We start from the raw sequence: 57,236 nt of genomic DNA, 5'->3' as shown, positions 1-57,236 counted from the left end.
GTTACCTGATCGACGCCGTCAGCTTCCTGGCCGCGATGTACGGCGTAGTCGGTCTGCCGCGGATGCAGATCGCATCCACCGCGAAGCCCGGTCTGCGTGGCGTGTGGGACGGTCTGACCTTCGTGGCGTCGACGCCGGTCATCCGCGGTGCACTGATCACCGATCTCGCCGCGACGGTTCTCTCGATGCCGATCAGTCTGTTTCCGGTGATCAACGCGGAGCGGTTCGGCAACAACCCGCGTACGCTCGGCCTCTTCTTGACCGCGATCGCCGTCGGCGGGGTGATCTCGACGGTGTTCTCGGGGACGTTCACTCGGCTGCCGCGGCATGGTGTGGTGATGCTGTGCGGGTCGGCGGCGTGGGGGATCGCGCTGCTGCTGTTCGCGTTCTCGCCGGTGCCGTGGCTGGCGTTGGTGTGCCTCGCGGTGGCCGGCGCCGCGGATACGCTCGCGGTGGTTTCGCGGAGCACGATCATCCAGCTGTACACGCCACCTGAGCTCCTGGGCCGGGTCAGCGCCGCGGAGCAGATCGTCGGCCAGGCCGGTCCGGACCTGGGCAATCTCCGGGGCGGTTTGGTTGCCCAGTTCACGTCACCAGTCGCGTCGCTGGCCTCCGGCGCATTGCTCTGCATCGCCGCGGTCGCCGGGGTTGCAGCCAGTACGCCGGGTCTGCGCTCACGTGCCTCAGAGGGCGACGGTGCGGAAGCCGGCGTTGCCCATTGAGGACTCGGAGGTGTTGGACGAGCGGGCGGCGTTGCGGTAGCGGTTGCAGTACGAGTCGTGGCAGAGGTACGAACCGCCGCGGATGACCCGGGCCGCACCGAGTGACGGGCCGGGCGGGTTCGCGGCGGGGGAGAACTTGTAGTACCGCGGGCCGAACCAGTCGTTGCACCACTCCCAGACGTTGCCGACCGTCTGCCACAGGCGGTAGCCGTTCGGCTCGAACGTGCGCACGGGGGCGGTGGTGAGGAAGCCGTCCTTCTCGGTGTTCTTCCGCGGGAACTCGCCTTGCCAGATGTTGCACCGGTGGATTCCGTCGTCGCCGATCAGCTCGTCGCCCCACGGGTAGCGCGCCCCCTCCAGACCGCCGCGCGACGCGTACTCCCACTCCGCTTCCGTCGGCAGCCGGCGGCCGGCCCATTTGCAGTACGCGACCGCGTCGTTCCAGCTGACGTGTACGACCGGATGATCTTCGAGGCCGTCCAGCTCCGACCGGGAACCACCCGGATGCCGCCAGTCGGCGCCCTTCACCCCAGCCCACCACGGCGTACCCGACGCAGGCCCCATCACTTCATCCGGCGCAGCCGCGATCGCGAGATGAAACACCGCGGAGTACCCGAAGATCTCGGCCTCGGTCTTGTACCCGGTGGCGTCGGTGAACCGCCCGAAGTCCGCGTTGGTCACGCTGGTCGAGTCGATACTGAACCCGTCCAACTCAACCTGATGGACCGGCAACTCCCCATCCCCGGCATTCTCATCTCCGTTGGGGTTCCCCATCAAAAACATCCCACCCGGAACCACCACCTGCTCAACCAAATGCTGCCCCACCCCACCAGGCGCACGCTCTCCGCCTGCCCCGCCCGGCTGCGGCTGCTCCACCGCCCCACCCACCCGAGACGGCGCACAACAAGCCGGCTGCTCCTCACTCATACCAGCAGTCTAAGTACCCCACCGCCCGGCCGCGCTTGCTCCACCTCAGCCTGGCTGCCCGCCTGCATACAGCCCTGCGCCCGGTGCACTGCACCGGGCGCAGGGGGTTTTAGCACTGCACCGGGCGCAGGGGTTTACGCGAAGGTTGGTGGGCCCTGCTCGATGCGGCGCATGACCGGCTCCAGGCGGTAGAAGTCTGTGCCCCGGATCAGCTGTCGTTCGTCCCACCAGGTCGCGCCGGCCTCGGCGAGCGGTTCGATCAGCGCGCGCGACGCAGCTGCATCACCCGGACTGATCCCGCCGACAACCACGTCGTACGGCCGGCTCCGATCCTCCCGCTGCGCCTCGAGAAACGCGACCAGCTCCCGCACCTCGTCAACCGCCGGCGCATTCCCGTGGTTGGCACTGGCGAACAACGGCACCGCACCATCCCACCGAGCCGCCCGCCGCATCGGCGCCTTCCGCGGCCAGTACCCGGCGATCCACACCGGCGGACGCGGCCGTTGAACCGTTGCCGGCAGCAACTCGACGTCATCGACCCGATAGTGCTTCCCGGCATGATCAACCCGAGCACCCGACCAGTACGCGGCCAGCAGCTCGAGCCCCTCGTCGAGCTTCTCGGCCAGCACCTTCGGATCGGTCTCGTCGCCGAAACTCCCGAACTCGTCCTCGATCGGCCCACCAAGCCCGGCGCCGAAGACCACCCGCCCGCCGCTCACCCCGTCGAGCGTCGCCACCTGCCGGGCGAGCTGTTCAGGCCGCCGCCGCGCCACCGGCGTCACCAGCGGCCCGAGCAGGATCCGCGACGTGGCCAGCGCCGCCGCCGTCATCAGCATCCACGGATCCCCGAACGGTTGCCCGCGCCGCGACTCCTTGCTGTGCACCACGTGGTCCCACACGAACAGTGCGTCCCACCCAGCCTCTTCAGCGGCGGTCGCCACCCGCGCGACCGTACGCACGTCGGCGAAGTCCCCGAAGTTCGGAATGTTGATCGAGAAGCGCATCGTCACCCGCCCAACCGTAGTTCCCCGAAGGGCACCGTGTCGCCTGTCAGCAGGCGCAATGTTCGGCAGTTCGGCGTACCCAGGTGGCGCTCCAGGAGGTACCGTCCTGGGCGTGCGGATTCTCTATGTCGGGAACAGCTTCACGTCCAACAACAACCTGCCTGGGCTGGTCAAGGGGCTGGCCGCGGCGCGTGGGATCGCGGTCGAGCACAAGGTGATCTCGGTCGGGGGAGCGTCGCTCCGGCAGCACCTGAACGCCGGCAAAGCGCTCGATCAGATCGCGACCGGCGGCTTCGACACGGTCGTACTCCAGGAGCAGAGCACCCTTCCGATCAAGAGCCCGGACCGGTTCCGGGAGAGCGCCCGCGACTTCGGCGCCGCGATCAGCGACGCGGGTCTGCGTACCGTCCTCTATCTGACCTGGGCCCGCCGGAACGCCCCGGAAACCCAAAAAGCGCTGACCGACGCGTACGCCGCTGCCGCCGCCGAGCTCAGCGCGACGCTCGTCCCGGTCGGACCGGTCTGGGAACGCTTCCTCGCCACCCACGACGAGCCGATCCTGCATGAATCCGACAACAGCCACCCCACCATGGCCGGCAGCTACCTGGGCGCCTGCGTCTTCCTGATCGCCCTCCTCGAAGCAGACCCAGTCGGCATCGAAACTCCGGTCAAGGGCCTGCCCCCAGAAACCGCCGCCCTCATCCAAGAAGCCGCCTGGACCATCTGCACAGACCTGACCACCCCTTAACCCCACCGCTGACCAACGCGGCACCACACGGGTGGAGATCCACTCTCGTGTGGCCCGGGGTGGTTGGGCGGTGAGTGCCGGGGGCGGGGTTATTTGGCGTCGTGGAATACCAAACCGAGGGTGTGGCGCCGGCCGGAGCGGATGGCGGAGACGCCGTGGCGTACCGGGGCGGCGGACCAGCCGCGGGCCGATTTCACCGGGCGGTCGCGGGTGGTGAAGACCAGCCCATGACCCTGCGGAATCAGCGTCGACGTACCCCGCGACTGCGCCCGCGGTCGCTGCTCGACCAGCAGGAATTCTCCACCGGTGTGGTCGATTCCGGGGTCGTTCAGGTTGATCACGACCTGCAGCGGGAACACCTTGTCGCCGTACAGATCGCGGTGCAGCGCGTTCCAGTCACCGGCGCCGTACCGGAGCAGGATCGGGGTCGGGCGCGGCTGGCCGGCGGCGTGGCAGATGTCCAGCCATTCGTCCAGGGTGTCCGGCCACTCAGCCTCCCGGCCAAGTTTGGTATACCATTCCCGCGCGATCGGCAGCAGCCGCGGATACAACGCCTGCCGCAACGCTTCGACCGCCTCCGGGAACGGCCGGTCGAAGTACCGGTACTGCCCCTCGCCGAACCGATGCCGGGCCATGTCGATCGTTGCGCGGAAGTGATCGGCCTGCTCGTACAGGGCGGAGATGCGCGCGCACTCGCTCGGGGTAAGCAACTGAGGCAGCAGCGCACACCCGAGATCGTCCACCTCAGCGGTCACCGCGTCCCAGTCCGCCCGATCCACTCGTCGCTCGTACTTGTCCATACAAGTGAAACGGCCCGAGGCGGAGATGTGTGAGGGGCAGCGATGGGTGAGAGGCGGCGATGGGTGAGGGCTGACCCGCCGAGCTGCGAGCATCGGTGTATTCGACCTGAATGGAGGAGCGATGAGCGGCACCGACTCGACGCCCGAGGATCGCGACCGGATTGTGAAGGCGATCCACGATGGCCGCCCGGATCCGAACGAGGCTTTCAACGTCAAGGATGGCGACAACGTGCTACGCGTCGAGCCCATCGGGGATGTGAGCCGCCGGCCCGCACCCGGCAAAGCACCGAACGGCAAGCGCGGCGGCCGAACCCGCTAACCACCGTAGCTGCCACAAGTGAGCGTCACACCTGCTCGAGGACGGTGATCGGGGCCAGCATGGTGTTGTTGGCTAGCGGTTGTTCACCGGTCGTGAGCATCTTCAAGAACACCTGCAGGCCGGGTACGACGTAGTCCGCATCGAGCCGGATGTCCCGACTGGCCAGCCCGGTGCGCCCGACCACTTCCGCGTGGAACGGGACCCGCGCATCCTCGGTCGGCTTCACCAGTTGCAGCGTGACGAGTACGCCATCGCAGCGGTACCGCACCACAACGGTCGACCCGACCCGCTCGACCGCGACCGCCTCCGGCTCACCCGGCGCGAGCCGCTGAGCGAGATCCGCGGCGTGGATGCCATAAAAGAAGATCCCGCTGTACTCACTGTCCGGATCCGCCGGCCCGGTAACAGTCACCGCCTGCAGCTCACCAATAGCAGCCGCCTCTGCCACAAGAGCATCCGCATCCGCGACCCACCGCACCGCCGAGTACGACGTGACCGGCGTACCAGAACGCTCCGCCGCCGCAAGAATCGCCCGCGCATCCGCCGTACTGGCCGCCAATGGCTTGTCGACCCATACTGGTATACCAGCCTCCAGGAACGGTACGGCGTGCTCGCGATGCAGTGCCCCGTCGCGATTGGTAGCGATCAGCGCATCGACGCTGCCGATCAACTCAGCCGAGGTCGGCACGATCTCAGTGATCCCACCAGCGGCCGCGAGTGCACGGTTGCGTTCGTCGTCCGCTCCGACGAGCGTGACGATGCGCGCGGTGTCCGCGACTTCCTCGACGTTCAGATGGCGAATGATTTCGTCGGCATGGCTGTTTTCGGTGCCGACCAGGGCGACGCGGAGCGGCATGCGTCAGTCCTCCTTGATCTCGACGGGGTGCCCGGCGCGGGCGGATTCGTAGACGGCGAGCACGGTGGCCAGCGACCGGCGCCCGGCCTCGACCGGCACCATCGGGGCGCGTCCCTCGCGGGCAGCGGCGATGAAGTCGCGGTACTGCGCGAGGTGCGCCAGCTCGACCGGACCCCAGTCGCTGGGACCCTCGAGGACGGGCGCTTTTGGTATACCAGCATCGGCCGCGGCGAAGTACGCGAGTTCGTCGTCGTCGAGAATCGCGGTGCCCTGATCGCCGTGGATCGTCAACCGGACCGGACGCCCCGGGTACGCGGCCGTGCTGGCCAGCATCAAGCCGATCGCGCCACTCTCGAAGCGGATCGACGCACCGGCCAGGTCCTCGACCTCGATCCCTTCGTGCGCGAGCCGGCCGGTCTGGGCGCTGACCTCGACCGGGCGGCCGAGCATCCAGACCAGCAGGTCGAGCGCGTGGATGCCCTGGTTCATCAGCGCGCCGCCGCCGTCGACCGCGAGCGTGCCGCGCCAGTCGTCGCCGTCGTAGTACGACTGCGGCCGGAAGAACGCCGACTCGGCGATCCCGGAGGTGACGCGGCCGAGCGCGCCGGTGTCGATCGCGGCCCGGATCTGCGCGACCGGCGGCTGAAAGCGGCGCTGACTGATCACGGACACGGTCAGCCCGGTCGACCGTTGCGCCGCCAGCAGCCGATCCGCGGCCGCGAGCGTGATGTCGACCGGTTTCTCCACGATCACGTGCTTTCCGGCCTGCAGCGCCTCGATCGCGACGTCCGCGTGCAGTGCGCTCGGCAAGCAGATCCCGACCGCGTCGAGCTCCACCGCCGCGTACGCATCGGCCGGATTGGCGTACGCGCGCCCGCCGTACTGTTCGACCAGCTTCCCGGCCCGTTCGAGGTCACGATCGACCACCGCGACGAGTTCGGCTTCGTTGCCGAGGGCTTCGATCAGCCGAGCGTGCACGGCACCGATCACACCGGCACCGATCAAGGCGAAACGCATAGGACCTTCTCTCATCATCACAATCGAGCTTCGGTTGCCCAAGGCAAGGGTGCGCCGCCGCTCTCCGCCGACTGCTGAGCCAGCAGCGCGAGCCGCGTGACAAAAAGGCCTTGTGCGGTGGTGATCTCCGGCTCGTTGCCCTCAGCAAGTGCCTGGAGTGGCAGCTCGGCGGGCCGGAAACCGTTCGGCAACGGTACGTCGTGCGGCGCGAGCTCGGTCGTCATCAGCTGCAAGCGGTTGCGCGCCCACAGCAGCTCGGCCGTACCGGCCGTACCGACGAGCTTCATCCGATAGTCCCCGTGTACGGGCGAACCGGCCGGCGTCAGCCAATCAACGCCCGCCGTGATCAGTGCGCCGGGCCCGCTGAGCGTCGCCACCCCGTACCGTGGCCAGTCCGGATCTCCGGCGAGCGCACCGCTGACCGTACCGCTGGTCAGACCGGTGAACAGCAGCGCGGCGTCGATGTCGTGCACGGAAAGGTCGTTCAGCAGGCCGCCGTACTGCGCCCGGTCGAAGAACCAGGCCGGCCGGGTCGGTCGATTGAGCTTGTGCGGCCCGGAGGACGTGACGCCGTGGATCGTGCCGAGTTGCCCGGAGCGGACGATCTCGAGCGCGGCGCGGGTGACGGGGTAGTACCGCTTCTCCAGCAGGAGGGTGACGTGGCGGCCGGTGCGGCGTACTGCGGCGGTGATCGCGTCGAGGTCTGCGAGGGTCGTACACAGCGGTTTGTCGGCGATCACGTGTGCGCCGGCGTCGAGCGCGTCGACGACCACCTGACCGCGATCGCTGTAAATGCCCGCGACCATCACCACGTCCGGCCGGGTCTCGTCGAGCATCCGGCGGTGGTCGGTGAAGACCTTCGCGCCGTACGGCGTCGCCCACCGCTCGGCCGTGGCTCGATCCGGGTCGGCGACCGCGATCAGCTGGACGTCATCGCGCTGGTCGGCCTCGGCGGTCGCGTACCCCACGTGCGGATGAGCGGCGCCGGCGATCGCGATCCGAGTCATGTCCGTGATTCCAGCATGCAACCGGTTGCACGTCAACGCCTCTGACCGTCTCAGGTCACAACACCGGCCCGAGCCACCGCCGTCGTACCCCGAACCACCAGGTGCGTCCCGATCCGCACGCACGCCCCGCCGGCCCCACCTACATCCCCGCCGTGACCAGGGGCCGGGCCAGCGCTGCCACCAGCCGCGGTTCGACCGCTGTCCGGGGTTTCCAGGAGGCTGATGAGGAGTTTCGCGGCCGCCGCCCCAGCGCTCGCCGCGCCCGCCGAGACCGTGGTGAGCGCGGGACTGGTGAGCGCGGCAAGCGTGTCGTCGCACCCCACCAGGCTGAAGTCCGCCGGCACCGAGATCCCGCGCACCTCCAGCCCGGCCAGCACTCCCTGCGACACGACATCGTCGAACGCGATCGCGGCCGTCGCCCCCGACCGTACGATCGCCGCCACCGAATCGCGTCCCGCCGCGTAACTCGGTCGCCCGGTTTCGATCACCTCGACGGTCAGCCCGGCCTGCTCGGACACGCGCGCCAACGTCGTACGCCGCTGACCGTCCGACCAGGAGTCGCGCGGCCCGGCCAGGTACGCGAGCCGCTGGTGACCGAGCTTCTTGAGCAGCAGCACGGCCTCGGTCATCCCGCCGGACGAGTCGATCAGCACCCGCGCGATCCCGTCCAGATCCCGGTTCACCAGCACGACCGGCCGGGTCGCGGCGAGCTCGCGGATCAGCTGCTCGGACAAGCGCGGCGAGGCCAGTACGAACCCCTCGACCTGCGGCGCGAGCCGCGCGATCAGCTTCGCCTCCCGCTCCGCGGACTCATCCGAATCGCCAAGAAAAACCGCCAGATCGGCTGATTCCGCGGCCAGCTGGAGGCTCCGGACCAGCGGCGGAAAGAACGGGTTCGCGATGTCGGGTACGACCACCGCGATGTTCCCGAACCGCCCGGTCGACAGCGCCCGCGCCGCCTGATTGCCCACGTACCCAAGCCGGGCCGCGGTCGTCAGCACGTGCTCGACGGTCGCCGGACTGAGCAACTGCGGCCGCGTGAACGCCCGCGAAACCGTCGACCGCGACACCCGGGCCGCCGCCGCGACATCCCCGATCGTCACCCCCGCCACCCGCCCCAACCGTGACGCCATCCCCCCACCCTAACCCCACCCTGCAACCGATTGCACACCCCACACCCCACACCCCACACCCGACCCCCGGGCTCCACCCCGCGCCCGCGTGCCCTGCTCGGCCGCGCTTTGGGAAGCTGCCGCGTACCTGCGGGCCGGTGAAATGAATGGTGGCTTCTCAAAGCGGGGTTGCCGGGCCGCGAAAACGGATCGGCGTGGCGGGGAATCGAGGCTTCATTGCGGGGCCGCGGCGAGTAACACTGGGGGTAGGCGAACTCCCGGTTGGAGGCCCGGCGATGGGGCACTGGGTGAGCATGGTCGACATCGAGCTGCGGTACGTCCGGATCTGGCGGGCAGCGGTCGGCGCGCTGGCCGCGATCGGGGTGCTCGCCGCGCTGGTGTTCGTGTCGCCGGGAACGAACCTGGTGGCGTTCATGGTGGCGGGCCTGACGTCAGGTGCCGTCTGTCTGAGCATCGGGCTCGGCCGCGACCTGCCGTCCAGAGACCTGGTGAACCTGGTTCCGCGGTGGGGCGTGCTCGGCGGGTTGATGGTGATCTCGGTGTGCGGGTTCGCCGCCGCTGTCGGTGCGGGGGTGCTGGCGTTGCTGGCCCTGATTGCCGCGGTCTCGCCGCCGGCGGTCAGCTGGATGCGTTCGGGGCGTACGGAGCTTGAAGCGCATGCGTCCGCGCGTACGGCCGCGCACTTCCGGTCAGACGAGCGGCCGCCGCATGCACGGTCGCAGGAACCCGCCCGAGGTCGCGCTGATCGTCCTGGCCAAAGCCGGGCCGGGCGCCGTACCGAAAGCCGTGCCGAACGCCGTGCTGAACGGCGGGCGCAGAACCGCGCTGAACGCCGCGCCCAAGGCCGTGCCGAGCGCCACTCCGAGAGCCGGTCGGAGGGCCGGTCCGAGAGCCGCTCGGGGCATCGTGCTCAAAGCCGTTCCGAGCGGCGGGCCGAGCGTCGCGCCGAGGGGCGGCGGTTGCGGATGAAGTTGCCCAAGGCACCGGACCGGCGGGCCGAGGTGTTCGGGGCCGGCGTACGCCCGGTGGCTGATTGGCCGCTGCCGAAGTACTTGTCGGCGGTCGTCCGGAGCGTCGGCCAGCTGACCGACGACGAGTTGTGCTTGGCTTGGCGACGGAGCTTCACGCAGTTGCAGCGGGCCGTGAGTGCGGACCGTCGCCAGGCGATGGTCGACGTACGCCGTGCCTACCTGGACGAGCTGGAGCGCCGGCATCCCGACTCGTTCGCCACCTGGCTGGCGTCGAATCCGCGGGCGGCCGGCAACCCGGCCCGCTTCTTCACCCACCGCGCCGATCACTGACCCAGAGCACCGCCCAGCCGATCGCAAGCCAACCCGGCCGATCGAAGCCAACCCCGGCCGATCGCCGGCCGTTCACCGCAGTGACCCAGCACTGTGCCGACTCGAGGGAGAGACTGTGCCGTGAGCCAGCCGGAAACCGAGCGAACCCAGCGCACGTTCTTCGGGCATCCGCCAGTGCTCGCCAATCTGTTCGGGGTGGAGCTGTGGGAACGGTTCTCGTTCTACGGCATGCAGGGCATCCTGCTGATCTACCTGTACTACTCCGCCGACCGCGGCGGCCTCGGCATCGACGAGGGAACGGCGACCAGCATCGTCGGCGCGTACGGCGGACTGGTCTATCTGTCGACGATCCTCGGCGCCTGGCTGGCCGATCGGCTGTTCGGTGCCGAGCGCACCTTGTTCTACAGCGCGATCGTCGTGATGGCGGGCCACATCGCGCTGGCGGTGATCCCCGGTCTCGGCGGCGTCGCGGTCGGCCTGGTCATGATCGCGCTCGGCAGCGGCGGCGTGAAAGCGAACGCCACTTCCCTGGTCGGCACGCTGTACGCGGCCGATGACGACCGGCGCGACGGCGGGTTCTCGCTGTTCTACCTCGGCATCAACCTCGGTGCACTGGTCGGACCGTTGCTGACCGGACTGCTGCAGAAGAACGTCGGCTTCCACTACGGGTTCGGCCTGGCGGCGGTCGGGATGTTCCTCGGCATCGTCCAGTACGGCGCGGGCCGCCGCCGGTTGAGCGCCGCCGCGCGCGAGGTACCCAACCCGCTCCCGGCCGAGGAGGGACGCAAGATCGCGCTGATCGCGGGCGCGGTCCTCGTGGTGGTCGTCGCACTGCTGGTCTCGGGCGTACTGCCCGCGTCCCGGTTCGCGACCGCGGTTGCGGTGGTCAGCGCGATCGCCGCGATCATCTACTTCGCGGTGATCCTCACCAGCAAGCTCCTGACCGACGTCGAGCGGAAGCGCGTACAGGCATTCATCCCGCTGTTCATCGCGAGCGCGGCGTTCTGGTCGCTGTACCAGCAGCAGTTCACGGTCGTGACGATCTACTCCGACCAGCGGCTGGACCGGACCGTCTTCGGCTGGCAGATGCCGGTGTCGTTCGTGCAGTCGATCAACCCGGTGATGATCATCGTGCTGTCCGGTGTGTTCGCGGCGCTGTGGACGAAGCTCGGTCCGCGGCAGCCGTCGACGCCGGTCAAGTTCAGTCTCGGGCTGTCGGTGATGGGCGTCGCGTTCCTGCTCTTCCTGACGATGGCCGGCGGCGGCCCGAACAGTGCGCCGCTGCTCGGGCTGGCCGGAATCCTGCTGGTGTTCACGATCGCGGAGCTGCTGCTCTCCCCGGTCGGTCTCTCCTTGTCGACAAAACTCGCGCCGGACGCGTTCCGTACCCAGATGGTCGCGTTGTTCTTCCTGTCAGTCGCGTTGGGTACGGCGCTGTCCGGCGTACTTTCGAAGTTCTACAGCACCGATCACGAAACGGCGTACTTCGGCATCATCGGTGCGGTCGCCTTGGTGCTGGGCGGCGCGGTGGCGCTGGGCGTTCGCCCGATTCGGCGGCTCATGAGCGGCGTGCACTGAAGGTCGTCCGCAGCTCCGCACCTATTAGTTCGACCGCGTGCCGTCCGGCGGAGAGTACGCCCGGGAAGTTCAGGAACGCGTGCATCGTGTCGGCGTACTCGACCAGGCGGGTGGGTACGCCGGCGCGGTGCAGCCGGTCCGCGTACGCGACGGCGTCGGGGCGCAACGAATCGCGTCCCGCAGCGAGGATGAGCGCGGGTGGTAGACCGGCGAGACTGGTCGCGCGCAGTGGTATACCAAACGCCGGGACGTTTTCGTTGGCGCCGAAGTACCACTCGTGCCAGTCCTCGTCCGGGTGCAGGTCGAGGGTCGGGTAGCAGAGCAGTTGCCGGTCGGGGAGTGGCGTACCGTGCTCGCGCGCCAGCAAGCACGCCCCGGCCGCAAGCGCGGCACCTGCGCTCTGCCCGCCGATCGCGATCCTCCCGTCGCCGTCCAGGTTCGTACGGAGCCAGGTGAGCGTGTCATATACGTCGCGAAGCCCCGCTGGATAAGGGTTTTCAGGCGCCAGCCGATAGTTGAGTGAGACAACGGTAACGTTGCCGTTGGCAGCGATCCCCGACGCGGCGTACTCGATGTCGCGCCAATGACCGCCGACGAACCCGCCACCGTGCAGCCAGAGCACGATCGGCCGCGGCCGGGTCGCGTGCCGGTATACCATTGCCCGCAGCGTACGGCCCGGCAACGCGATGTCGACCTCCTCGACCGAAACCCGCGGATCCCGCTCACCCGCGAGGACCGGGTCCGGAAGGTCCTCCCGGTCCAAGAGCAAGGCTTCGTACGGATCAGCCGCGTACCCCGGCAGATTGGCAAGGTGCTTCAGCACCGCATCGGTCTCCGCGCCGAACTCCGCATTGTCGACGAGTTCGGATCTCATCCGGACACCGCCTTCGGGAACAAGTGCCGGCCCGCGTGCCCGAACAAGACACCATCCGGCGTCGTGGACACGTACTCGGCAAGCGCGCCGATGCCACCGTCGTACCCGCCGCCGGTCGACGGGTCCGCCCAGGTGCTCTCGTCGTACCGCTCGATCTCCGCGACCAGGGCCGCGCCAACTTTGGTATACCGGTGCAGCAGCAGCTCCGACGGAATCCGCCGCCCCGCCTCGACGCCGCCGAAGTTCAGCGCACTCCCGATTTCCGCCGTCTCCCACCGCGGATCAAGGCTCCAGTGCATCCGCCCCGCCACGGCATCCCGCAGTACGGCCAAGGTGATCTCGTCCCACATCAACACATGCGCAACCAGGTCATGCAACGAGTCACAAAAGTGCCCGAGCGGCCCGTCGTTCACCTCGTACGCCGTCCGCAGCTCCTCCTCGCTCTTCCCCTCAACCACCCCCAGCAACAACTCCTGATCCCGCCGAACCATCCCAGCCGCCTGCACCGGCGTAGTAGTCGCAATCCGCATACGCCCAACCAACCACCGCCGCCCGCGAACCACCGGTCGATTGCACGATCCCGGCAATCGTCGTGGAGATCCAGGTCAGTCCTCGGTGAGGCGGTGGAGGAGGTGGGCGAGTGTCTCTTGTTCGGCGGGGGTGAGGCGGGCGAGTTGGGTGGCCATCACGGCGCGGCGTTTTTCGCGGAGGGTGGTGAGGATGTGGCGGCCGGCGGGGGTGAGGTCGACGAGGGTGGCGCGGCGGTCCTTCGGGTCCGGCTGGCGGGCGACCAGGCCGGCGCTTTCCAGATCGTCGACCACTGAGGTGGCCGAGCGCGGCACGATGCCGAGCTGGGCGGCCAGTTCGCTCAGGCGGAGCGCCCGGCCGGCGTGGTCGAGCGTACGTAGCACCCGGAACTGACCGTGCGTGACGCTGTCCTTGAAGCCCTCCCGGGAGCCACGGCGCTGGCGGCGGACGATCCCGTCCAGCAGGGCGGCGATCTGTTCCGCGGTGTCATCGGCAGCGGGCATGTGCAGAGCCTAGTCAAACGGTTCGCCGCGTACGCGCCGGCTGTGCTCGTGCCCGCGGGAACAAATCCGGATCTTGTGAGGTTTTCTCATAGTGAGTTAACCTCAGCATATCTCGAACCGGAAGGAACTGCATGTCACAACTCTCTGGACTCCCGGGCGGGGGCGGCGGGCGCGCGATGCGGTCGCTGCTGAAGGACTCCTCCGTCCGGCATCACAAGCTCAGCGCGGGCACGCTGCGCCGGATTCTCGGCTTCGCCCGCCCGTACCGCGGCTATCTGGCCGCCTTTCTCGTTCTCGTCGCGCTCGACGCCGGCACCGGCGCGGTCACTCCGCTGCTGTTCCGCGCGATCATCGACCGCGGCATCGTCCCCCGGAACGCCGAGGTCGTCGTCTGGCTCGCCCTCGTGGTCGCCTTGCTCGCCCTGGTCAACGGTGCGGTCACGCTCGCCGAGCGCTGGTTCTCAGCACGGATCGGCGAAGGTCTCGTGTACGACCTGCGCACCAAGGTCTTCGACCATGTCCAGCAGTTGCCGGTCGCGTTCTTCAGCCGCACCCAGACCGGTGCGCTGATCCAGCGCCTGAACGGTGACGTACTCGGCGCCCAGCAGGCGTTCACCTCCACCTTGTCCAACGTGGTCAGCAATCTGCTCAGCGTCACCCTCGTACTGGCCGCGATGTTCGTGATGTCGTGGAAGATCACGCTGCTGGCGCTGGTCGTGCTTCCGCTGTTCGTGATCCCGGCCCGGCTGCTGGCCGGGAAGTTGCGCGAGGCAACAGCCGAGACGTACCGGCTGAACGCCACCATGGCGCAGACGATGACCGAGCGGTTCAACGTCGCCGGTGCGGTGCTGGCCAAGGTGTTCGGGCGGACCCAGGACTCCTCGAAGGACTTCGCCGGCAAGGCCGCGCGGGTCCGCGACATCGGTGTCACCACGGCGATGTACGGCAGCATCTTCCGCGTCTCGCTGACCTTGGTCGCCGCGCTCGCGGTTGCCCTGGTGTACGGCGTGGGCGGGATCTTCGCGGTCGAAGGAGCGCTCGGTATCGGTACCGTCGTCGCACTGACCGCCTACCTGAACCGGCTGTACGGCCCGCTGACCGCGCTGTCCAACATCCAGGTCGACGTGATGACCACGCTGGTCAGCTTCGAGCGCGTCCTCGAAGTGCTCGATCTTCGGCCGATGGTCGCGGATCGTGAAGACGCGAAGGAGTTGCCGCGTACGGCCGAGCCGTCGATCGAGTTCGATCACGTGTCGTTCCATTACCCGTCGGCCGAGGATGTCTCGCTCGCTTCGTTGGAGTCCGTGGCGACGTTGTCGGCCGAGACCGGTGACGAGGTGCTGAAGGACGTGACGTTCACCGTCGAGCCTGGTCAGCTGGTCGCTGTGGTCGGGCCGTCCGGTGCCGGCAAGTCGACGCTGTCATCATTGGTATCCCGAATGTACGACGCCACTGGCGGAGCCGTACTGGTCGGTGGTCAGGACGTACGCGCCGTGACGCAGAGCTCACTGCGCCGGGCGATCGGCGTGGTGACGCAGGACTCGCACATGTACCACGACACGATCCGCGCCAACCTGCAGCTGGCCCGGCCGGACGCTACCGACGCTGAACTGCACGAGGCGCTCGAGGCCGCGCAGATCGCGAATCTTGTCGACAATCTGCCAGATGGTCTCGACACGGTGGTCGGCGATCGCGGGTACCGGCTCTCCGGTGGTGAGCGCCAGCGCCTCGCGATTGCCCGGCTCCTGCTCAAGTCCCCATCCATCGTGATCCTGGACGAGGCGACCGCGCACCTGGACTCCGAATCCGAAGCTGCCGTCCAGACCGCCCTCGCGAACGCGCTCGTCGGGCGTACGTCGCTGGTGATCGCCCACCGATTGTCAACAATCCGCAATGCCGACATCATTCTGGTGCTGGCCGACGGAGAGATCCGCGAACGCGGCACCCACGAGCAGTTGCTCGCCCACGGCGGCCTGTACGCCGACCTCTACGACACCCAATTCACCAAAGCCGCCTGACCCAGCCCGGACCGCACCTGGACAATCGACGGATGAGCTTCGTCATCGGGGTCGACATCGGTACCGGCAGTACGAAGGGCGTCCTCTGCACGCTCGACGGTGAAGTCGTGGCGGTCGCCCGGCGTGACCACGCCCCAAGCCTGCCGCGGCCGGGCTGGGCGGAGATGGATCCCGTCCGCGACTGGTGGACCGAGGTCGCAGAGATCCTGACCGAACTAACCACCGCCACCGCCACCGCCGCCTCGACCTCCACCACCTCCACCTCAACCGCCGCCACCGCCGCCACCGCCGCCACCGCCTCCACCGCCGCCTCCACCGCCGCCTCCACCGGCACCGCCGGCACCGTCGCCGGTGAGGGTTCTGAGGGCATCGAGGTTGCTGCTGTTTGTGTGTCTGGGCTCGGGCCGTGTGTCGTTCAGACTGACGCCGAGCTCGTACCGCGCCGGCCCGCGATCCTGTACGGGATCGACACCCGCGCCACGCGCGAAATCGTCGAGCTCACCGAGCAGCTTGGCGCGGACGCGATCCTCGAGCGGTGTGGGAAAGACCTGTCCAGCCAAGCGATCGGCCCGAAGCTGGCCTGGTTGCGGCGGGACGCGGGTGCGGCGTGGCGGCCGGACGACCGCTGGTTCAGCGCACACACGTACGTCATCGCGCGCCTCACCGGCGAGTGGGTGCTCGACCATCACACGGCCAGCCAATGCGACCCGTTCTACGACATTCACCGGCAGGACTGGGCCACCGACTGGGTCGAAGCCGTGCTACCCGGCCTCGCGCTCCCGCCGCTGGTCTGGCCGTCCGAACAGGTCGGTGTGATCCACGAAGCAGCGGCCGCGGCGACCGGTCTGGCAGTTGGTACGCCGGTCATCGCGGGCACCGTCGACGCCTGGGCAGAAGCGTTCAGCGTCGGCGTACGTCGCCCCGGCGACCTGATGCTCATGTACGGATCGACGATGTTCTTCGTCCAGGTCCTCCCGGCGCCGACCAGCGTCCGCGGTCTCTGGACCACGTCCGGCGTCGAACCGGGATCGCACACCCTGGCCGCCGGCATGGCCACCTCCGGCACAATCACCACCTGGCTTCAGGATCTGACCGGTGGTATACCATTTCGAACCCTACTCGCCGAGGCGGCCGCAATCCCTGCTGGAGCTGAAGGTCTGGTACTCCTCCCGTACTTCGCCGGCGAGCGCACTCCCATCTACGATCCGCTCGCGCGCGGCGTGATCGCCGGTCTGACGTTGCGGCACGGGCGCGGACATTTGCTCAGGGCAACGTACGAGGGAATCGCCTGTGGAGTGCGCCAGATCCTCGATACGTTCACCGGTACGGAGCGCGTCGTCGCGGTCGGTGGCGGTACGCAGGGCGGCCTCTGGACGCAGATCGTCAGCGATGTGGCCGGTATCGAGCAGATCATCCCGCGGCAGACGATCGGTGCGTCGTACGGCGATGCGCTCCTCGCCGCGATCGGGATCGGGGCAGTCCCGCCGGACACCGATTGGACCCAAGCCGATCACGTCGTCGTACCCGATCCGTCGACAGCCGACACGTACGCGACCTTGCTGCAGACGTACACCGAGCTCTACCCGGCCACCCGCGACCAGATCCACCGCCTCGCCCAGCAATAGGCACCAGCAGCAGGCAGCATCAACAGACCACGTCGAACGGCCCGCCGCAACACGCCGCGTCAGGTCACGTCGCGGATGTGGAGGACGGTGCCGCTGTCCAGGTCGCGGTCGAGGAGCGACCAGATCGCCCGCGCAACCGTCTCTGGTTTCGCCAGCAGACCCTGTGCCTCCAACTCGCGGAAGCGGCTCGACACCGGCACCTGCTCAGCGCTGGACGCACGCAACTCCGCCTGCATGCCGGTATCCAGCGACCCAGGCGACACCGAAATCACCCGGCACCCGTGTTCGCGCCGCCGCTGCTCCAGCCCGACAGTCCGCACCCACTGATCAATCGCCGCCTTCCCCGCGCCGTAGCTCGACTCACCCTCGTGCGCCTGCCGCGCCGCGCCCGACGAGAGCATGATCAGGTGCTGCTCGCAGTCCCGCCCGGCGACCGCGCTCAGGAACGAATGCCCAAGCACCTGCGCGGCCGCGGAGTTCAGCAGTACGTTGCGTGTGTACTGCACGGTGTCGACCCGATCGGCCGGCCCCAACGGCGTCAGCGTGCCCGCGTTGTGGATGAACACGACCAGCTCCGGATCGCCGGCCACGATCCGCTGCCGGAAGTCCTTGTCCACCACCGGCCACGATTCGGGGTCGGCGAGGTCCACCGCGACATGGTGAGTTCCCGGCGTACCGCCGCGCCGGGACAGGTCGACCAGCTCAGGATTGTCGAACGGGATCGTCGCCGCCAGCGCGGCCCCCAAACCGGCCGAGGCGCCGGAGATCCAGACCAGAATCCGGCGGAGTGAATTCATCGCGCACCCCAGCGCGCACCATCGAGCATCACGCGGTTCCCCCCTGCGATGACCAACCTTGCGATGCCCGGCCGGCGTACCGTCCAGTCATCGTTCCCCGCCCAGCAGAGTACGACGCGAAGGCCCCGGAACGAACCCCTGCCGGCGATTCTGACCGCCCGCGAGCACTCGGCTGCGGTCGGCGTCCGAGTTGTCAGCCGGCCCTCAGCCGACGCTCAGCGGTCTCTCAATGAATCGAGCAATCTCTGGTTGAGCTGCACCGGCGCGTCGTACTGCATCAGATGCCCTGACCCCGGGATCTCAATGAACTTCGCGGACGGGATCAGACCAGCCAGTTTGCGCCCGGTCGCGGTCGGTATCCAGCGATCCTCCGCGCCCCACAGGACAGTGACCGGGATCGTCAGCCGATGCAGGTTCGCCTCGATCTCCCGCAGGTACCGCTCGTCGAACTGCGCGATCTGCCGATAGAACGCCGGCTGCCCTTCCGCCCCGAGCCACGGCGCCACCAGTTCGTCCAGCTGATCGGTCCGCAGACCGTGGTGACTCGCGTTCTGGATGTACGCGCGAAGCACCGCGTCGTGGATGTACTCCGGTAGCTCGTCGAGTGTCGTCGGATGATCCTGCACGAACCGGAAGAACGGCGACCCGGCCGGCGGAATCGCCACCGTGTCGACCAGCCTCAGCGAGTGGTAGGTCGCCCCCTCGAACAAGGTCGCCCGCAGCGAAACCGCGCCGCCGTAGTCGTGGGCGATCACTCGCGGGTGGTCCAGTTCCCAGTACGCGAGCAGCTCCGCGAGCACTTTGCCTTGGGCATCGAAATCGACTGGATCGTCAACCCTCTTGGACGATTCGCCGTACCCGGGCATGTCCCACAGGTACACGGTGAAGTCGTTGCTCAGGGCATCGGCGTACGCGCTCCAGACTCGCGACGAGAACGGTGTCCCGTGACAGAACACGACCGCCGGTCCCTGCCCGCGCCGATCCCAGGCGATCGTCCGTCCGTGGTTCTCGTACCGCTGCGTGAGCTCCATCCAGCTAACCATACAATAATGTCTTAGCGGTTAGTACTAGCCTCGCTCCGTGAGCGAATGGACGTGGGACGAGAGCCTGTACGCAGGGGGCGCGGAGCACTATCCGGTCGGGCGGATGGCGTACCCGGAGGCGCTTGGGGAGACGCTGCGCGACGAGCTCGGACTGGACGGTCAGGGGCGGCTGCTGGACGTCGGATGCGGCCCGGGATCGCTGACCTTGCTGCTCGCGCCGTACTTCAAGGCGGCCGTTGGAGTGGACGCGGACGCCGACATGCTGACAGTTGCGGCCGGGCGCGCCGACGACGCCGGGATCATCAATGCCGAGTGGCACCAGTTGCGCGCTGAGCAGCTGCCGGGGGAGCTGGGTGCGTTCGAGGTCGTGACGTTCGCGCAGTCGTTTCACTGGATGGATCAGCCGCTGGTGGCCAGGCTGGTACGCGGAATGCTCGCGCCGGGCGGTCGGTGGGTGCAGGTTCGCGCGTCCACGCACCGGGGGCTCGACGGGGCTGACGAACTGCCGCTCCCGAGGCCGCCGTGGGACGGGATCGACGCGCTGGTCGCGCGCTACCTGGGGCCGGTGCGCCGTGCTGGACGGGGCGTACGCGTGATCGAAACTCTGCCGGATGAAGAAGAAGTGATGAAAGCCGCCGGGTACGAAGGGCCGACCCGGCTGATCGTCGGCGGTGACGAGATCGAGGACCGTACGGTCGATCAGGTGGTCGCGGCGGTGTTCTCGTTGTCGAGCTCGACGCCGCATCTGTTCGGTGCGCGACTGCCGGAGTTCGAGGCCGAGTTGCGGGAGTTGCTCACGAGCACGGCAGACGACGGCCTGTTCGCCGAACGCCGCCGCGAGATCGAGCTGGTGATCTGGAGCTAGCTCAGCTGACTACAGCTGGGGCCCCGCGGGTCAGCCGGGACCGGGCGGGCTGGGCGCACCGCTGGGCGGGTCGCGGTGAGGTGCGCGGCCCGCCCAGTGGGTGTGGGTCAGGACTGGTTGTCCGCTGAGTCGCCGTCGCCGTTGTCGCCACCGAGGTTGCCCAGCTGGTCCCGGGCCATGTCCTTGCCCTGGTCGATCTGGTCGCCGAACTTGCCGCCGGTCTTCTCGTCGGCGAACTCGCCGGCCTTGTCCAGACCCTCGTTGACCTGGTCGCCATGCTCCTTGGCCAGGTCTCCGGCCTTGTCCTTCATCTCGTCGAACATACCCATCGTCTCTTACCCCGTTCCTGTCGATGGTTGCCTTCCACTACCTAGCCGGTAGTACCCGATCGCCGGAATCCCACACCGGAAGATCACCCGGCAAACGGATTCCGGTCCGCCTGCAGCGTGGGAAGTACGCTCGTGGCGAACGTTCCGTACAGGTGCCGCTGGAACATCGGGCCAAAGCTGACCCGCGCGACACCGCGCGCCGCGTATGCTGCGATGGTGTTGGCGCCTTGCCCGTACGCGACGTTCACCGGGCCCGGTGCCTCCTTGACCAGCCGGCCGATCAAGTCCAGATCGCCAACCCCGATCGGGTACACACAGTCGGCACCCGCGGCGAAATAGCGGTTGGCGCGGTCGATCGCGGTACTCAGCTGGTCCTCAGCCGAACCGGCCTGGCGCAGGAAGGCGTCGATCCGCGCGTTAATCACAAGGGTGTCACCCGCCGCGGCACGGACAGCCGCCAGGAAATCGGCCTGCACGGCGGGGTCGATCATTACGCCGGTCGCGGGGTCGGAATCCTCCAAGTTCAGCCCGACGGCGCCGGTGGCGGCGAAACGTTCGACCAGTTCGGCCGGGGCGAGCCGGTAGCCGCGCTCGAAGTCGACCGTGACCGGTACGGAGACGGCGCGAGCGATCCGCGCGGCGGCATCCAGTACGTCTTGCACCGGTGCGGCCTCGCCGTCGTCGTACCCGAGCACCGCCGACGTGGCGTTGCTGCTGGTGGCGACGGCCGCGAACCCGGCCGCTTCGATCAGCCGCGCGGACGCGGCGTCCCAGGCGTTCGGTACGACCAGCGGCGTACCGGGAACGTGCAATGCCCGCAAAATAGTTGCCGATGACATCAAGATCTCCTATGAATCAGAGGCAGCCCGAAGGCTGGGAAAAGTGCGGGATGGTGGAAGGCCATGACGGCCGAGACGGCGTCTTCTCGCAACGTCAGCACCTTGATCGAATGCGCGTGGTACTGGCCGTCGGCGCCGCGCAGGTACATCGCGAAGGCAGGCTGGCCGTTCGCCGACGTCTCGACCAGTACGCGTTGACCGGGTCCGGGGCGCAACTTGGATTCGAGCAGCCGCAGTACGTCCGTACGCCCACTGAACCAGGTCGGAATCGGTGGCATCTCCCACCGCGCATCCGCCGCGAACAACCCTTCCAGTACGACGAGGTCCTTGTTTTCCATCGCCTTCTGGAACTGGTCGAGCAACGCGCGGCGCAGCGGTTCGTGCGGTTCGCTCAACTCGTCTTCGCGCGGCCGCTGCCGGGCCAGCTCGGCGCGCGCCCGCTGCAGCGAACTGTTCACCGCGGCCGTTGTTGTGTCGAGCAACGATGCGACGTCGGCGGCCGGCCAGGTGAGTACCTCGCGCAGGATCAGTACGGCGCGCTGCCGCGGCGGCAGCTGTTGCATCGCGGCAACCATCGCGAGCCGCAGGCTTTCGCGATCGCCGACCACGGTGGCCGGGTCGGCGCCGAGCAACTGATCCGGGAACGGTTCCAGCCAAGGCACTTCGAGCGCCGACGCATGCAGGTCGTCCGGATCGTTGCCGGGGGCACCGAGCGCCGACGGGACCACCCGGCGGCTGCTGTGGTGGAGGAGGTTGAGGCACACGTTGGTCGCGATCCGGTACAACCACGTCCGGATGGTGGACCGATGCTCAAAGTCCGCCTGCCCGCGCCAGGCCCGCAGGTACGTCTCCTGGACCGCGTCCTCGGCGTCGTGCAGCGAACCGAGCAACCGGTAGCAGTGCGCGACCAGCTCACCTCGGTGCTGCGCGAACTCCTCCTCGAGGTTCATCGAGCTCCTTCCACCGCCTTGGCCGCTGTGCTTGCTGCTGGGCCCGCTGCGGTGCCTGCCGTCGCGCCCGCGGGGGTGGCCGGCGGGTTCGCCGGGTTTGGCTCGGCGGTGCGTCGGGTGGCGATCGCCAGGCCCGCTACGGCCCCGAGCAACGACAGTACGCCGCCGCCCGCGAGGGCCCGGGAGAATCCGCTACCGGCATACCCGCCCGCCGACACGAACACCGATCCGAGGACAGCGACGCCGGCCGCACCGCCGAGCTGACGCGTCATGCTGTAGATGCCCGACGCGATTCCGACTGCTTGCCGCGGCAGCGCCGCCATCGCCGCACTCTGCGCCGCGGGCATCGCCAGCGAGACGCCGCAGCCGGCGACCACCAGGGGCAAGATCAGCTCCCAGTAATGATCTGCGCCGCGGCTGACCCAGAACATGCCGGCCGACTGCAACGCAAGCCCGATCACGACCAAAGATCGCTCGCCTACCCGATCCACCAGCCGGCCGGCGATCGGTCCGACGATGAACAGCGTCCCGGTCCACGGCAGTAGCTGCAGGCCGGCCGTCAAGGGCGCCGACCCGAGTACGGCCTGCATGTACTGGGAGAGGAAGAACACTGCGCTGAACAACGCCGCGGTCAGGAAGAAGCCGGCCGCGTTCGCCGCGGTGAACGTCCGGTTGCGGAAGTACGTCAGCGGGACCATCGCGTGGTTCGTACGCCGCTCCCACACTCCGAACGCGATCAGCAGTACGACACCGCCGGCGAAAGCAGTCAGTACTTCCGTACTGGTCCAGCCGGCCGATTCGCCGCGTACCGTACCCCAGACGAGCCCGAGTACAGAGAGGCTGATCAGCACCGCGCCGACCAGATCGAGGCGCCGCGCCGGGCCGGTGCTCTCCGGGATCTTCGTGAGCACGAGTGCGATCGCGACTACGCCGATCGGTACGTTGATCCAGAAGATCCACTGCCAGGACAGCCCTTCGGTGACCGCGCCGCCGATCATCGGCCCGCCGAGCACCGCGAGGCCGGTCACGCCGCTGAACACCCCGATCGCCTGCCCACGCCGCTCCGGCGGAAACGCCGCACCCAGTAGGCCGATCGCCAGCGGCATCACCATCGCCGCACCGACCCCCTGCACAGCCCGCGCCGCGATCAGGAACGGCAGATTCGCCGCCATCGCACACGCGACCGACGCCAGCGTGAAGAGCGCGAGCCCGGCCGCGTACATCCGGCGCCGCCCCAGCCGATCACCCAGCGCGGCCGCCGTCATCAGCAACATCGCGAAACTCAGCCCGTACGCGTTGACCGTCCACTCCAACTGCTCGGCCGACGCCCCAAGATCACCCCGAATAGTCGTCAGCGCCGCGGCCACCACCAAGGTGTCCAACGCCACCATCACCGACCCCAACGAGGCCAGCCCCAAAACCCACCGCTCCGAACCACTCATCCGTCTGCTCACACCACTACAGACCACCGCCAAACCCCGAACTCATCGCTCCACCAGCACAAATTTCCATCCTGTGGCCTTCGCGCGTCTGCGACGGTCGCCCCGGAGCACCGCATGCGCCGACCTTCTCGGCCTGGACCTGAATCGCACTCACCTCCCCCCACCACGCACCGAAGGACAGGTAGTAGTCGGCCCGAGCTAGTACACCTGAGCGTGATTGCGCGAATGCGTACACCACCTCACCGGTGTACTACCTGTCCTTAGCCGCACCACCCACCTCACGCTGTACCCCGACGCCCGCTGCGCCCAGCCACCCGCAGCCCCGTCTCACGGAGACCCCGCCGAATGCAGCACGCGGTCGCACATCACACCCCGCCTCCCGCAACCCCCGTGCTTCGGCACACCACCTCACCGCAACCCCGCCCTACGCGGCACCCCATCGGGTACCGAACGACGGGTAGTGGTAACCGTTCTGCAGCGCGACCACCCCAACAGCAGCCCACCCGCAGCTGTCCCGGCGACCGCCCGGCCGACCACTACCCGTCCTTCGGTACCACCCCAACGCGACCTCCGCCGACGCAGCACGCCTGTCCTACGGCTCGGCCCTCCGCCGTACCTGGCCCACGCAGCCCCCGGTCGTATGCGGCACCCGCACTAGGCCCCGCCCTACGCGGCACCCCATCGGGTACCGAACGACGGGTAGTGGTAACCGTTCTGCAGCGCGACCACCCCAACAGCAGCCCATCCGCATCCGTCCCGCCGACCGCCCGGCCGACCACTACCCGTCCTTCGGTTCCACCCCACGCGTCACCTGCTCGGCGCAGTACCCCCGTCCGCGCAGCACGCCTGTCCTGCGGCTCCGCCGTACCCGGCAGCCCCCCGGTCGTACGCGGCACCCGCACTAGGCCCCCGCCGACGCGGCACCCATCGGGTACCGAACGACGGGTAGTGGTAGCCGTTCTGCAGCGCGACCACCCAACGGCAGCCCACCCGCAGCCGTCCCGGCCGACCACTACCCGTCCTTCGGTACCGCTCACGCAACACCCGCCCGACGCGGCACACCGCCCACGGAGCGCGTGTTCTTACGGTCGCGCCCGGTCGGTCCTATGCAGCACCTGTCCGGACGCGGCGCCTTGTCGCACATCGCGCCGTAGTACACCGCGCCCGTCTGACGGCGCACCCGCCGTGCGCAGTGCCTCCGTTGTACAGCAGCACCGCGTCGTACGCCGCACCTGTGTAACGGAGGCACCCCCCGTGTGTGGAGAGCACGACGGCATGGCGTAGTACGCCGCGTCCCGTGCGTATTCACGCGGGCTGATCCCTCACTCGGCATCGCCACAACTTCTTCTATGAACAAGGTTCAGCGGCGTCGGCGCATGCGGCGTTGGGCGGCTGTGGCGGCGGCGCTGGTGAGGATTACCAGGAGGGTGGCCAGGGACCAGCGGCGGAGTACCTGGACGGTGTGATTGGGGTGGTCGCGGTGCTTCGGTTGTGTCGCGAGCGGGCGGGCGATGGCGAAGTCGGTGGGTGGGGTGGAACGGGTCGTGGGCGGGGTGGTGTGCGGAGACGAGGGTGGTGGGAGGTCGCGGCGGGTTGGGGTGGGGGATGGGGGCGCGGTGGTGCTGGGCGCAGCGGGGGAGCGGGTCGGCGACGGAGGTGGAGTGGGTGGACGAGGGGTGGTCGGGTGCGGCCCGGGTGGGCGCTGCGTCGGACGGGTAGTCGGGGGTCGCGCAGGCGTTGAGGGGCGCGTCGGTGGCGCGGACGGAGGGCTGTGCGGTGACGGAGGACTGTGGGGCGGCGGAGTGTGCGGTGGCGGAGGAGTGTGGGGTGGGGGAGTGTGTGGAGGGGGAGTTGGAGTGTGGGGCGGTGGGGTGGATTGGGTGAGGCAGCCGGCGGCGTCGCTGTTGGCTAGTGGGCGGGTGGTGGTGAGCTTGGTGGATGAGCCGTCGAACCCGATCCGGTACAGCTCGCTGGGTCGACCGTGGCCGGTGTGTACGGCGTACACGCTGGACGCTGTGACAACAACCGACGTGTACCCGTCCTGCCACGGAATGCCCGGCACAGCCTTCACCACCCGAACCGCGCCCGTCGCGGGCGACAACGTGACCAGCTTCGCAACATGCCCCCACGTCGCCACCCCGTATAGCACCCCGGACGACGGATCAGCGGCGAAATCTTCCACCTCCAGCCCAAGCAGCGACAGCCGTACGACACCAATCACCCGCCGGTACGTCGCGCTCGCCGGATCGATGTCCACGGTGTACAGCCGGAGGTGGTCGCGTACGTAGAACCGCGAACCAACCACCGCCCCGGCCGAAGCATCTGCGAGCCCGCCGATCCCGTGCCGTACCTCCCCGAGATCGGTGACCTTGCCCTGCCGCGTCACCGACACGAGATGCGGCCGGCGGAACAGCCAGCCGCCGTGGTCGCGGGTGGCGATCCCGTACACAAGATCCTGCGTACGCGCGTACCCGGCTGCTTGTACTTGGTAGTCGAGCCGCCCGAGATCCGACGTACGCCCCGACGGCAGGTCCACCCGCACCAACCGCGACGCCGACTGATACCCAGCCGACTGAAAAACAAGGTACGAACACCCAGCCGCAGCCACCGACGGCCCCGCCCCCACCACCGCTATTGCACCCCCCACCACGCCCGCCACCACCACCGCACAAACAGCAGCCCCCACCCCACCCCGCACAACCGCCCCACCCCCAGCCGAGCGCGCAGCCGTGCCGGTGGTGGCGCCCGCCCCACTCCACGCGCCTGCTCCACGCGCAGCCGTGCCCGCGCCGACCCCACCCCTCGTGCTCGCTCTGCCTGTAGCCGAACCGCGGGCGGTTCTGGGCGGCGGGGTTGGCTTATCCACCGTCGTTCAATCGGGAGATGGCTGAGATGAAGGCGTCGGGGCCCACGTCGGCGCCGCCGCTGAAGGGGTTTTGTAGTTGGTAGATGGCGAACAGGAGCAGGCCGATCGCGCCCGACAACATCGCGACGATGAACGCGTACGAATACAACCCGGGCCCGCCGAACATGAACATCAGCGCCACCGACATCACACTGCCGATCAGGATCGCGAACCACACCACCTCACTCACCCCGCTGCCGCTCGAGTTCAGCCGGGACTGCCTTGCCTGGTACACGTTCCAGACCTGGTTCGCCGCCTCGACCCGGCGGTCCTCCTGCCGTTCGCTCGTGGTCTTCGCCTGCTCCACCGTCTTCTGCAACGTGGCGAGCAACGTCCAGCCCTGATCGTCGACGTCGCGGCCGGCGCGCATCGCGGGCCATTCGCGGTCCGACACCTCGGTCGCGTACGCGCGCGTCAGCTGGCGTACGCGGGTCCGGTCCTGCGGTGCCAGCGCCTCCCCGGCCCATTGCACCGCGACCAGCGCGTTCGCCTCGTCGTACGCCGTCTGGTTCGCGCTGTTCATGCCGTCGAACAGCGAGATCAGTACGAACGCCGCGATCACCACGTTCACCCCGCCGACGATCGTGAAGACCTGGCCCGCGACCTCGTTGTTCGCCTCGCGACCTTCGCGCTGACGCCACTTGCGCAGTACGACGGCGAGCACCGCGGTGACGATCATGATGCTGCCGACCCAGAGCAATCCGCTGACGAACAGATTCATGGGCGCCGCACCTCCGGCGGCAGCGTGAACCGGATCGTCTCGCGCGTCACCGTGTACTCGACGACCTCGACCGGACCGAACTCCCCGAGGCGCGCGATCACCTCGTCAACCAGCACCGGGGGAGCCGATGCGCCGGCCGTCAGCCCGACGACGCTGACGGCGTTCAACCAGTCCGGATCGACTTCGTCGGCATTGTCGACAAGGTAAGCGGGGGTGCCGGAGCGGATCGCGATCTCCACCAGCCGCCGTGAGTTGGAGGAGTTGGCTGATCCGACCACGATGATCAGTTGGGCGTGTTCGGCGATCTCGGAGACAGCTGCTTGACGGTTGGTGGTCGCGTAACAGATGTCGGCGGTGTCGGGTCCACGGGCGCCGGGAAACTTGTTGCGCAGGGCATCGATCAGGGCAGTGGTCTCGTCGACCGCGAGGGTGGTCTGGGTCAGGTACGAGACTCTGGTCGGATCGTCTACTTGTAGATTGTCGACATCCTGCAGATCTTCGACCAGGACTGTTTGCCCCGGGGCTTCGCCGAGGGTTCCTTCTACTTCCTCGTGCCCGGCATGGCCGATCAGTACGACAGTGTGGCCGGCGGCGGCGTACTTGCGGGCTTCCTGATGCACTTTGGTGACGAGGGGGCAGGTGGCGTCGACGACGTTGAGGTCGCGTTCGGCCGCGTCGCGGCGGACGGACGGGGCGACACCGTGCGCGGAGAACACGACGGTGGCGCCGGGTGGTACCTCGTCGAGATTGTCTACAAAGACCGCTCCACGGGAGGTGAGGTCTGCGACGACATGCGTATTGTGAACAATCTGCTTGCGAACAAAAACCGACCCCGAGCGAGCCGCTAGCAACCGCTCAACAATCTCCACCGCCCGCTCCACCCCCGCACAAAACGACCGAGGCGCGGCCAACAAAACAGTCCGCCGAACAGAAGCCGCCGGTTGTGGGGACGGCGGGGCCGCTGGTGCGGGCGGTTGAGCTGCTGGCGTCGCAAGCGCTGGCGGAGCCCCCGCTGACGGCGCACCTGACGCCGGTTGTCGTGGAGGCGCTGCAGCCGACGGGGCTGCAGGCGCTGGCGTGGTGGCGGGTGGTCGGGTAGGTGGTGGTGACTGCGGTGGTGCCTGAACTGACGGGGCCGTTGGTGGTGGTGCGGGTGCCGGTCGGGTTCGTGGCGCCGCGGAGGGTGGTGCTGGTGGCGGTGGAGTTGTTGGCAGTGCCGGTGGTGTGAAACAGGTTGCTTGGGGTGGTGTGGTTGTGGGGGTTGGTCGGGTTGTGGGGGTTGGTGGAGCGGTGGGTGGGCGTGTGGGTGGTGGTGATGGCGGTGGTGTTGGTGGCATGGGTTCCCCACTAGTGGGTTCGGCGGGTGGCTAGGTGGGCCAGCCGTTCTAGTTCGGTGGTGGTGGGGTTTTGGGTGTTGGCGGCGGTTAGTTCGGATAGGGCGGCGGATAGGAGGGCGTCGGCTTGGGCTTGGCTGGTGGTTCGGGCGCCGGTTGTTTCGATGAGGGCGGCGGCGGTGGCCAAGTCGGTGTCGGACAAGTCGCCTTCGCGGCGGTAGAGCACAGATAGGTCGCGTGCGGCGGCGGTGCCTGAGGAGAGGGCAGCGACGACTGGCAGGGACTTCTTGCGGCGGCGTAGGTCGGAGAAGACCGGTTTGCCGGTGACGGAAGGTTCGCCCCAGATGCCGAGAAGATCGTCGACATATTGGTATGCCAAACCCAGATCCTCGCCGTACAAGCGCAGATGATCCACCTGATCCGGCCGCCCGCCGCCGAACAGCGCACCAAGCGCCGTACTGCACCCGAGCAACGCGCCAGTCTTCAACTGCGCCATCCGCACACACTCAGCCGGCGAGACCTCGTCCCGGGTCTCGAACTCCGCGTCGGCCAGCTGTCCATCGACCAGCTCCTGCACAGCGTCCCCAAGGACTCGGCAAGCTTCTCCAGCCGCCGGATGCCCGCTGCCGACGAGCACGTCGAACGACAACGCCAGCAACGCATCCCCCGCCAGAATTGCCGGCCCAAGCCCGAACACCGTCCAAGCAGTCGCACGATGCCGGCGAGAGGTGTCGCAATCCATCACATCGTCATGCAGCAACGAAAAGTTGTGGACCAGCTCAACCGCCACAGCCGCCGGAAGCGCGACCTCGGTCGTACCCCCAACAGCCTGCGCGGAAAGCAGAACCAAAGCCGGGCGGATCGCCTTGCCTCCGTCCGCATGCGTCGGGTTCCCGTCCTCGTCGGCCCAGCCGAAATGGTATGCCACGATCCGTCGCGTTGCCGGGGGCAACGTTTCGACCGCGGCCCGGAGTGCGGGCTCGACCTGCTGACGGCTCCAGGCCAGCAGATCGGCCGCCGATCGGGTGCCGTCCCCGCCTGCCGGCAGTCGGGATCCTTGAAGAGTGGACATCGCATCGCTCCTCAGCGCCCGAGTTCGACGTTTTCCAGGACGCCGAGCGCGTCCGGAACCAGTACCGCGACCGAGTAGTACGTGCTGACCAGGTACGAGATGATCGCCTTCTCGCTGATTCCGAGGAACCGCACGTTCAGCCCAGGCTCGTACTCGTCGGGCAACCCGGTCTGCCGCAACCCGATCACCCCTTGGTCATCCGCTCCGGTACGAAGTACCAGCACCGAAGTCGTATTGTTCGGCGAGATCGGGATCTTGTCCGTAGGCAGCAACGGCACCCCGCGCCACGCCTGCACCGTCCGGCCGTCAATTGTCGTGGTCTCCGGATAGACCTTCCGCCGAGTGCACTCCCGGCCGAACGCTGCGATCGCCCGCGGATGTGCCAGCAGCAACCGTGGCTTGCGCCGCCGAGTCAGCAATTCGTCGAAGTCGTCCGGCGTCGGCGGTCCGTTCCGCGTGTAGATGCACTGCTTGTAGTCAGCGTTGTGCAGCAGCCCGAAGTCGCGATTGTTCAGCAGCTCGTACTCCTGCCGCTCGCGCAACGCCGCGATGGTCAGCCGCAACTGCTGTTCGGTCTGGTCCATCGGATCGTTGTAAAGATCCGCCACCCGCGTACGTACCCGCAAGATCGTCTGCGCGACGCTCAACTCGTACTCACGCGGCGACGGATCATAGTCCACGTACGTCCCCGGCAACGTGTCCTCGCCCGCATGCCCCGAAGCGAGATCGATCGCCGCCTCGCCCGCCTTGTTCTGCGCCCGCTCCGCCCGATTCCGCACCGCGTCCAGATGCGTACGCAGACTCTCGGACCGCTCAGCCAACTCTGCGAACTCGTCCCGGCGAAGCTTCAGTACGACACAACTCGTCACGGCCTTCGCGGTGTACTCCCAGAGATGCTCCGGAGGTTCAACCAACAACTCGGCGCCCAGGTGATCGCCGTCCGCCGCAGTGCCGAGCTCGGTACCAGCCCCGTACGCGCCGACGCCCGACTTGGTCACCTTGCCATGCGCAATCAGGATGATCTCGTTGATCTGACTGCCGAACTCGGCCAGCACCTGCCCCGGCTCGACGTCCTCCCGCCGAAACCGATCCGCGAGCGCGGTCAGCACCTCATCGTCGGTGAATCCACGCAACGCCGGAAGTTCGGCCAGCTCGGCCGGAATCACCCGCACGTCCGAACCAGTCACCGTGAAGCTCAACCGACCGTCGCCGACCGCGAACGTGCTCCGGCGGTTCACCCGGTACGTTGCCGCCGTCGTCTCCACCCACGGCAGCATCCGCAGTAACCAGCGCGGCGTGATGCCTTGCATCTGCGGTACCGACTTGGTGGTCGTGGCGAGTTGCCGTGCCGCCCGCGTACTGAGACTGAGTTGCTGATCGTTCATGCTGCACCAGCCTTTCGGAAGCTGCGGAAGGCGGACGTGCCGAGCCCGTTTGGTATACCAACCGCGTTGAGCCGCGCCGAACGATGCGGAAGATCAGCGGCGCCGTACCGATGACACCCGCGATGCCACGCGAGAATGCCCGACATCCAGTTCCGCAGTTCGTCGGCATACCGAAGCACGATCCGCCGGACCTCGTCGTCCAGCCCAAAACCGGTGATCAACGCCGGCAGATCGACCGCCACCACCTGCTCGAACTGCTGAATCCGCGCCGTCATCAGCTCGTTGACCATGGCAACCGCACGATCCTTGTCACAAGCAAGGAAATTCTGGACGACCAGCACCCCGTTGTGAAAGTCGCCGTCGTACTGGATCTCCTTGTGATAGGAGAAGAGATCGTTCAGCAGGCAGGCGTAATCGGCCGCGGCGTTCTCCATCGCCTGGATCGGCCGCGACCGGTATACCTCGGCGGGTACGCGTTCGCCGTGACCGATCCGGCACAGACTCATCGTCAGCTCCGAGCCGAACGTCCGCCGCCGCATCTCGATGTAGTCGACCGGGTCCGGAATCCGGTTCTGCGCCTGGTTAGCCAGCTCCCACAACCAGCTCTCGGTCATCGAATCCACCGAGTGCTTGAACGCACGTTGCTGCGGGACCGTCATACCCGCCGCAGTCCGCTGCCAGATATCGGCCAGCGAAACCTCCAGCGCCCCAACAGGCACCGGCCCGGCTGAGTCCACAGCCATCAGAGCCGACAACCGCTGATTGCTCACCCGAGCGCCCGCCAAATCACGCCGCCGGCCGAAGACCGCCGGGTAGTAGTCATCGGCGTACGTCCCCCACGCCAGCCATGCACTGGCGAGATCGAGCTGCTCCGGCGTCGCATCCGGAAAGATCCCGGCTGCGCAAAGCGGCAGATCGAACGCCGCCAGCATCCGCGCGTCCCAAATCGTCCCGTCAGTGATACCCGTCCACTCACCCCACTCGAGGATCGCGAACCGAGCCGCCCCAAGATGCGGACTCTGCTGCACCGCAAACGGCATGTAAATCGAAGGAAGGTTGGTCGCCCCAACAGCCTGATACGGAACGAACTGATGCGACCGAATCCGATAGGGCGCAGTGGCAACAAACGAAGACGCGATCCGCATCGCGGACGTCCCAAGACCGCGACCAGAGGCCGCCTTACCGCCCTTGTTCATGTACCGACTGGACCGCAGATGCCACTCATGGCCACCCGACTGCCAGTCCTGCAAACCCTTCACGTAGTTGAACACGGCCAGCCGCCCAGCCGGGTCGACCTGATGTTCCTCCACCACCCGCGGCACCTCGGTCAGCGCAGTGTTCTCGAATTGATGCAACCGCGACGTAAGAATGTCGTTCACCAACTCAGCAGCCTGTTGCACACCGCAACCGACAAAGCGCTCGATCACCAGTACGCCGTTGTTCAGCTCACCCTCGACTTCGACCTCACGCTGGTACGAGAAGAGGTCGTTCCGCAAATGCACCGCGTCGGAGAACGTGTCGCTCAGGACCTGCATCGGCCGCGTCGACGCGATCTCGACCGGTACCTCGGCCCCGGCCGCGTACTCGACCAAGTTCGCCGACCAAGGCGCACCGCCGACCTTGCGGCGCATCTCGACGTACTCGATCGGGTTGGCGATCCGGCCGGTGGTGATGTTCGACAGCTCCCACAGGGACTCGGCGAGTAGAGCCTCTGTGGTCTGCCGGAATCGTTGCCGCCAGCCCGCCGACATCGCCGGCACGGTCCGCGTCCACAAGTCGGCAAGCCCACGTTCCACCGGGTTCTCCGGCACTTCGGTGATCTCGCCTTCGACCGGCATGAACGCCGGCAACCGATCCAGGTACGCGGTCGCGGCCGGTATGTCGCCGGTCTTCTTGTACAGCTCGAGGAAATGGTCATCGAAGTAGAACACCCACACGTACCAGTCGGTGACCAGGTCGAGCGCCGGCCCGGTCGCGTCCGGATGCGTGTACGCGCAAAGCAGCGCGTAATCGTGTGAATCGAAGTCGTGCTCGTCCCAGATCGCCTTTCCCTGTTGAGGTACGTCGATCATGTCGAACTCGTAGGCCCAGGACTTGCTGTGCGCCCGGGCGCCGTCCAGGTGCGGATTGATCCTGGCCGGATGGGGCACGTAGAAGTCGGGCAGCTCGTAGGGCTGACCCACGAGTCAGCCCTCGCGGCCTATCTCCACGCCTTCCAAGATGCCCAGGGCATCCGGCACCAGCACAGCGGTCGAGTAGTACGCGCTGACCAGGTAGTTGATGATCGCCTTCTCGCTGATGTTCATGAACCGCACGGACAGCCCCGGCTCGTACTCGTCCGGCAGCCCGGTTTGGTGCAGGCCGATCACGCCCTGCGTGTCCTCACCGGTCCGCATCAGCATGATCGAGCTGGTCCGGGTCTGGCTGATCCCAAGCTTGTTGCACGGGAAGATTGGTATACCGCGCCAGGCCGGCAGCCGGTGCCCACCGACATCGATCGTGTCCGGGTAGATCCCGGCGCGGGTGCACTCCCGGCCGAACGCGGCGATCGACCGCGGATGGGCGAGGAAGAAGGCCGGCTCCTTCCAGACCAGGCTGAGCAGCTCATCCAGGTCGCCCGGCGTCGGCGGACCGCTGCGAGTCGGGATGCGCATGCTCAGATCCGCGTTGTGCAGCAGGCCGAACTCGCGGTTGTTGATCATCTCATGTTCCTGCCGTTCGCGCAGGGCCTCGATCGTCAATCGCAACTGCTGTTCGGTCTGGTCCATCGGCTGGTTGTAGAGGTCCGCGACCCGGCTGTGCACCCGCAGCACGGTTTGGGCGACGCTCAGCTCGTACTCGCGTGGGGTCGTCTCGTAGTCGACGTACGTCCCGGGCAGTTCCGATTCGCCTTCGTGCCCGGCCGCGAGCTCGATCGCCGCCTCGCCGTGCTCGTTCTCGGAGCGCTGCGGACTGTTGCGGAACTGCTCGATGTGCGTACGCAATGGATCGGACTGCGAGACAAGTTCCTCGAAGGATGCCTGTGACAACGTCAGCAGCGTGACCGGTGTGATCGCCTTGACGGTGAAGTCCCAGAAGTCGTCCGACTCCAGAATCGCCTTGTAGGTAAAGTGATCGCCGTCTACCAGCGTCTCCAGTACGGTCTCGTCACCGTACTTGCCGAGGCCGATCTTGTTGACCTTGCCATGCGCAATCAGGCAAATCTTATCGGCCGGATGCCCGCGCTCGACAATGACGTCACCGGGCTGAAACTCCTGCTGTACAAAGCGATCCGCCAGCGCGGACAGTACTTCGACGTCGTCGAAACTGCGCAGCATCCCGAGCTCGCACAGCTCCTGCGGGATCACCCGGATCTGCGCGCCGGTGGTGGTGAAGGTGACCCGGCCGTCACCGACCGCGTAACTCAGCCGGCGGTTCACCCGGTACGCGCCGCCCTTTGCCTCCACCCAGGGCAGCAGTTTGAGCAACCACCGCGAGGTGATGCCCTGCATCTGTGGCTCGGACTTGGTGGTCGTGGCCAGGTTGCGGGCGGCCGCGGTGCCGAGGCTGAGCTGAGCCTGGCTCTGCGGTGGCCGGCCGTTGGCGTCGGTGTCGGAATCGGTCAAGGTCATGCGAACACACCACCGTTTCGATTCGGATTTCAGGCGCGCGTCAGCGCCCCTGCAAGAGCCCGGCGCGCGTCGGCGCACGGGCAGCGTCCCCCGGCCGGACACGGCATTGCCCGGCCTGCGAATGTACTTGGAAAGCAAGAGAAATAGCGGATCGAACGGCCCGGATGCACGTTTGGCGATCCCCAGTTCGCCAGTATCCGGCCCGTCGGCTTGCCTCACCTAGAGTAATCGCCCAATCGCGGGTTGAGTCAAGGGCTTGTGTGAACGACTTTCAGCGCTCGGGCCGTGCGTCCACCTGGATCAGCGTTTGCTGCCCGGCCGCGACCAGCGTGCGCTGCTCACGAGCGACACCGAAAACCTCGAGCCGGCAGATCGTCAGCGTCCGTCCCGCCTTGATTACGGTCCCGACCGCTTCCAGGTGATCGCCTTCGGCCGGCGCGAGCAGATTGATCTTGAACTCGACAGTCAGCACCGAAGTCCCGGTCGGGAAGAGCGTGAACGCCGCGTACCCACCGGCACTGTCCGCGATCGAGCTGGTCGCACCAGCGTGAAAGTACCCGTGCTGCTGCGTCACCTCAGGCCGGCTCGGCAGCACGATCCGCACTTCACCGCGCCCGATGTACGAGATCAGCGCGCCCAAATGCTCCATCAGCCCCTGACGCTCAAAACTCTCCCGAACCCGAGCCCGCACCTCAGCAGCCGCTTCCTCCATCCCGGGAGCCTATCCGGAGACCTCCGGGCAAACCTCGCGTCGCACAACAATTCGCGGCTCGACAGGTAGTGCACCTGCGAGACGCCGTACACCCGGACCCCACCACGCTCAAGTGCACTACCCAAGCAACCCACACATCCTGTCCACCCGCGCATCACCCTGCTCTTGCAACACCCGGCCCCGGCTGACCCACACATCGGTCACAAGAGTCGGCTTATCCACTCGTCTTGTGGGTTCTCCACTTGCACACCAGTGGAGAACCCACAAGACGAGTGGAGAACCCACCTCTGGTCACGCCATTTGCTGCAGGGCTGCCTGCGTCAGTTCGTGCTGGAGGGGTTGGCCGGTGCTGAACCGTTCTAGTTCGGCGGCGGTGATTGCGCCCATTTCCAAGTAGCACTCGACTGTGCCGGCGGCTCGGTGTGGGGTGAGGAGGACGTTCGGCAGCGTACGCACCGGATCGTCCGCCGGAAGAGGCTCCGAGTCGAACACATCGAGCGCCGCGTCGATGCGGCCGGACCGAAGTTCGGTGAGCAGCGCGGCGGTGTCGACCAACCATGAGCGGGCCGTGTTGACCAGCGCCGCGCCGTCCGGCATCAACGCGAGCTCGCGGGCGCCGATCATGTGGTGGGTCTCGGGCAACGTCGGTGCATGGAGCGCAACAACCCGGCTGGTCCGGAGCAGTTCGTCGAGGGTGGTTCCGCGTACGCCAAGCTCCGCCGCACGCTCGTCGGTCAGGTACGGGTCGTAGACGACAACGTCCGCGCCGAGCGCGACCAGCATCCGGATGTATTCGAGCCCGGTCCGCGACGCACCCACCACGCCGATCCCGGATCCGGCCAGCCCGTGCTGCGCGAGCACTGCATCGCTCGTACCGGCTGTGCTGCCCGTGGAAGTAGGCGCGATCGCATCTTCGCGCCAGCCGCCCGCATGCATGGTGTGGTTGAAGCGATGGATGCGGTGCAGCATGGCCAGCGTGAAAGCTAGCGAGACCTCAGCCACCGGCCGCGCCATCGCCTGACCGGCCTGGGTCACCCGAATCCCGCGCCGGAACACCTCATCAGTCATGAAATGCTTCACCGACGAAGCACTGTGCGCGATCAGCCGCAGGCGATCTGCGGCCGCGAGCACCTCGGCGGTGAGCGGCGTCGCACCCCAGGACGTGATCAGCACCTCGGTCCCGGGTAGCGCAGCCATCAACGCGTCCGCATCGCCCGGATCGTCGAGGATGACAACTTCGCCGATCGCCGAGAGCCGCGCCATGCTCTCCGGCGCGAACACCATCTCCCGGAACGACGGCGTTGCCGCCAGCACCACCCGCTGCGTTTCGGCCATGACCGAATTATAGGGTGGCGGGCTTCGTGCGGGAGACGAGCAGGTGCAGCAGGACTGTGATCGCCAGGATGACAGCGGAGACGCCGAGCAGGCCGTTCGGGGCCGCGCCCGCGGTCAGCGCGACGCCGCCGAGACCGCTGCCGAGCGCGCCGCCGAGCGAGATCGCGCTCCCGTTCAGCGCGATCACGATCGCGGCCGACTCCGGTGCGAGCGACGCGAGCCGGGCCTGCTGCGGTACGGCCGCGCCGCCGTTGCCGACGCCCGCGGAGAAGAACCAGACCAGACCCCACACCGCGGCGACGACCGCCGGGGCGAGCATCAGCGCGACCATGCCGAGGATCGCGTTCAGCAGCAGGCCGGTGAGGATCACGGTCAGTACGCGGATGGCGCTGAACCGGTCTACCAACCGCCCCGTGATCGCGTTCCCGGCCATGCTCGCCACGCCGTACCCGAACATGATCACGATCATCGCCCAGTGCTCGTGGAAGTGCGGTCCGAGAATGAGCGTCGCGTACGTGAAACAGGCGTAACTGCTGCACAGGATGCCGGAGCTGACGAACAGGCCGGCCACCAGCCGCGGCTGACCGAGCGGCCGGATCCGGTCGGCGAGCGTACCGCCGGGCAGATGCAACTTCGGCAGCCGCCAAAGGATGCCGATCAATGCGATCGTGCCGACGACCGCGACCAGGACCATCGGGAACCGCCAGCTGGACTGCCCAAGGATCAGCCCGACGGGTACGCCGAGAGCGGTCGCCGTCATCCATCCACCGAGGACGAACGACAGCGCCTTGCCGTGGTGCGCGGCCGGCGTGAGTGCGAGCGCGTACGCGACGACTGCCGCGTTCAGCAGACTGCCGCCGAGCGCGGAGATGACCCGGCCGCTGAGCGCGATCGGATAGTTGGTGGCGACGGCGACGATCAGGTTGCCGAGCACGAACACGCCAAGAGCCAGGGCGATCGTCGTACGGCGTTCCCACCGGGAGGTCAGCGTGCCGAACACCGGACCGGCGATCGCGGCGGTGAGCGCGAACACCGACATCAACTGTCCGGCGGCGGCCGCGCTGACGTGCAGGTCGCCGGCGATCTGCGGAAGCAGGCCGGCCAGCACGTACCCGTCGATCCCCATCGAGAAGGTCGCGACCGCGAGCCAGATCAACGGGCGCCAGGAGAAGCCCTGTCCCTCCACCGCCTCGGGGGCACGCGTGTCCGTCATCTGCCTATCTCACCCCGAGAAATCGGCCGGGGCAAGAGCAGACTGAGCAGTTCTGTCGAAAGAATCGAAGCCAGGTGCAGCTCCGATCACAGTTTTGTAAGCCCTATTCCATAATTCCCCATTCTGCGGTACAACGTCAGGATCGCGGGACCGTCACGTTTCGCGGACGCGGCGTAGTTCGGAGCGGGCGTGGTCGACCCGGCGCGTATCGGCGCCGTCGGCCTTGGCGATCTCGCGGGCCAGGTCGCTGGCCGCCTCGATCGTGTGCCGGGCCCGGGCGCGGTTGCGCAGGAGTTTGCGGTACTTCTTCCGGTCCGCGCGCAGCCCGCTGACCGCGTCGAGGAGCGGTGGATCGACGATGCCCGACTCGACTTCGGGCGCGAGCAGTTCACGAATCCACGACCGTTCCTGGCGGGCCGCATGCCGGAGTACGTAGAACAGTGCGCTGAGCTCGATCAGCGCGATCAGGAACGGGAACACGATCGAGCGCAGCGCGGAGCCGTTGCTGAGACCGCTCATGTCGTCCCAGGCGCCGTGGAAGATCATCGCCGCGAGCAACGTCAGTACGCCCCGGAGGATCTTGCGTTCACCGCTGCGGCCGAGAATCCACATCAGCCCGGCGCAGAAGATCGCGCTGAACAGGGCGTGCGACACGATCCCGGCGGCGCCGCGGATCAGGAACATCTTCAGGGACGAGCCGAGCTGATCAACGCCGTACACCTGGGTTGCGCCGTTGTAGACGTACAGGACGTCCTCGAAGACCTGGAAGCCGAGTCCGATGTACGCGCCGATGATGAAGCCGTCGTACGCGCTCCGGACCAGCCGCGGTGCCAGCCCGATCAGCAATACCAGGCCGATCGCCTTGGCGAACTCCTCGTTGATCGGCGCGGTCAGGCCGGCCGCCCAGTTCTGCGCGAACGACGTGCCGCCGACCTTCGTCCAGATCGCCAGCAGCGCGTTGTTGGCCGGCAGCGCGATCCAGAACGTGGCGGCGATCCCGCCCCAGATGAACCCGGTCGCGAGCAGTGACGCCGGTTGTGCGGTGAAGCGATTCTGGTGCCGCAACAGCAACAGCCACGGCACCAGGTACAGACCGAACAGCACGATGCCGCCCGTCAACGCGGACGAGTAGAACTCCGCGCCCGAGCTGAAGTACTGCAGCATGGTCAATGTGCCGCCGCCGACGCCCAGCAGGTACACCCAGAACGCCAGGTTGTGCGGTTGCAGGAAGCGGAACGGCTGACCCCAGCCGGAGGCGTGGATCGCCTGCTGTTGCGCGACTTTGAGCTCGGGTGTGGCGGTCATGATGCCGCTCCCGGCTTGATGCTCCGCAGGAATGCGGCGACCTCGTCCTCGTACCGTTCGAACTGCCCGGCAGCGGTCCGGATCCGGACCAGCAGCGCGGGCGCCGACTCGACCGCGTCCGCCGGGCCGGCCGCCATCTTGAACGCGACGTCGATCGCATCACCGCCCGGCCCGGTGCTGCTCTGCACCACTCCGACCAGCCCGGCGCCGGTGGTCAACGTTCCGCGCGAGCCGCCGACGTTCCCGGACGCGCCTTCCGATTTCAGCACCTGATCGAGGAAGGCGGCCGCCGATCCTTCGTACGTCGTACCGTCGAGTTCGATCGTGGCGCCGCCGGACGCGAGCAGTACTTGCAGCGCTGTCGGGATCGCGCCCGCGCCGCCGACCAGCGTCCCGTGTTCGAGCTGCCAGCCGACCGGCGGTACGGCGGTCGCGCCGCTGCCGAGGTCGAGCACCTGCCCGGCCTTGATCTCGTTGTGCCAGGGAATCGCGGCATTCAGTCCCTGGAACCCGTAGATCAAGGCGAGCGCGACGGCGAGCGCGGTGAAACCGGCTGCGAACGTCCGGCGATCCAGCCCGAACAACCGATGCTCGACCGGCACCCAATCGGCCGGAGTTTGCGCTGCGTGATCCCCATGCACAGTCATCGACGCTCCCAACGCGGTGGGTTTGGGCGTACCAGAACTGTAAGTGGTCTAGCAGCGGCAGGCGAGTGGTGACACACAGTCAGGTCAGCTGATGCAGGCTCCGGCGGAGTTGGTCGAGCTGGGCGGCGATCCACGGAAGGGCGGCCGGATCGTCGCTGGCGAGCGCCTGAAGGCGTTGGTCGTCCGTGCTGCCGTAGAGCAGTGAGGTCGCGACGCGGAAGCGGTACGCGCCTGGGTCGTCGCCGAAGTGGGAGCCTGCGAGGACGGCCACACCGTGCTGATCAAGGAGATGTGCGGACAGTTGCTCGGCGGTGGTGATGCCGGCCGATTCCAGTTGTGGGCGCAGCGGTTCCAGATCGGGATAGAGATAAAAGGCCGCGTTGGGCGTACGGCAGGTGGCGCCCGCGCTTCGGAAGATCTCATGTACGGCATGTGCTACCGCCGCATGGAGGTTCCTGCTTCGAGTGATCCGATCGGTGACCTCGGCGGGTTCTGACAAAACGTACTCGGCGGCGAACTGCATCGGCATGGCCATGCTTGACCAGACCTCACTGGCGATGCCGATCAGGTCATCGGTGAGCGTTGCGCCGAGTGGTCCGTCGGGGAGGCGGGCGAGGCCGATCCGCCAGCCGCCGAGGGCCATGCTCTTGCTCAGGCCGGACGTGACGACGGTTCGTTCGGGGAGCAGCGATGCTGGGCTGACGTGGTCCTCGGGGTGATGGGTGAGGTCGCGGTAGATCTCGTCGGACAGGATGACCAGGTCCTCGCGCGCGGCGATCTCGGTGACCTGCTTGACCAAGTCCGCGCCGGCTGCCGTACCGGTCGGATTGTCCGGCAAGGTGAGGATGAGGATCTTCGGGTCGGCGCCGTTCGCGCGGGCGGTGTGCAGCGCGGACTCCAGTTCGGCCGGGTCGGGTACGCCGCCTGCTGCCGCGGGGATTGGTACCGGGATGGTGCGTTTTCCGGTCAGGGCGGCCTGCGCCGCGTACGTGACCCAGGACGGGGTGGGAAGGACGAGATCACCGGGGATTGCGGCCAGAACGCCGTACAGCAAGGCTTTGCTGCCGGGGCCGAAGATGATCTGGCCGGCTGTTGTCGGCAGGTCGCGGCGCTGGAAGTACCCGGTGGCTGCTTCACGTGCGGATGCTGAGCCGAGGACCGGGCCGTAGGCGTTCTGGTCCGCTGCTGCGCGGAGGACGTCGGCCACGGCCGGCAGGACCGGGAGGCCGGCCTCGCCGAAGCCGAGGTGGACGACCGTTTGGCCGGAGGCGCGGCGCGCGGCGATCTTCTCGTTGACCGCCAAGGTGGCGGAATGCTTGATCACTTAATCCCCTCGGAGGTTGGCAGGGTGCGTTCCGGTGCGCTCGCCGTGGCGGTCCGGCGTTGCCGGATCACGCCCGCCACGACAGTGATCGCGGTGACGAGGAGGGTGAGGAGCAGCGAGCGGCGGGTGCTGGCGCTCAGCGCCATCCCGGCGATGATCGCGATCAGCGCGGCGCCGACCAGCAGCGTCAGGTACGGGAAGGCCCACATCTTCAGCGTCAGCGAGCCGGGAGCCTCCCGGTCGAGCCGCCGGCGGCCGCGGTAGTGAGTCGCGGTGATGCACAGGTAGGTGACTACCGCGACGGCGCCGGACGAGTCGAGCAAAAAGTTGAACACGGCCTCGGTCGGGATGAAGTAGTTCGCCACCACGGTGATCAGACCGATGCTCGAGGCAAGCAATACCGCGGCCACGGGTACACCGTTCCGGCTGGTCCGGGCGAACAGTCGCGGTGCTTCGCCGGACCGGCCGAGCGCGAACACCATCCGTGACGACGCGTAGATCCCGGAGTTCAGGCAGGACAGCACGGCGGTGAGGACGACCACGTCCATCACGCCGGCCGCTCCTGGTATACCAAGCCGCTCGAGCACGGCGACGTACGGGCTTTGGGTGACCTTGTTGTCGTTCCAGGGCAGCAACGCGAGCACGATGAAGATCGAGCCGATGTAGAAGACCAGGATGCGCCAGACCACGCTGTTCATGCCGCGCCGGACGGCCTCCACCGGCGCGACCGCCTCGCCGGCCGCGATCGTGACCACCTCGGTGCCGAAGAACGAGAAGAACACGACCAGCGTGGCCAGCAGGACGGCGGTGTTGCCCTCGGGCAGGAAACCACCGTGGGCGGTGAAGTTGCTCAGGCCGGGGGAGTGGAAGCCGGGCACCAGTCCGAAGAGCGCGGCCAGGCCGAGCAGGATGAACGCGACGATCGCCACGACCTTGACCAGCGCGAACCAGAACTCGAACTCGCCGAAGTTCGCGACCTGGGCGAGGTTCACCGCGATCAGTACCGCCATGAAGACGAAAGCGGCGAGCCAGGATGGTATACCGGGCAGAACTCGATGGGCGATCGCGGCACCGGCGATCGCCTCGAAACCGACGGTGATGCACCACTGGTACGCGTACAGCCAGCCGACCGACAGCCCGGCCCAGGGTCCGAGCTCGCGCGTCGCGTAGCTCGAGAAGGAGCCGGTCTCGGGTTTCGCGACGGCCAGTTCGGCGAGCATCCGCATCACCAGGATCACGATCAGCCCGACGCCGAGGTACGCGATCAGCACACCTGGACCGGCCGAACCGATCGCCTTGCCGCTGCCCACGAACAGGTCGGCGCCGATCACGCCGCCGATCGCGATCATCGTCATCTGGCGGTTGCCGAGTGCACTGCGCAGCGGAGTCGAGGGGTCGGACATGGGCGGCCTCCATGCAATCAAAGTTGCATCCGATCTTGACGCCGCAACTCGACGGTCGTCAAGCTCTGAGGATGAATGTGGTGATTTCGGAGCGGTCGGTCGGCGGGTTGCGGTGGCTGTGGGTCCGCGGGCCGCGGGCAGAAGTGTTCCGGGCGTTGGGCCGCACGGCGGCTGCCGAGATCCATGCGGTTCTGGGTGGACTGCCCGAGGCAGGTGCGCTCAAGGCCTTCGCCGAGACCACCGACGGCCGGCGGCTGGTCGGGGAGGTGCTGGCGGCGACGGAGCGGATGCACTCGCGGGAGCTGGCCGAGTTGCACGATCTTGCCGCCGGGGCCGGGTTCGATGCGGACGCGATGGTGCTGGCGAATCTGCGCGGCGATCTCGGCGGGGACGACGGGGTCGGGTGTTCGGACCTCGGGTGGCGGGCGGACCGTTCGTACCTCGCGCACAACGAGGACGGGGCGCCGGCGTTGCGCGGGCGGTTCATGATGCTGACGTTGCAGATCGATGGTGAGCAGCCGGTCACCACGCAGTGGTACCCGGGATTCCTGCCCAGTAACGCGTTCGTGGCGACGGCGGGCGGTGTTGCCTGGGGCATCAATCATGTTCAGGTCGCGCGTCCGGCGGTGGCGCCGGGGCGGCATTTCATCGCGCGGGCCTTGCAGCACGAGTCGTCGTACGAAGCAACGATCGACTATTTGCGGAGCACTCCGACGGCGGGCGGGTTCACGTACACGATCGGGGATGTGCACATGGGGCGGGTGGCGACCGTCGAGGTGGCGGCCGGGCGGTCCGCGGTTGTGGAGGCGGCGCCGTATTTATGGCATACCAATCATCTCCGGTACTTGGAGGCTCCCGGTGGCGCGGTTGGTTCGGGTGGCGTGCGGAGTCTGGGGCAGCGTGAGGAGAGCGAGGCGCGTGGGGCGGTGCTCGAGGCGTTGACACCGTTGGAGCCTGATGCTTCGTGGTTCTTGGAGGTGTTGACGGGTTCGGTGCGGCGTACGGCGGCGGGGGACGATCCGTTGATGACGCATTGCTCGACTGTGGTGGATCTGACGGCTGCCGAGGTGACTTTGCAGGCGAGTGGTCAAGAGCCGGTGACGCTCCCGTGGGCCGAGTTCGTGCCTCACCTGGAGGTCGTGCCTCAGCCTGAGGTCGTTCCTCAGCCTGAGTAGACGCCGAAGTCGCCGAGCAGTCTCTCGTCCTGCAGAAGCTCGCTTCGGCTGCGCTTGCCGTTGCGTACGGCAACACCTGTCGTCAGCGCCTGTGCCAGCGCAATGAAGGCGGTCACCGAACGCAGGATCGCGGGGCCTTCGCATTCCACGAGGTGCGTCACCTCGGCGATCCGGGCCAGCGGGGACGCGCTGCTGTCGGTCAGCGCGATCGTGTGCAGCCCGCGCTTCTTCGCCTCCTCGAACGCCCGCACGGTTTCGGCCGTGTACCGGTTGATCGAGATCGCGACGAACGTGTCACCAGGTTGCAGGTCACGGAGGTCGTCGACCAGCGCACCGGTCACCGGCGACACGAGATGTACGCCTGGGCGCACCAGCCGCAGCAGGTACGCCATCAGCTCCGCGACCGACAGGCACTTGCGCAGCCCCATCACGTGTACGTGGTCGGAATCGCCCAGTAGTTCGAGGGTGCGCTCCCAGTCTGCTGGGGTGATCCGGCTGAGCGTACGGCGAATGTTCTGTTCTTCGTGCTCGACCGTAGCGGCCAGTAGGTCCTCGGACTGGCTGAGTTTCTCGGCGCGCCCGAACCGGGAGATCAGCTGTGCTTCCCGGGTGAGCTGCTGCTGGCAAAGCGCGGTGAGTGCGGGGTACCCCGACAGGCCGAAGAGGTTGGCGAACCGGACGACGGAGGATTGATGTACGCCCGCCTTCGCCGCGGTCTCGGCCACACTGCGGAAGGCTGTACCCTCCGGGTCGGTCAGGATCTGCTCGGCGATCCGCTTCTGCCCCGGTGCCATCGAATCAAGCCGCTCCTGAATCGCACGCCGCAACTCGTCGTACGACCCAGGCACTGTCATCCCACCGTCCTCCACAACCGCAACTGTAAGCGCAGGTGTGTAAATCGGGCCGGAAATTGGGTGTTCGGCAGGGGTCTCGGGCGGCCGAGTTCGGCTGGAAGGCGGCGGCGTCAGCGGGCAACCGGCGTCTCAGGTGGTGGCGGGCCAGGCGACCTGGGAGGAGGACTGCTGGTCGAGGAACAACCGCGCGTGGCCGTGGCGCTGCAGGATCGACGCCGGGCAACTGTTGTCCACCGGGCCGTTGAGCGCGCGGGCGATCGCCGGCGCTTTACGCAGCTCAGGAACCACGACCTGGACGGTGCGAGACGACAGGAGCGCGGGGATGGTGAGGGAGATCGCCGCCGGCGGTACGGACTGCGGATCCGGGAAGTGTCCTTCGTTGACCTGCTGCCGGCGCGACTCCGGAGTCAGCTCGATCACCCGCGCCCAGCGCTCATCGGCGAAGTCCGCGGCGCCCGGCTCGTTGAACGCCAGGTGACCGTTCTCGCCTACTCCCATGCAGGTGAGATCGAGCGGTGCTTCCCGGAGCAGCGCTTCGTACCGCCCGCATTCGGCTTCGGGGTCGCCGCGATCGGGCTGGATGTACTCCACCCGGGCGGGCGAAAATGATATACCAACGTTCTCTCGAATCCAGCGCCGGAACGAGGCCGGATGGTCCGCGTCCAGCCCGAGGTACTCGTCCATGTGAAAGACCGTCACCCGGTCCCACGGGATGTCGACGCCGGCCAGCGCATGCACGAACGCGAGCTGTGAGTTTCCGGTTGCCACCACGACCCGGGCCGCTCCACGGTCCCGGACAGCCGCGCCGATGGTCGCCGCCGCGAAGTCGGCCGCCGCACTCCCGGCGGCCTGTTCGCTCGGATGAACCTCAACCGTCAACTCACCAACCGCAAACGTCGAGTCCGAGATCGTCATAGTTCCTCCAGGAATGGCAGCGCAGGAAGTGGCAGTTCGACCGCTGATCGTGCGAGCGCTTGCATGAGTCGGCAGCACGCGTGGAGCTTCAGCGGGGGTGGTTCAGGGGAAGTTGGTTGCGGGAGCGGGGAAGTTCAGCGGGAGTTGGTTCAGGGCGAGCGGGGGAGATCAGCGGAAGTTGGTTCGGAGCGAGCGGGGGAGTTCAGCGGAAGTTGGTTCGGGGCGAGCGGGGAAGTTCAGCGGGAGTTGGTTCAGGGGGAGCGAAGTTCAGTTGCGAGGTTGGTTCAGTTGGAGCGGGAAGTTCAGTGGCGAGGTGGGTTCAGTTGGAGCGGGGGCTTTCAGCGTCGGCGGAAGCCGCGTACGCGCCGTCGATCCGGCGTGTGAAGGCGGCGTGGACGTGTTCGATCGCGCGGGCGGTGGCGGGTACGTCGGCGGGGCCGCCGGTGCTCCAGTCGAGGAGTACCAGCGTCCGTCCGACCCGGTCCTCGGCGACGGGGCAGACGCCGGGGCCGTACCGCACCGTGGGCGATCGGAAGCAGCGGCCAGTGCCAGGTACGCGGTAGAGGGCGCGCTGCTGGAACCGCGTGTTGACCGGCACACCAGCCGCGGCGAGCGCGGCCGCGTAGTCGGTGGCGACGACGCCGACGCGCAGCGGGTCGAGGATCAACGGGAGCGCGGCCAGCGCGTGCCGGGTGAGATCGCGCGGGAAGGTGATCCCGGGCAGGCCGGCGAGTTCGGCCTGCAACTGCCGAGCGGTCGCGCGGCGCGAACTGATCTCGACCGGCTCAACCTCGATCCTCCGCTGCAGCGCGACCGCCTGAGCGTCGGTTGCCGTGCCACGATGCGTACCCAGCGGGCGGGCCGCGCTGTCATGCGGATCGCCGGTGTCGCGGAGGCGGTGGATGCGGTGCGCAAGCCGACTGTCGTTCGTGACGAGAACGCCGTAGCCATCACGCGGGAAACTGAAAACAGCAAGATCCCCGACGCTGCCAACCGGAGCCCCATCAGCCGCGACAGCCAGGAACGCGTCGGTGCAGTCCTCCACCACCCGAATCGCCGCCTGCCGCCCCTCCCGCACCAAATGGGTGGCGTGGTCAACGGCGCCCACCCGACCAGACCCGGCTGCAGCGCCCGCTCCACCTGATCCGGCTGCGGCGCCCACTCCACCTGACCTGGCTGTGGCGCCCACTCCACCTGACCTGGCTGCGGTGCCCACTCCACCCGGCCTGGCTGCGGCGCCCACTCCACCCGACCCGGCTACTGGGGGCCGCGCCAGCGACATGGCCGAGCTGTGGTCGCGGACGAGCGCGGTGATGGCGGCTACCTGGGCGGGGGCGCCGAAGGGGTGGGGGACGAGTACGGCGGCCGTGGTCGGCGTGAGCGCGGCGGCGACGGTTGCGGGGGTGAGGCAGCCGTCGTGCGGGTCGACGTCCGCGAAGACCGGGCGGGCACCGGTGTCCAGGATGGCGGCGATCAGGTCGCCAGCCGTACCGGGGGCGACCACGACCGTTGCGCCGGGCTGGAGGTCGAGCGCCGCGATCACGAGGCGCCGGGCGATCCCGTCCGTACGAGTCGCCAGCGCGTACGAGGTGCCGACCCGCTCCGCGAACAAATCCTCTACGTCGCGAACGAGCGCGTCCTGTTCCTGATCCACCGCAATCTTTGCAAGCGCTTGCATAGAACCAGGCTCAGGCCGCCACCCACCGCTGTCAACGACCAACCCCCCAGATGTCCGATCCCGGCCACCCACCCCACCCCAGCACCTCAGACAACGCCACCGAATGCAACCGTCGACATCCCGCCCACGCCAGACCCACCAGCCAACACCCCGCCCGCGCCGGACGCGCCTGCCGGCGCGCCGCTTGCGCTGGATGCGCCTGCCGGCACACCGCCGGTGCTGGATGCCCTGCCGGCTCACCGCTGGTGCTGGATGCGCCTGTCCGCACGCCGTTTGCGCTGGATGCGGCTGCTCGCACAACGACCGCGCTGGATGCGCCTGCCGGTACGCGGCCGGTGGGACAGTCGCACGGATCGTGGAGCGGCGCCGCCTGGCGACCACCGTTCCGTCTGGCAGGACCTCGCCGGTGACGGGCGCGTTCGTGGTGTCAGGCGGGGCCGGTGGAGTCTCGGGGGATGAAGGCGCTGGAGAGGGTCAGTTGTTGGGGGCGGGCGGAGTGTTCCAGCTGGTCTAGCAGGAGGTCGACTGCGGTGCGGCCGGCCAGTGCGATGGGCATGGCGATGGTGGTCAGGCCGGGCATCGTCATGCTCGCGAAGAGCACGTCGTCGCAGCCGGACACGCTGATCGAACCGGGAACATCTCGCCCCCGGTCCTTCAATCCGCGAATAGCACCGAGCGCCATCACGTCGTCGTACGCAAGAACCGCTGTCGCCGGCAGTGAAACGACCGTCTCGGCCGCCACGAGTCCGCCCTCGAAGGTGGCCGGATAGGGGCCGAGGACATCGACCGTGATCCCGACCCGCCGCGCGGACCGTTCGATGCTGGTGCGTTTGTCCTTGTTCGACCAGGACGATGCCGGCCCGGAAAGGTATACCACCCGCCGATGCCCCAACTCGTACAGGTGATCCATCAGCGCGGACACCCCCGCCTCCACGCTGCACGTCACGGACGTCATCCCGGGCACAGTCCGATTGACGAGTACGACCGGCCGGCTGTCCGCGATCTGCTTGATCGGCGCGGACGTCGACCGTGGCGAACAGACCACCAGCCCGTCAACCCGGCTGGTCATCTCGCGCATCAGCAGCTTTTCGCGCTCGGCATGCTCATCGGTGTCGGTGAGCAGCAGCGCGTACCCACGCTCGTTCGCGCGGTTCTCCGCCGCCCGGACCAACGGCGGAAAGAACGGGTTGGTGATGTCGGGCACGAGTAGCCCAAGTACGCCGGTTTGACCGGTCGCGAGGCTGCGCGCGGTGCGGTTCGGCTGGTATCCCACCCGCGCCGCGACCGACAAGATCTGATCGCGCCGCTCGCGGGACAGCAGCTCCGGATGGCTGAACGCCCGCGAGACGGTCGAGATGGACACGCCGATCTCGTCGGCGATGCTCTTCAGGGACGCGGTGCCCGGATCGGGACGGCTGCCCGGACCGGATCGTCGTCGTGGTGTTGCGATGTCGCCCTCCTCGTCGCAGTTCGCCGAGCCTACCCGGGTCAGCCCTTGACCGCGCCGAGCATCAGTCCGGAACCGAAGTGCCGGCGGATGAACGGGTACAGCACCATGATCGGGATCAGCGAGATGACCAGGATCGCCATTTGCAGCGACTGCTGACTGGGCATCAACGCGGACGACGTACTCGAGATCTCGTTGCCGATCGGATCACCGGTGACCACGTACGTACGCAGGATCAGCTGCAGCGGCCACTTGTTCGTGTCGTTCAGATAGAGCAATGCGGTGAAGAACGAGTTCCAGTACCCGACTGCGTAAAACAGACCGATCACGGCCAGGATCGCGCGGGACAGCGGAAGCACGATGCGTACGAGGGTCGCGAGCTCGCCGGCGCCGTCGATGTGCGCCGCGTCCAGGATCTCCTGCGGGATCTCCAGGAAGAACGCGCGCATCACGATCACGTTGAACCCGCTGACTAGTACGGGCAAGATCAGCGACCAGTACGAGTTGAGCAGATGCAGCTGTTTCACCATCAAGTACGACGGGATGATGCCCGGCGTGAAGAACAGCGTGAAGAGGATGATCAGCAAGAGCGGCTTGCTCAGGACGGACTTCATCCGCGCCAGGGCGTACGCCAAGGTCGTTGTACACAGCAACGAAAGCGCCGTACCGACCGCCGTGACCGAGAGCGATACGAACAAGGCGCGGGTGACGACACCGCCGGACAGCAGCTGTTCGTACGCGGCCAACGTCGGATGTGACGGCCACAAGACCAGACCACCGGCGTGGTTGACCTGATCGTTGCCGGCGAAACTCGTCGAGATGACAGCCAGAAAGGGGCCGACAACAACCAAGCAGCACAGCGTTAGGACCATGGCCTTCAACCCACGGGAGACCGGGCCGGCCGGCCGCACGCCCTGGTGAAGCGCGCGGCCGGGTCTCCGGGTACCCGCCCAGCGGGGAATGGCTGTACTACTCATGATTGGTATACCCCTCGTTCGCCAAATAGGTGAGCGACGCGGTTGGCTGCCAGTACGAGCACGAGGCCGAGGAGGCCCTTGACCAGGCCAACGGCGGCGGCGACTCCCCAGTTGCCGGCCAGGATGCCGTGGTTGTAGACGTAGGTGTCCAGGACTTCACTGGCCCGGGCGCCGACGGATGGTTGCTGAAGAACGATTTGCTCGAAGCCGACGCTGAGTACGTCGCCGAGCCGGAGGATCAGCAACAGGACGATCACCGGCCGGATACCGGGCAGTGTGACGTGCCACAGTTGCCGCATCCGGGACGCGCCGTCGACCGCGGACGCCTCGTACAGGTGGGCGTCGATCCGGGACAGCGCGGCCAGGAACAGGATCGTGCCCCAGCCGGTCTCTTTCCACATCACCTGCGCGGTGAGCAGTTCCTTGAACACGCCCACGTTGCCGATCAGATGCAGCCCGGCATGCCCGTGGTTCTGCAGGAACGTGGAGACCAGGCCGGCGTTGCCGAGCATCTGCTGGAAGACCGCGACCACGATCACCCAGGACAGGAAGTGCGGTAGGTACAGGATGCTCTGCACCAGGTTCTTGAAGCGATCGGACAGCAGGCTGTTCAGGATCAGCGCGATACAGATCGGCGCCGGGAACGCGAAGAACACCTGCAGGGCACTGATCGTGATGGTATTCCAAAGCGCCTGCAGGAAGGCTGGGTCGCCGTTGAACAGGACCGAGAAGTTCGAGAAACCGACCCAGTCGGAGGCGGAGATGCCGAGGAACGGCTGGTAGTCCTTGAAGGCGATCAGGTTCCCGAGCAGTGGCACGTAGTTGAAGGCGAGGACGAACAGGATGCCGGGCAGCGCGAGCAGCACCAGCATCCGTTCGTTCCGCAATCTGGTCCGCCAGCTTTGGCTGCCGGCGGCCTTCGCGCGGCCCGCGGTGCCGGCTCGGAGGCCGGTCTCCGCGCGGCTCACCGGGCCGGGTCCTCGTGCCGGTTCGCACCGATACGCATGCTTCAGCCCTTCGACGAGGTGGCGGGGGGTTGCGCTGGAGAGTTGTATGTTGAGACAACGCCCTGTTACCGTCGCAGTATGTGAGAACGCGGTGAAACGTGTCAAGGACGGAGGACGTGATGGCGGCAGGTGCGGGTGCGGGACGGAACGCGGAGCGGTACGGGAGTTCGACGGTGGACAAGGCCGTCGACATCCTGACCGCGATCGCGCAGTCCCCGGCCGGGCTGACCAACCAGGAGGTCAGCGCGCAGCTCGGCTTCGACAAGTCGACGGTGCACCGGTTGCTGCTCACGCTGGAGCGTCGCGGCCTGCTCGCGCGGACCGGCGTACCGGCGCGGTTCGTGGTCGGTGATCACGCCCAGTTCCTCGCCTGGGGACCGACGCCGGACCTGCGGGTCGCACTGGCGCCGGTGCTCGACGAACTGGTCGAGCTGACCGGTGAGAGCGCGAGCTATTCGATCCGGCAGGGCGATCGATTCACCTGCGTCGCGCACCGGATGAGCCTGCACGACCTGAGCTATTCACCGCTCACCGGCAACAGTTATCCGCTCACGTCCGGTGCGTCCGGGTTGGCGATCCTGGCGTTTCTCGCACCGCCGGTCCGCGACGAGATCGTTGCCCGCGGCACACTTCCGGCGTACGACGGCTCCGATGCGCTTGCCGATCCGAAGGATCTGCGCGCCGAACTGGGCCGGACCGCCGAGCGTGGGTACGCGACCAGTGGCGGCCGTGGCGGCGGTGGATGTTCGATCGCGTACCCGGTGTTCGGGCGGCACGGGATGGTCGTCGGCGCGCTGGCGATCTCCGCGGCCGAGGCCCGCACGCCGCTGACCGAGCTGGCCGCGCAGGCGCCCAAGCTGGCCGAGGCCGCGCACTGCCTGCCGTCCGACCTGGGCTGGGTCACCGCCGACGAGAGCAAATCCGAATCACTGTAGCTGTACGCGCGCCGAAAAGGTGGGGCCTGATGTCGCACGCGGTTGCCATGATGATGCTCAACGGCCGGCTCGACGACGACGTCATCGTGCCGTACCTGGACGCCTTGCCGGCTTCCGGGTACGGCGGGGTGTGCCTGCATCCACGGGACGGGCTGGCGGTGCCGTACGGGTCGGCGCAGTTCTGGTCTGCCATTGAGCGGATCGTTGGTCATGCCCGCGATCGTGGGCTGGATGTCTGGTTTTACGACGAATTCTCGTTTCCTTCGGGTGCTGATGGTGGGCGGATTGTTGCCCAGTACGCCGGTGCTCGGGCTAGGCAGTTGTCGTTTCGGCGGATTGTTGCTCCGCAGGTTGATGCGTTGGGCAACATTGAGCTTGGTCCGGAGCCGTTGCTTGCGTTGCTGCGGGTGCGGCGCGGGTGGCTCGTACAGGACGTGACCGATCGGTGCGGTACGCATCGCAATCGGTGGGTCGCGGCGGAGATGTTCGAGACCGATTATCTGTGCACGATCAACGTACGTCAGGTGCCGCACGAGCGGGCGGTCAGCACAGCGACCGTTTTCGTATACCAACCGGAGACGCCGCTCGCGGACGACGAGGAGTTGATCGCGGTCACCGTCGTACCAGTGCCGGCTCGGCATGGTGAGGCTGGTCTACCGGATGTGGCGCTGCCCGAGGTGACCGATCGCTTTCTGGACGAGGTGTACGCGCGGTACGGGCGGTATGCGCGGGACTTCGACCTTGGATCGGCGCCGATCTTCCAGGACGAGGTGGCATACCAAACCGATCACCCGTGGAATGAGCTGATTTCGCAGCAGTTGCAGGAGCTGTGGGGTGCGGAGTGGCGGTGCCGGTTGCTCGCATTGTTCGAGCCGGTCGGTGATGGGTGGGAGGCGGCGCGGTACGAGTACTGGAAGGTGTGCGCCGGTCTACTGGAGCGGAACTGGTTTGCGCGGGTATCGCAGTACTGCGCTGAGCATGGGCTCCGGATGACGGGGCATCTGCCCGGGGAGGAGTCCTTTCTCGGGCATTGGCGGCTGCTGGGTGATGCGTTTCGTACGCTCGGGCACTTCGATCTTCCCGGGTACGACGTGATCAATTCGCCGACGATGGACGACGTACACCGCTCGCAGGCCAAGGGGATCAAGCTGGTTCAGTCGGCGCGCTGGCTGGACGGGCGCGGGCCGTTGGTCGCGGAGGTTTTCGGGGCTACCGGGTTTCAGCACGATGCGCAGCAGGCGCGGACGATTCTTGCCTGGCTCGGGTTGCATGACATCCATCAGCCGATTGACCACAGTACGTGGACGAGCGCGGCGTCATTGCGTAAGTACGATGCGCCGCCGGTGAACACGCGCTTCAATCCGCTTGATGTGGGGCGGGCGGATCTGTTCGAGTGGCATGAGTGGTTCCGGGGGTTGACGCGGGAGTACGCGTTCGATGCTCAGGTGCTGGTGTTGCTGCCGCAGGAGTCGTTCGCGCGGTATCGGTTGGAGGAACGCGAGCTTTGGGCGGGTGAGATCTCACTGCTGGAGACGTTCTTCCACTATCTGGAGGCGGCGAGCGTCGATGTCGTGATGATCCCGAGCGAGCGGCTGGACGATATCGAACCTGGCGCCGAAGGTCTGACGCTAGGCGGGCACGCATTCTCGGCGTTGGTCGTCCCACCGGTCGCGTCTCTCCACCGTTCGGTGTACGCCGCTCTGGATCGCCTGGCCCCAACCGGCACCCTCCTCTGGGCAACCGCCGCCGACGAGATCACTGTCTTCGACTCGACAACGTCGGAAGAGCGGTGGTCGACCCCCTCCACAGTGACCCCGGCTACAGTGCGCCCGTCCACAGTGCGCCCGGCCAAGGGCGTGCCCTGCACGGAGGCCGACCTCCTGCGTGATCGCGCCGGCTGGTTTCATCACCGCCTGCCGCTCCGCACCGAGGTCGCAGTCACCGATCGGACCATCATCAAGTCGGTCCGCCGCACAGCCAACGGCGACCGCCTCCTCGTCCTCGCGAACCCGTACGACGACGCCCAAACCGTCCGATTCGCAGACCTCCCCGGCGAACTTCGGCCCCAACCATTCACCGGCCGTCTCACCTTCGAACCAACCGCCGCCGGCTGGCACCTCCACCTACCCGGCCGCGCCGTAGCCGCCATCGCGCTTGCCCAGGAAGGAGAAGGTAGTGCGGTTGAAGCCGCGGTTCTCGAGCCGGTTGGTTTGGTGACTTATGAGCTGCTGGGGTTCAACTGTCTTCGGCTGGAGGACGGGACGGTCGAGCTCAACGGCTACGAAAAGCGATCCTTCGAGCCAGGCCCGGTCTCCCTTCTCTGGGATCTCAGCGAGGTTCGCTACCGAGACGAGGGAGTGCTGAACCTTGCACCCCACAGTGCAGATCACCTCACCAGGCAGTTCACCGCAGAGTTCTCCGTCGACATCTCCGCTGCACTCACCGCCCGCAACGGCCGCCCGCCCTTGCGAATCATCCTCGACAAGGAATCAGCCCCGCCCGGCGCAACCGTGCTGTGGGACAACCGAGAGCTCGAACCGCGACACGAAGCCGTCTTCGACCCGGACAACACCACGTACGCCCCACCGCCCACCGCACTGAGCGCTGGCATGCATAACTTGACGATCACCGGAACCATCACCCGCGGAGACGATGGTCTACTCGAAGCGCCTGTTCTGGTGGGGGAGTTCGCGGTGGAGACGCCGACTGATCGGCCGACCCCCAGTGTTCAGTTGGCTCCGTCTGCTCGGTCAGCCGCGCGTGCTCGGCTGGCTCCGCTGCCGGACGGACCGGTGGAGTGGAAGATCGGTACGCCGTGGCGCGAGTTTGGTATACCGCATGGCTACGGCCCGGTGGAGTACAGCTTCACCTTCCGCGTACCGGACGACCAGGCAGGCGACGGCTGGCGGATCGATCTGCCGGACTACACGGGAGTCGCCGAACTCGCCCTCGACGGCGTACCGCTCGGCCGCCGAAGCTGGGCGCCACATGACCTCGACCTGGACCACCTCGGCGCGGGCGAACACAGACTGACGATCGTCCTGCACGGCTCCTGGAACAACGTGTTCAGCCGGCTCAACCAGGTTCGCAACGGACTGCTCGGTCCAGTCCGGCTGATCCTTTCGGCGCGTTCGTATCGCCGTATTCCGAGCCGTTGACAACGCTTTCACGATTCCCAGATACTGAATCACCGCGCGCAGTCTGTGTCAATTAATGATATTCAGCGGGCCGCTGTAGCCGCCCCGCGAGAGAACAGGTGAGACGCAATGGTTCAGCTCCCGGTCGGCGGTTCCGGCATCGGGTACGCACCCAGCCGGCGGACGATACTGCTCGGCGGACTCGGTCTGGCGGCCGGTCTGGCCGGCTGCTCGAGCTCGAAGCAGGCAAAGGGCGGGCTGGACTCCGCCAAGGCCAACCCTCCGACGTACGTGCCCTTCGAAGGCACCAAACCCGATCTCCCCGGCGCCCTCGCGAAGGGCATCCAGCCCGGGTACTTCCACTACCCGTCCAGCCCGCCCGCCTCCGTCACCGGGGCCGTCGGCACCGGCGCGGCCCTGTCGCTGCTGGTGTCCGGCCCGCCGATCGGTTCGCAGAAGGACAGCAACCAGTGGTGGCAGCTGCTGAACAAGAAGCTCGGCGTCGACCTTCAGGTCACTCAGGTGGATTCGCTCTCGTACGCGTCCAAGTTCACCGTTGACGTTGCTGGCGGCAACTACGAGGACATGATGCAGATCCTGTCCGCGCCGAACGAGCCGCAGTTGCTGGAATCGAAGTTCACCGACCTGTCCGAGTACCTGGGCGGCGACAAGATCAAGCAGTACCCGAACCTGGCCGCGCTGCCGCCGCAAGCGTGGACCGCGGGTACGGTCAACGGCCACCTGTTCGGTATCTCGCAACCGCGGTCGATCGCCGGCCAGGTGATGAACACTCGGCAGGACATCCTGGACAAGCTCGGCCTCGGCAAACCGGAACTGAAGACCGGCGCCGACTTCCTTGCCCTGTGCAAGGAGGTGACCGATCCGTCCAAGCACCGTTGGGCGATGGGCACCCAGCCAGTACTGCTGACCCTGCGGACTGTCCTGGAAATGATGGGTGCGCCCAAGGGTTGGCAGGTGAAGGACGGAAAGTTCACCCGCGACATCGAGCTGGACGTGTACCTGGACGCACTTGAGGCCCTGCGCGGTTGGTGGCAGGCGGGGATCTTCCATCCGGATTCGTTCACGGCCTCCGGCTCGTACCAGACTTGGTGGTACGGCGGGACGACCGTGATCTACATGCAGGCCTTCGCCGGCTGGGCGGTTGCCGCGAACAACAACCCGACGCTCAAGTTCGGCGTGCTGGCGTTGCCGAAGTGGGACGGCGGCGGGCGCGCGATCAAGCACCTCGAGGCGGGCAACTACCTGTTCACGGCGATCAAGAAGTCGTCGAAGGAACGCGTCGAGGAGATCCTCCGGGTGTGGAACTACCTGTCCGCGCCGTTCGGCACCAAGGAGTACCTGGATGTCAACTACGGCGTCGCAGGGCATGACTACACGTTGACCGGGCCCGACCCGGTGCTGACTGCGGCGGGTACGCGCGAGGTGCTGGCCGGCCTGAGCTACATCGGCTCGACGCGGAGCAGTGTGATCTACGTACCGAACCAGGAGGATCTGGTTCGTCAGGCGCATGCCTTCCAGGAAGCCGCGGTGCCGACCGGGATCAGCGACCCGACCGACGTGCTGTACTCGCCGACCCAGCTCGGCAAGGGCGCGGCGGCCGAGCAACAGCTGGTCGACACCAAGAATGACATCGTGCAAGGACGCAAGCCGGTGTCGGCGTTCAAGGACGCGGTCCAGACCTGGCGTACCGCTGTCGGTGACACGATCCGGCACGAGTACGAGCAGGCCTACGCAGGCAACGGCGGCAGGTAGGCCAGATGAACCGGCAGCGACGTCGCCCCGCACCCGAAGCCGAGGTGCGGCCGACGCCGCCTGCCCACGACGCCACCCCGGCCGGTGCTGTCGGGTCGGCGCGCCGTGCTCCGGTGGGCGCGGCGACCTTCGGCCCGGTTGGCCCGGTCGGCGCGGTGGGCCGGGGCGGCGCGGTGGGGGTGGTTGGGCCGCCTGACGTCGTCGACCTGGTGGCCGGGGTCGCTGCCGACGAGTTCCCCGGGCTGGACGTGCGCCCGTTGCCGTACGCAACCGAAAGCCAGTCGGTCGACCTGATCCGCCGCGCACCGGACGGCATCGGTGCGTGGCTGTTCACCGGCCCGGTCCCGTTCGATCTCGCCCGCCACGCCGGCGTACTCCACCGCCCGGCCACCTTCGTCGACTACACCGGCGCCACCCTGTACCGCGCCCTGATCGACGACCGTTCGCGCGGCTGGGACGTTGCCAGCGTCGACACCTTGCGCCGTACCGAAGTCCTCCGCGCCTTCCGCGCCGCCGGCCTCCCGACCGACCGCGTACGCGTCTGCGAACAGAATGAGGTCACGGATCTGGCCGAGTTCCATCGCAGCGTGGCGCAGTCGGCCGGTAGTACGCTGGCGATCACCTGCCGCCGCTCGGTGTACGACGCGGTCGGCCCGTCCCTTCCGGCCCTCCGCCTGGCGCCGACGTCGGGCTCCGTACGCAACGCCCTGACCGCGACCGCCCTGATCTCAGCACCGCATGCTGCCGCACAGGTGGTCATCGGCCTGATCGACCTCGGCCCAGGCAGATCCGGGGCGGATGCGGATCTCCAGGCCATCACAACTGCCCCGGAACCGGCGTGTCGCCCGCAAAACCACGCATTGTGGAGCCCTGCAGATCCGGACCCGACCGCCCAAGACCTGAGCGCCCGAGGCCCGAGCGCCCGAAGTCGGAGCACCCGGGACCTGAGCGCCCGGGACCTGAGTGCCCAAGACCTGAGCGCACGAGACCTGAGTGCCCAAGACCTGAGCGCCCAAGACCTGAGCGCCCAGGGACTGAGCGCACGAGACCTGAGTGCCCGGGGACTGAGCGCACGAGACCTGAGCGCCCGAGACCTGAGCGCCCAGGGACTGAGCGCACGAGACCTGAGTGCCCGGGGACTGAGCG

General features: G+C 67.5%; 49 protein-coding genes and 1 pseudogene (1 of these 50 cut by a window edge). 14 read left to right on the top strand and 36 right to left on the bottom strand.

Going from position 1 to position 57,236, the window contains the following annotated elements; genetic code table 11:
- Positions 1-722 carry the 3' portion of an MFS transporter gene (locus tag ABD260_RS08775; RefSeq protein ID WP_344232880.1) on the top strand. It extends 523 nt beyond the left edge of the window, so the window shows 722 of its 1,245 coding nt (coding positions 524-1,245); its start codon lies beyond the left edge, outside the window; its stop codon occupies positions 720-722.
- On the opposite strand, the gene ABD260_RS08770 is transcribed toward ABD260_RS08775, so the two are convergent.
- Together ABD260_RS08770 and ABD260_RS08765 are read right to left on the bottom strand one after the other, a co-directional pair.
- Positions 684-1,649: a formylglycine-generating enzyme family protein gene (locus tag ABD260_RS08770; protein WP_344232878.1), complete on the bottom strand. Its 966-nt coding sequence runs from the start codon at positions 1,647-1,649 to the stop codon at positions 684-686. The two genes, ABD260_RS08775 and ABD260_RS08770, sit on opposite strands and share 39 nt — an antisense overlap.
- A gap of 134 nt (positions 1,650-1,783) precedes the next feature.
- Positions 1,784-2,653 carry an LLM class flavin-dependent oxidoreductase gene (locus tag ABD260_RS08765; RefSeq protein WP_344232900.1) on the bottom strand — a complete coding sequence of 290 codons (870 nt, stop codon included), beginning with the start codon at positions 2,651-2,653 and terminating at the stop codon, positions 1,784-1,786.
- Positions 2,654-2,765: 112 nt separating this feature from the next.
- On the opposite strand from ABD260_RS08765, the gene ABD260_RS08760 reads away from it, so the two are divergent.
- Entirely contained in the window at positions 2,766-3,401 is a 636-nt protein-coding gene (locus ABD260_RS08760) for a hypothetical protein (RefSeq protein WP_344232877.1), read from the top strand.
- An 89-nt stretch (positions 3,402-3,490) separates the two neighbouring features.
- On the opposite strand, the gene ABD260_RS08755 is transcribed toward ABD260_RS08760, so the two are convergent.
- Positions 3,491-4,201, bottom strand: coding sequence for a 2OG-Fe(II) oxygenase (locus ABD260_RS08755; RefSeq protein WP_344232876.1), 711 nt, complete (start codon positions 4,199-4,201; stop codon positions 3,491-3,493).
- A gap of 121 nt (positions 4,202-4,322) precedes the next feature.
- Between ABD260_RS08755 and ABD260_RS08750 the strand changes: the two genes are divergently transcribed.
- Positions 4,323-4,520, top strand: coding sequence for a hypothetical protein (locus tag ABD260_RS08750; protein ID WP_344232875.1), 198 nt, complete (start codon positions 4,323-4,325; stop codon positions 4,518-4,520).
- A gap of 25 nt (positions 4,521-4,545) precedes the next feature.
- On the opposite strand, the gene ABD260_RS08745 is transcribed toward ABD260_RS08750, so the two are convergent.
- Genes ABD260_RS08745 through ABD260_RS08730 form a run of 4 tightly spaced genes read right to left on the bottom strand, consistent with a single transcriptional unit; the run spans position 4,546 to position 8,533 of the window.
- Positions 4,546-5,376, bottom strand: coding sequence for a Gfo/Idh/MocA family oxidoreductase (locus ABD260_RS08745; RefSeq protein WP_344232874.1), 831 nt, complete (start codon positions 5,374-5,376; stop codon positions 4,546-4,548).
- A 3-nt stretch (positions 5,377-5,379) separates the two neighbouring features.
- Positions 5,380-6,393 (bottom strand): Gfo/Idh/MocA family protein, encoded by a 1,014-nt coding sequence (locus tag ABD260_RS08740; protein ID WP_344232873.1) that lies wholly within the window; start codon positions 6,391-6,393, stop codon positions 5,380-5,382.
- Positions 6,394-6,410: 17 nt separating this feature from the next.
- Complete coding sequence (locus ABD260_RS08735; RefSeq protein WP_344232872.1) at positions 6,411-7,400, bottom strand: Gfo/Idh/MocA family protein; 990 nt, start codon at positions 7,398-7,400, stop codon at positions 6,411-6,413.
- 50 nt (positions 7,401-7,450) lie between these two features.
- The gene (locus ABD260_RS08730) at positions 7,451-8,533 is read right to left on the bottom strand and encodes a LacI family DNA-binding transcriptional regulator (protein ID WP_344232871.1); all 1,083 of its coding nucleotides are present in this window, start codon (positions 8,531-8,533) and stop codon (positions 7,451-7,453) included.
- 275 nt (positions 8,534-8,808) lie between these two features.
- On the opposite strand from ABD260_RS08730, the gene ABD260_RS08725 reads away from it, so the two are divergent.
- Positions 8,809-9,834: a hypothetical protein gene (locus tag ABD260_RS08725; RefSeq protein ID WP_344232870.1), complete on the top strand. Its 1,026-nt coding sequence runs from the start codon at positions 8,809-8,811 to the stop codon at positions 9,832-9,834.
- 120 nt (positions 9,835-9,954) lie between these two features.
- Positions 9,955-11,412, top strand: coding sequence for a peptide MFS transporter (locus ABD260_RS08720; RefSeq protein WP_344232869.1), 1,458 nt, complete (start codon positions 9,955-9,957; stop codon positions 11,410-11,412).
- Here ABD260_RS08720 and ABD260_RS08715 read toward each other — a convergent pair.
- From ABD260_RS08715 to ABD260_RS08705, 3 genes are all read right to left on the bottom strand, one after another.
- Positions 11,393-12,286, bottom strand: a complete 894-nt coding sequence (locus ABD260_RS08715) for an alpha/beta hydrolase (RefSeq protein WP_344232868.1) — start codon at positions 12,284-12,286, stop codon at positions 11,393-11,395. The two genes, ABD260_RS08720 and ABD260_RS08715, sit on opposite strands and share 20 nt — an antisense overlap.
- Entirely contained in the window at positions 12,283-12,816 is a 534-nt protein-coding gene (locus ABD260_RS08710) for a hypothetical protein (RefSeq protein ID WP_344232867.1), read from the bottom strand. Before ABD260_RS08710 ends, ABD260_RS08715 begins: the two co-directional genes overlap by 4 nt.
- A 75-nt stretch (positions 12,817-12,891) precedes the next feature.
- Positions 12,892-13,317: a MarR family winged helix-turn-helix transcriptional regulator gene (locus ABD260_RS08705; RefSeq protein ID WP_344232866.1), complete on the bottom strand. Its 426-nt coding sequence runs from the start codon at positions 13,315-13,317 to the stop codon at positions 12,892-12,894.
- A gap of 131 nt (positions 13,318-13,448) precedes the next feature.
- On the opposite strand from ABD260_RS08705, the gene ABD260_RS08700 reads away from it, so the two are divergent.
- A complete protein-coding gene (locus ABD260_RS08700; protein ID WP_344232865.1) occupies positions 13,449-15,335 on the top strand; it encodes an ABC transporter ATP-binding protein in 1,887 nt (628 codons plus the stop codon).
- Positions 15,336-15,367: 32 nt separating this feature from the next.
- Positions 15,368-16,960: an FGGY-family carbohydrate kinase gene (locus tag ABD260_RS08695; RefSeq protein ID WP_344232864.1), complete on the top strand. Its 1,593-nt coding sequence runs from the start codon at positions 15,368-15,370 to the stop codon at positions 16,958-16,960.
- Between the two features lie 59 nt (positions 16,961-17,019).
- Here the strand turns inward: ABD260_RS08695 and ABD260_RS08690 are convergent, their stop codons facing one another.
- Positions 17,020-17,757, bottom strand: coding sequence for an SDR family NAD(P)-dependent oxidoreductase (locus tag ABD260_RS08690; RefSeq protein WP_344232863.1), 738 nt, complete (start codon positions 17,755-17,757; stop codon positions 17,020-17,022).
- Positions 17,758-17,972: 215 nt separating this feature from the next.
- On the bottom strand, positions 17,973-18,788 hold the full coding sequence (locus ABD260_RS08685) for an alpha/beta fold hydrolase (RefSeq protein ID WP_344232862.1): 816 nt from the start codon (positions 18,786-18,788) through the stop codon (positions 17,973-17,975).
- Between the two features lie 49 nt (positions 18,789-18,837).
- On the opposite strand from ABD260_RS08685, the gene ABD260_RS08680 reads away from it, so the two are divergent.
- Complete coding sequence (locus ABD260_RS08680; protein ID WP_344232861.1) at positions 18,838-19,665, top strand: class I SAM-dependent methyltransferase; 828 nt, start codon at positions 18,838-18,840, stop codon at positions 19,663-19,665.
- Positions 19,666-19,772: 107 nt separating this feature from the next.
- Here ABD260_RS08680 and ABD260_RS08675 read toward each other — a convergent pair whose 3' ends face one another.
- The 7 genes from ABD260_RS08675 to ispH all read right to left on the bottom strand — a co-directional run bounded on the left by ABD260_RS08675 (position 19,773) and on the right by ispH (position 27,765).
- Complete coding sequence (locus ABD260_RS08675) at positions 19,773-19,994, bottom strand: antitoxin (protein WP_344232860.1); 222 nt, start codon at positions 19,992-19,994, stop codon at positions 19,773-19,775.
- 83 nt (positions 19,995-20,077) lie between these two features.
- On the bottom strand, positions 20,078-20,833 hold the full coding sequence (locus ABD260_RS08670; protein WP_344232859.1) for an isocitrate lyase/PEP mutase family protein: 756 nt from the start codon (positions 20,831-20,833) through the stop codon (positions 20,078-20,080).
- Positions 20,833-21,783: a sigma-70 family RNA polymerase sigma factor gene (locus ABD260_RS08665; RefSeq protein WP_344232858.1), complete on the bottom strand. Its 951-nt coding sequence runs from the start codon at positions 21,781-21,783 to the stop codon at positions 20,833-20,835. The genes ABD260_RS08670 and ABD260_RS08665 overlap by 1 nt, the downstream gene beginning before the upstream one ends.
- On the bottom strand, positions 21,780-23,225 hold the full coding sequence (locus ABD260_RS08660) for a DHA2 family efflux MFS transporter permease subunit (RefSeq protein ID WP_344232857.1): 1,446 nt from the start codon (positions 23,223-23,225) through the stop codon (positions 21,780-21,782). Before ABD260_RS08660 ends, ABD260_RS08665 begins: the two co-directional genes overlap by 4 nt.
- A gap of 1,360 nt (positions 23,226-24,585) precedes the next feature.
- A complete protein-coding gene (locus ABD260_RS08655) occupies positions 24,586-25,761 on the bottom strand; it encodes a DUF6923 family protein (RefSeq protein ID WP_344232856.1) in 1,176 nt (391 codons plus the stop codon).
- A gap of 322 nt (positions 25,762-26,083) precedes the next feature.
- On the bottom strand, positions 26,084-26,851 hold the full coding sequence (locus ABD260_RS08650) for a bestrophin-like domain (protein WP_344232855.1): 768 nt from the start codon (positions 26,849-26,851) through the stop codon (positions 26,084-26,086).
- Positions 26,848-27,765, bottom strand: a complete 918-nt coding sequence (ispH, locus tag ABD260_RS08645) for a 4-hydroxy-3-methylbut-2-enyl diphosphate reductase (RefSeq protein WP_344232854.1) — start codon at positions 27,763-27,765, stop codon at positions 26,848-26,850. The genes ABD260_RS08650 and ispH overlap by 4 nt, the downstream gene beginning before the upstream one ends.
- 29 nt (positions 27,766-27,794) lie before the next feature.
- Between ispH and ABD260_RS08640 the strand changes: the two genes are divergently transcribed.
- Complete coding sequence (locus ABD260_RS08640) at positions 27,795-27,950, top strand: hypothetical protein (protein WP_344232853.1); 156 nt, start codon at positions 27,795-27,797, stop codon at positions 27,948-27,950.
- A 248-nt stretch (positions 27,951-28,198) separates the two neighbouring features.
- On the opposite strand, the gene ABD260_RS08635 is transcribed toward ABD260_RS08640, so the two are convergent.
- The 11 genes from ABD260_RS08635 to ABD260_RS08585 form a co-directional block, all read right to left on the bottom strand.
- Positions 28,199-29,257 carry a family 2 encapsulin nanocompartment cargo protein polyprenyl transferase gene (locus ABD260_RS08635; protein ID WP_344232852.1) on the bottom strand — a complete coding sequence of 353 codons (1,059 nt, stop codon included), beginning with the start codon at positions 29,255-29,257 and terminating at the stop codon, positions 28,199-28,201.
- 11 nt (positions 29,258-29,268) lie between these two features.
- Positions 29,269-30,642: a family 2B encapsulin nanocompartment shell protein gene (locus tag ABD260_RS08630; RefSeq protein ID WP_344232851.1), complete on the bottom strand. Its 1,374-nt coding sequence runs from the start codon at positions 30,640-30,642 to the stop codon at positions 29,269-29,271.
- The gene (locus tag ABD260_RS08625) at positions 30,639-32,825 is read right to left on the bottom strand and encodes a terpene synthase family protein (protein ID WP_344232850.1); all 2,187 of its coding nucleotides are present in this window, start codon (positions 32,823-32,825) and stop codon (positions 30,639-30,641) included. Before ABD260_RS08625 ends, ABD260_RS08630 begins: the two co-directional genes overlap by 4 nt.
- A 3-nt stretch (positions 32,826-32,828) precedes the next feature.
- On the bottom strand, positions 32,829-34,253 hold the full coding sequence (locus tag ABD260_RS08620) for a family 2B encapsulin nanocompartment shell protein (protein WP_344232849.1): 1,425 nt from the start codon (positions 34,251-34,253) through the stop codon (positions 32,829-32,831).
- A 271-nt stretch (positions 34,254-34,524) separates the two neighbouring features.
- Entirely contained in the window at positions 34,525-34,965 is a 441-nt protein-coding gene (locus ABD260_RS08615; protein WP_344232848.1) for a PaaI family thioesterase, read from the bottom strand.
- Positions 34,966-35,256: 291 nt separating this feature from the next.
- Positions 35,257-36,300: a hydroxyacid dehydrogenase gene (locus ABD260_RS08610; RefSeq protein WP_344232847.1), complete on the bottom strand. Its 1,044-nt coding sequence runs from the start codon at positions 36,298-36,300 to the stop codon at positions 35,257-35,259.
- Positions 36,301-36,307: 7 nt separating this feature from the next.
- Positions 36,308-37,513: an MFS transporter gene (locus ABD260_RS08605; RefSeq protein WP_344232846.1), complete on the bottom strand. Its 1,206-nt coding sequence runs from the start codon at positions 37,511-37,513 to the stop codon at positions 36,308-36,310.
- Positions 37,514-37,666: 153 nt separating this feature from the next.
- A complete protein-coding gene (locus tag ABD260_RS08600; RefSeq protein ID WP_344232845.1) occupies positions 37,667-38,818 on the bottom strand; it encodes a PrsW family intramembrane metalloprotease in 1,152 nt (383 codons plus the stop codon).
- Positions 38,815-39,465, bottom strand: a complete 651-nt coding sequence (locus ABD260_RS08595; RefSeq protein ID WP_344232844.1) for a hypothetical protein — start codon at positions 39,463-39,465, stop codon at positions 38,815-38,817. Before ABD260_RS08595 ends, ABD260_RS08600 begins: the two co-directional genes overlap by 4 nt.
- Positions 39,466-39,544: 79 nt before the next feature.
- The gene (locus ABD260_RS08590; RefSeq protein WP_344232843.1) at positions 39,545-40,789 is read right to left on the bottom strand and encodes a pyridoxal phosphate-dependent aminotransferase; all 1,245 of its coding nucleotides are present in this window, start codon (positions 40,787-40,789) and stop codon (positions 39,545-39,547) included.
- Positions 40,786-42,192, bottom strand: coding sequence for an amino acid permease (locus tag ABD260_RS08585; RefSeq protein WP_344232842.1), 1,407 nt, complete (start codon positions 42,190-42,192; stop codon positions 40,786-40,788). Before ABD260_RS08585 ends, ABD260_RS08590 begins: the two co-directional genes overlap by 4 nt.
- A gap of 71 nt (positions 42,193-42,263) precedes the next feature.
- Between ABD260_RS08585 and ABD260_RS08580 the strand changes: the two genes are divergently transcribed.
- Positions 42,264-43,367 (top strand): C45 family autoproteolytic acyltransferase/hydrolase, encoded by a 1,104-nt coding sequence (locus tag ABD260_RS08580; protein ID WP_344232841.1) that lies wholly within the window; start codon positions 42,264-42,266, stop codon positions 43,365-43,367.
- Here the strand turns inward: ABD260_RS08580 and ABD260_RS08575 are convergent.
- The 6 genes from ABD260_RS08575 to ABD260_RS08550 form a co-directional block, all read right to left on the bottom strand.
- Entirely contained in the window at positions 43,355-44,221 is an 867-nt protein-coding gene (locus ABD260_RS08575) for a MurR/RpiR family transcriptional regulator (RefSeq protein WP_344232840.1), read from the bottom strand. The two genes, ABD260_RS08580 and ABD260_RS08575, sit on opposite strands and share 13 nt — an antisense overlap.
- Before the next feature lie 129 nt (positions 44,222-44,350).
- Complete coding sequence (locus ABD260_RS08570) at positions 44,351-45,136, bottom strand: 6-phosphogluconolactonase (RefSeq protein WP_344232839.1); 786 nt, start codon at positions 45,134-45,136, stop codon at positions 44,351-44,353.
- Positions 45,137-45,455: 319 nt separating this feature from the next.
- Entirely contained in the window at positions 45,456-46,814 is a 1,359-nt protein-coding gene (locus tag ABD260_RS08565) for a DegT/DnrJ/EryC1/StrS family aminotransferase (RefSeq protein ID WP_344232838.1), read from the bottom strand.
- A gap of 427 nt (positions 46,815-47,241) precedes the next feature.
- Positions 47,242-48,195 carry a LacI family DNA-binding transcriptional regulator gene (locus ABD260_RS08560; RefSeq protein ID WP_344232899.1) on the bottom strand — a complete coding sequence of 318 codons (954 nt, stop codon included), beginning with the start codon at positions 48,193-48,195 and terminating at the stop codon, positions 47,242-47,244.
- Positions 48,196-48,302: 107 nt separating this feature from the next.
- Positions 48,303-49,133, bottom strand: coding sequence for a carbohydrate ABC transporter permease (locus ABD260_RS08555; protein ID WP_344232836.1), 831 nt, complete (start codon positions 49,131-49,133; stop codon positions 48,303-48,305).
- A 101-nt stretch (positions 49,134-49,234) separates the two neighbouring features.
- Positions 49,235-50,206 carry an ABC transporter permease gene (locus tag ABD260_RS08550; protein WP_344232835.1) on the bottom strand — a complete coding sequence of 324 codons (972 nt, stop codon included), beginning with the start codon at positions 50,204-50,206 and terminating at the stop codon, positions 49,235-49,237.
- Between the two features lie 158 nt (positions 50,207-50,364).
- On the opposite strand from ABD260_RS08550, the gene ABD260_RS08545 reads away from it, so the two are divergent.
- The 4 genes and pseudogenes from ABD260_RS08545 to ABD260_RS08530 form a co-directional block, all read left to right on the top strand.
- Positions 50,365-51,180, top strand: coding sequence for an IclR family transcriptional regulator (locus ABD260_RS08545; RefSeq protein ID WP_344232834.1), 816 nt, complete (start codon positions 50,365-50,367; stop codon positions 51,178-51,180).
- Between the two features lie 29 nt (positions 51,181-51,209).
- Positions 51,210-54,338 carry a hypothetical protein gene (locus ABD260_RS08540; protein ID WP_344232833.1) on the top strand — a complete coding sequence of 1,043 codons (3,129 nt, stop codon included), beginning with the start codon at positions 51,210-51,212 and terminating at the stop codon, positions 54,336-54,338.
- Positions 54,339-54,446: 108 nt separating this feature from the next.
- The gene (locus ABD260_RS08535) at positions 54,447-56,090 is read left to right on the top strand and encodes an extracellular solute-binding protein (RefSeq protein ID WP_344232832.1); all 1,644 of its coding nucleotides are present in this window, start codon (positions 54,447-54,449) and stop codon (positions 56,088-56,090) included.
- A gap of 5 nt (positions 56,091-56,095) precedes the next feature.
- Positions 56,096-57,236, top strand: a pseudogene (locus ABD260_RS08530) (hypothetical protein); the annotation flags it as partial.

The organism is Kribbella hippodromi, from assembly GCF_039531045.1.
GTDB lineage: Bacteria > Actinomycetota > Actinomycetes > Propionibacteriales > Kribbellaceae > Kribbella > Kribbella hippodromi.
Note: the sequence above shows the minus strand (reverse complement) of the source record. Positions and strands in the feature narration are given on the sequence as shown.

Coding starts and splice junctions, on each gene's coding strand:
- ABD260_RS08770 (WP_344232878.1), bottom strand. CDS start 1,649: ATGAGTGAGGAGCAGCCGGCTTGTTGTGCGCCGTCTCGGGTGGGTGGG.
- ABD260_RS08765 (WP_344232900.1), bottom strand. CDS start 2,653: ATGCGCTTCTCGATCAACATTCCGAACTTCGGGGACTTCGCCGACGTG.
- ABD260_RS08755 (WP_344232876.1), bottom strand. CDS start 4,201: ATGGACAAGTACGAGCGACGAGTGGATCGGGCGGACTGGGACGCGGTG.
- ABD260_RS08750 (WP_344232875.1), top strand. CDS start 4,323: ATGAGCGGCACCGACTCGACGCCCGAGGATCGCGACCGGATTGTGAAG.
- ABD260_RS08745 (WP_344232874.1), bottom strand. CDS start 5,376: ATGCCGCTCCGCGTCGCCCTGGTCGGCACCGAAAACAGCCATGCCGAC.
- ABD260_RS08740 (WP_344232873.1), bottom strand. CDS start 6,393: ATGCGTTTCGCCTTGATCGGTGCCGGTGTGATCGGTGCCGTGCACGCT.
- ABD260_RS08735 (WP_344232872.1), bottom strand. CDS start 7,400: ATGACTCGGATCGCGATCGCCGGCGCCGCTCATCCGCACGTGGGGTAC.
- ABD260_RS08730 (WP_344232871.1), bottom strand. CDS start 8,533: ATGGCGTCACGGTTGGGGCGGGTGGCGGGGGTGACGATCGGGGATGTC.
- ABD260_RS08725 (WP_344232870.1), top strand. CDS start 8,809: ATGGGGCACTGGGTGAGCATGGTCGACATCGAGCTGCGGTACGTCCGG.
- ABD260_RS08715 (WP_344232868.1), bottom strand. CDS start 12,286: ATGAGATCCGAACTCGTCGACAATGCGGAGTTCGGCGCGGAGACCGAT.
- ABD260_RS08710 (WP_344232867.1), bottom strand. CDS start 12,816: ATGCGGATTGCGACTACTACGCCGGTGCAGGCGGCTGGGATGGTTCGG.
- ABD260_RS08705 (WP_344232866.1), bottom strand. CDS start 13,317: ATGCCCGCTGCCGATGACACCGCGGAACAGATCGCCGCCCTGCTGGAC.
- ABD260_RS08700 (WP_344232865.1), top strand. CDS start 13,449: ATGTCACAACTCTCTGGACTCCCGGGCGGGGGCGGCGGGCGCGCGATG.
- ABD260_RS08695 (WP_344232864.1), top strand. CDS start 15,368: ATGAGCTTCGTCATCGGGGTCGACATCGGTACCGGCAGTACGAAGGGC.
- ABD260_RS08690 (WP_344232863.1), bottom strand. CDS start 17,757: ATGAATTCACTCCGCCGGATTCTGGTCTGGATCTCCGGCGCCTCGGCC.
- ABD260_RS08685 (WP_344232862.1), bottom strand. CDS start 18,788: ATGGAGCTCACGCAGCGGTACGAGAACCACGGACGGACGATCGCCTGG.
- ABD260_RS08675 (WP_344232860.1), bottom strand. CDS start 19,994: ATGGGTATGTTCGACGAGATGAAGGACAAGGCCGGAGACCTGGCCAAG.
- ABD260_RS08670 (WP_344232859.1), bottom strand. CDS start 20,833: ATGTCATCGGCAACTATTTTGCGGGCATTGCACGTTCCCGGTACGCCG.
- ABD260_RS08665 (WP_344232858.1), bottom strand. CDS start 21,783: ATGAACCTCGAGGAGGAGTTCGCGCAGCACCGAGGTGAGCTGGTCGCG.
- ABD260_RS08660 (WP_344232857.1), bottom strand. CDS start 23,225: ATGAGTGGTTCGGAGCGGTGGGTTTTGGGGCTGGCCTCGTTGGGGTCG.
- ABD260_RS08650 (WP_344232855.1), bottom strand. CDS start 26,851: ATGAATCTGTTCGTCAGCGGATTGCTCTGGGTCGGCAGCATCATGATC.
- ABD260_RS08635 (WP_344232852.1), bottom strand. CDS start 29,257: ATGTCCACTCTTCAAGGATCCCGACTGCCGGCAGGCGGGGACGGCACC.
- ABD260_RS08630 (WP_344232851.1), bottom strand. CDS start 30,642: ATGAACGATCAGCAACTCAGTCTCAGTACGCGGGCGGCACGGCAACTC.
- ABD260_RS08620 (WP_344232849.1), bottom strand. CDS start 34,253: ATGACCTTGACCGATTCCGACACCGACGCCAACGGCCGGCCACCGCAG.
- ABD260_RS08615 (WP_344232848.1), bottom strand. CDS start 34,965: ATGGAGGAAGCGGCTGCTGAGGTGCGGGCTCGGGTTCGGGAGAGTTTT.
- ABD260_RS08610 (WP_344232847.1), bottom strand. CDS start 36,300: ATGGCCGAAACGCAGCGGGTGGTGCTGGCGGCAACGCCGTCGTTCCGG.
- ABD260_RS08605 (WP_344232846.1), bottom strand. CDS start 37,513: ATGACGGACACGCGTGCCCCCGAGGCGGTGGAGGGACAGGGCTTCTCC.
- ABD260_RS08600 (WP_344232845.1), bottom strand. CDS start 38,818: ATGACCGCCACACCCGAGCTCAAAGTCGCGCAACAGCAGGCGATCCAC.
- ABD260_RS08595 (WP_344232844.1), bottom strand. CDS start 39,465: ATGACTGTGCATGGGGATCACGCAGCGCAAACTCCGGCCGATTGGGTG.
- ABD260_RS08585 (WP_344232842.1), bottom strand. CDS start 42,192: ATGTCCGACCCCTCGACTCCGCTGCGCAGTGCACTCGGCAACCGCCAG.
- ABD260_RS08580 (WP_344232841.1), top strand. CDS start 42,264: ATGAATGTGGTGATTTCGGAGCGGTCGGTCGGCGGGTTGCGGTGGCTG.
- ABD260_RS08575 (WP_344232840.1), bottom strand. CDS start 44,221: ATGACAGTGCCTGGGTCGTACGACGAGTTGCGGCGTGCGATTCAGGAG.
- ABD260_RS08570 (WP_344232839.1), bottom strand. CDS start 45,136: ATGACGATCTCGGACTCGACGTTTGCGGTTGGTGAGTTGACGGTTGAG.
- ABD260_RS08565 (WP_344232838.1), bottom strand. CDS start 46,814: ATGCAAGCGCTTGCAAAGATTGCGGTGGATCAGGAACAGGACGCGCTC.
- ABD260_RS08555 (WP_344232836.1), bottom strand. CDS start 49,133: ATGGTCCTAACGCTGTGCTGCTTGGTTGTTGTCGGCCCCTTTCTGGCT.
- ABD260_RS08545 (WP_344232834.1), top strand. CDS start 50,365: ATGGCGGCAGGTGCGGGTGCGGGACGGAACGCGGAGCGGTACGGGAGT.
- ABD260_RS08540 (WP_344232833.1), top strand. CDS start 51,210: ATGTCGCACGCGGTTGCCATGATGATGCTCAACGGCCGGCTCGACGAC.
- ABD260_RS08535 (WP_344232832.1), top strand. CDS start 54,447: ATGGTTCAGCTCCCGGTCGGCGGTTCCGGCATCGGGTACGCACCCAGC.